The organism is Kitasatospora sp. CB01950, assembly GCF_001905465.1.
Lineage (GTDB): Bacteria > Actinomycetota > Actinomycetes > Streptomycetales > Streptomycetaceae > Kitasatospora.
This window is the reverse complement of record NZ_LISX01000015.1, coordinates 1-57,671: the sequence shown is the minus strand read 5'-3', so window position 1 is coordinate 57,671 and position 57,671 is coordinate 1. Positions and strand designations below refer to the sequence as shown.

The window sequence follows — 57,671 nt, the reverse complement described above, 5'->3', positions numbered from 1 at the left end:
GGCACCTCTTGGAGGTGGAGACGGGATTTGAACCCGTGTACACGGCTTTGCAGGCCGTTGCCTCGCCTCTCGGCCACTCCACCAGGCAACATCTGAAGAACGATCCTACCTGTTCTCCATCGAGCGGACGACGAGATTCGAACTCGCGACCCTCACCTTGGCAAGGTGATGCTCTACCAACTGAGCCACGTCCGCCTGTCTTCCTGGAAGCTCTTCCGGTTTTTCCGGCCGCGCTCCCTGGCGACGTGTTGAACTCTAGCGGATTCCGGGCCCAGCTGAAAAATCCGTTCCCGCAGCGTGGCGCGGGGATGGCCGCCGGATGCCCAACCGCCCGGTCCGCCCGGACCGTTCCCACAGGCCTCCGACCTAGACTTTTCGGTACCGGGGCGAACCCCCGGCGCCCACGCCCGCGCTCGCGCGGGCGCAACGGGCAGCACCGCAATCCGCGCAGGAGAACCCGTGTCCGGCCGCACCGCACCGCTCAGCCCCCACCAGCCGATGGCCCGCTTCGCCGGCCGGCTCGCCACCGGACTGCGCGAAGTCGCCCACGACCCCGCCGCGCTCGACCGCGGCGGATTCTGGGCCGTCGCCCTCGACTTCGAAGGCCGCCTCACCTGCGCCCGGTTCGACGAGGTCCGCCCCGACCCCGCGCCGCCCGCCACCCACAACTGGCGCGGCCCGGACCCGGACAGCTGGCACAGCTCCCTCGACGCCGACGCCTACCGCGCCGGAGTGCGCCGCATCCGCGAATACATCGCCGCCGGCGAGGTCTACCAGGCCAACCTCTGCCGGGTGTTGAGCGCACCGCTGCCCGACCCCGAACGCACCGACGTCGACGCCCTCACCGGACTGCTCGCCGCCCACAACCCCGCGCCGTACGCAGGAACGATTCGGCTCCCCGAGCACGGCGTCGAAATCGCCACCGCCTCGCCCGAGCTGTACCTGAGCCGCCACGGCCGCACCGTCCGCTCCGGCCCGATCAAGGGCACCGGCCGCACCGAGCACGACCTGCTCGACAAGGACTACGCCGAGAACGTGATGATCGTCGACCTGGTCCGCAACGACCTCGGCCAGGTCTGCGACACCGGCACCGTCACCGTCCCCGACCTGTGCGCCGTCGAGAAGCACCCCGGCCTGGTCCACCTCGTCTCCACCGTCGAAGGACGCCTGCACGCCGACGCCGGCTGGCCGCAGCTGTTCGACGCCACCTTCCCGCCCGGCTCCGTCACCGGCGCCCCCAAGAGCAGCGCACTGCGCATCATCCGCGAACTGGAGACCGCCCCCCGCGGCCCCTACTGCGGCGCCATCGGCTGGGTCGACGCCGACCGCGGCGAGGCCGAACTCGCCGTCGGCATCCGCTCGTTCTGGATCGAACGGGACACCGGCCGGCCCGTCCTCAAATTCGGCGCCGGCGCCGGAATCACCTGGGGCTCCGACCCGGACGGCGAATGGCGGGAAACCGAGCTCAAGGCCGCCAGGCTGGTGGCGATAGCCTCCACGGGCACCCCCGCCTGACCGCAAGGAGCACAGCGCCGATGATCTGGGTCAACGGAACCCTCACCGCCGAGGACGACGCCGCACTCTCCGTCCTCGACCACGGACTCACCGTCGGCGACGGCGTGTTCGAAACCGTCAAGGCCGAGCACGGCGAACTCTTCGCCCTCACCCGCCACCTCGACCGCCTCACCCGCTCCGCCCGCGGCCTCGGCCTCCCCGACCCCGACCACGACCTGGTCCGCGAAGCCTGCGCCGCTGTCCTCGCCGCCAAGCCCATGCCGCTCGGCCGCCTGCGCATCACCTTCACCGGCGGCCGCGCCCCGCTCGGCTCCGAACGCGGCGACAGCGCCCCCACCCTGGTCGTCGCCCTCGGCACCGCCGCGCGCCGCCCCGACACCACCGCCGTCGTCACCGTCCCCTGGCGCCGCAACGAACACTCCGCCGTCACCGGCCTGAAGACCACCTCCTACGCCGAGAACGTCGTCGCCCTCGCCGCCGCCCACCGCGCAGACGCCGGCGAAGCCCTCTTCGCCAACACCGCCGGCTGGCTCTGCGAAGGCACCGGCTCCAACGTCTTCCTGGTCCTCGACGGCCGCCTGATCACCCCCACCCTCGCCTCCGGCTGCCTGGCCGGCATCACCCGGCAACTCGTCGTCGACTGGACGGGCGCCGAGGAGACCGACGTCCCCCTCGAAGCCCTCGCCGACGCCGAGGAGATCTTCCTGACCTCCACCCTCCGCGACGTCCAGGCCGTCACCCGCGTCGACGCCCGCACCCTCCCCGGCATCGGCCCGGTCACCCGCAAGGCGATGGAGATCTTCGCCGAGCACGCCGCCCAGGACAACGACCCCGTCGAAGAGCGGTAGAACCGGACAGCGAGCGGGAAGGGGGCCGATATGACAACCACGTTGCGGCCGGACGGGGCCGAGGAGGCCGCGGCCAACGACGGGCGGACGCGGCGCTGGCACATCATGGTGAACGGACACCCGGTGGGCGGCCTGCGAACGACCGCATGGCCCAGGGACGGCTTCTGCCCGGGCGAGATCAGCGAACTCGAAGTCACCGAAGGACGGCACCGCGGCCGGGGAACCGTCGCCGCGCTCGCCGCCGAAGAGGTGCTGCGCTCCTGGGGATGCACCCGGGTCGACGTCACGGTCCCGGCCGAGGCGGAAGCCGGCCTGCGCCTCGCCCACGCCCTCGGCTACACCGAGCGGATGCGCAACATGGCCAAGCCGCTCACCGAACTCCCGCAACTGCCGCCGGGATTGACGGACCGCCGGATCGGCCCCGACGAGTACCCGCACTGGGAGCGGGAAGCGGTCGCCAACTACCGGCAGGAGCTGATCGACTCCGGCCTCGGCCCCGACGAGGCCACCGCGAAGTCCGAGAACGACCACCGACGCGCCCTGCCCGCCGGCCCGGACACCCCCGACACCGCGCTGCGCCGACTCGTCGACGCCGACGGAAACGTCCTCGGCTGCGTCTGGGTCGCCCTCCGCCAGGACCGCCTGCCGGACGGCCGCCCGCTGGCCTGGGTGATGCTGGTCGAGGTCGCCCCCGACCAGCGCGGCCGAGGCCACGGCCGCACCCTGATGCGGGTCGCCGAACGGGAGTGCCTCACCGCCGGCGTCCACGACCTCGGCCTCAACGTGTTCTCCGACAACGACGTGGCGATCGCCCTCTACGAGTCGCTCGGCTACCGGGTCACCCTGCGCAGGCTCAGCAAGCCACTGCTCTGACCCGAACGACCCGACCGCCCCGAACGACCCGACGAACGACCCGACCGCCCCGAACGACCCGACCGCCCCGCCGTCACCGCCGCCGGGGCGGTCAGCCGCCCAGCAGCTCGACGATGCGCTCCAGCAGCCCGTCCTGGGACTGCCCGCCGTCCAGCCGCTTTCCGGCCACCACGTACGTCGGCGTGCCCGTGACGCCGATCGCCCGGCCCTCGGCCACGTCCGAGTCCACCAGCAGCATGTGCCGGCCGTCGATCAGCGCCGTGTCGACCTCGTCCGCGTCCAGCCCGGCCGCCCCGGCGATCTCCACCAGTGCCTTCGCCCCGTCGCGCTCCACGTCCTCCAGCCGGGCCAGCAGCGCCTCGACGAACTCCCAGCCGCGCCCCTGCTCGAACGCCTCGGAAGCCGCCTCCGCCGCCGGGTACGCGAACTTGTGCTTCTCCAGCGGGAAGTGCCGCAGCTCGACGGTCAGCGCGTCACCGTAGCGGGCGCGCAGCGTGCGCACGTCCGCCAGCGCGGTACGGTAGTCGGGGCACAGCAGGTCGCACCAGAACTCGACGCGGGGCAGGGGGGAATCGCTCATGCCCCAAGTCTCCCAGGTCCGCCGCCCGGGCCCGACCGGGCCGGGTGCCGCGCTCAGCGCCCGGCCGCCGCCACCGCCCCGGCCTCCGCCGAGCGCTGCCGGGCCCGGTACGCGGCCACGTGCAGCCGGTTGCCGCAGGTGCGGCTGTCGCAGTAGCGGCGGGAACGGTTGCGGGACAGGTCGACGAAGACCCGGGCGCAGTCCGGCGCCTCGCAGCGGCGCAGCCGCTCCAGCTCGCCGGCCATCACGATGAACGCCAGCGCCATCCCGAGCTCGGCGGCCAGGTGTCGGCCGATCGCGGCGTGCGGCGCGAAGTAGTGGATGTGCCAGCCGTGGTGGTCGTGATTGGTCAGCCGCGGCGTGGTGCCGGCCTCGGCGACCAGCGCGTTGACCAGCTCCGCGGCCTGCTCGACGGTCTCGGCCGAGAACACCTCGCGCAGCCGGTCGCGCAACTCGTGCACAGCGGCCAGGTCGGTCGGACCGAGCGAGTCGATCTCACTGATCTCCTGCCCGACCACGAAGGCGCCCAGCGCCGTCACATCGGGCAACTGCTCGCTGCCGCAGGCCTCCGGCGCGGTGTTCAGCAGCTCCACCAGAATGCTCAGCGCGCACTCGGTGTCATGGGTGATCAGCACGTGGGAACTCCTCACGCGGCGGCGGTCCGAGGACCGCCGCGTCGGTCAACGCGGGGCCCGACTCTACCGGCCCGGACCGTCGTCCGGGCCCGGACGCGACGCGAGGCCGCCCGGGCAGGCCTTGACCCCGGGCGTTCCCTCCACTGGAAGGGGACGCCCGGGGCCGGGCCCCGAGGCCGCCGCGGGCGGCACTGAACTGCGACCGTGCCCCCGAGTAGGACGGTGCGCATCGAGGCGATCCCGCCGCCGCGCGACGGCGGGCTGTGACTCGTTCGGGTTCAGCTCTCGGCGAGGATGTGGGACAGCTCCCGGTCGAGGTCGAAGTGACGGTGTTCGGTGCCGGGCGGTACCGCGGCGTCCGTCCGCTTGAGAAAGGACTCAAGCGCTCGGGCCGGGGCCTCCAGCAGTGCCTCTCCTTCCGGAGAGCTCAGGGCGATGCAAACCACGCCTTGTCCGTGGCTGCGGGACGGCCACACCCGGACGTCGCCGGTACCGGTCGGTCGGTGCAGCCCCTCCGCGAGGAGGTCGCGGGCGAACACCCACTCCACGGTCTCGTCTGCTCCGGTGTGGAACGTCGCATGCACGGCATAGGGGTCGGCAGTGTCGTAGCGCAGGCCCGCGGGGACGGGCAGTGAGGACTCGCTGGACACGATGAGGCGCAGGTGCAGCTCGCAGCTGACCGTGGTGTTCATAAGCGCCAGGGCCTTTCGCTCAGTGTGCGCTCGGGGAATCGCACGTCGGCGAACGGACCATCCCACCTGAAAGCCCGGTGTAAACCCGTCTGTCCCGATTCCGGTGCGAGTCGTACCCCTTCCGGCGCATTGCGGAATCCCCCGAACGGCCCGTCCGTCCGCCGTCGGCCCGGCGGTCGCAAGGATTACCGGCGGTCGCACCGGACCGGCGGCCGGGCGGCTGGAGGAACGCACGAAGCTGCCGCCCGCAGGCCCGTCCCGTCCGCGACCTCTCCGGCCGTCCCGTCCGACCGCCGCAGGTCGGGGCCGTCGGTCCGGCCGGCGTGCGGGCCGGGTCGGCGAGGGGCGGGGGTGGTCGGAGGACCCGGGCAGATGGGGTAATGTTCTTTCTGCACCCGGGCGATTAGCTCAGCGGGAGAGCACTTCGTTCACACCGAAGGGGTCACTGGTTCGATCCCAGTATCGCCCACCGGAATGCAAAGGCGTAGGGCTCCGACTTGTTTATCAGGTCGGAGCCCTACGCCTTTTCCGTGTTCCCGGTGCGAGTTCTGACGGGCATTCAACGGGCCTGCCCCGCACGGGAGCTATTCAACGGGCGTGCCCGGCGCGGGATCTGGGGGGCCGTCGGGGAACGGATTGGATGCCCGGGCCCAAGTGGTGCTACTGTTCATCTCGTTGCCCGGGCGATTAGCTCAGCGGGAGAGCACTTCGTTCACACCGAAGGGGTCACTGGTTCGATCCCAGTATCGCCCACCGAGCACAACGAGGAAGGCCCCGACCATCAGGTCGGGGCCTTCCTCGTTGTCTGCTCCCGGCGGATCGTCAGGCCGCCAACTCGCAGGCGTGGCCCGGCTCCAGGCGTTCGCCGCACCGGCAGCGGGCCGGCCGCAGCGGCCATGCCGTGTCCACCCGCTCCGGGGTGCCCGCCCGTTCGAACCAGCGCTCCAGGCCGCGGGCCTGCGCCGCGTGCCAGATCGCCTGCCGCAGGTGCAGCTCCGCCGGGGACAGCCCGCCGAGGCGCTCGGGGTGCTGCGACGCCACCGCCCGCACCAACTCCAGTGCCGCCAGCGCGTCCGCCGCCGCGTCGTGCGCGCCCACCAGCGAGACCCCGTAGTGCCCGCACAGGTCGGTCAGGGTGCGCCGGCCCTTGCGGTAGCGGTCCATCTGCTTGTCCAGCACCCGCGGGTCCAGCACCAGCAGCTCCGCGCCGCCCAGCACCTCCGTCAGCGAACCCGCCCCGTGCCGGCGCAACTCCCGGTCCAGCAGCGTCAGGTCGTACGGGGCGTTCATCACCACCAGCGGCGCCCCCGCGCGGGACTGCTCGGCCAGCGCGAGCGCCACCTCCACCGCCACCGTGCGCGGCGGACGGCCGTGCGCGCGCACCCGGTCGTCGGAGATGCCGTGCACCGCCCGGGCCTGCTCCGGAATGGGCACGCCGGGGTTTGCCAGCCAGTTGCGGACGGCCGCCGCCCCGCCCGGGGCGGACTGCACCACCAGGGCGGCCGAGACGATCCTGTCCTGCTCGACGTCCACACCCGTGGTCTCGGTGTCGAAGGACGCCAGCGGACCGTGGAACCAGGAACGGAGCTGCTGCATGACGCCTCCTCCGACGCCGCGCGAACCCTTGCCGGACGGCGCTCCCACCGAGGACCGGTGGAGCGCCGCACCGTGCCCAAGTGATACCGCAGTTGACGCACGGTCAATCCCGACCGGCGACCTTTTGTGGCAGAAAGTGACCGGACGATCACCGCGGCCGCCACGGGCCTTGGCGACAGGGACCTGGCCCGGCTCGGTACCATGCACAACGCAGCGGTCGTGCTGCACCTCATAGCCAGAACGTCAGGAGAGACCGGTGACGGACGTCCGGATCATCATCAACCGCGAACCCGATCGGGAAGAGCGCGTGGTGACCACGGGCACTACGGCCGCCGAGCTCTTCGCCGACGACCGCGCCGTGATCGCCGCCCGCGTCGGCGGCCAGCTCAAGGACCTCGCCTACGCCGTCCAGGACGGCGACGAGGTCGAGCCCGTCGAGATCTCCAGCCCCGACGGCCTCGACATCCTGCGCCACTCCACCGCGCACGTGATGGCCCAGGCCGTCCAGCAGGTCTTCCCGGAGGCCAAGCTCGGCATCGGCCCGCCCGTCCGCGACGGCTTCTACTACGACTTCGACGTCGAGAAGCCGTTCCACCCGGACGACCTCAAGACCATCGAGAAGCGCATGCAGGAGATCATCAAGCGGGGGCAGAAGTTCTCCCGCCGCGTGGTCACCGACGAGGCCGCCCGCGAGGAGCTCGCCAAGGAGCCCTACAAGCTGGAGCTGATCGGCCTCAAGGGCTCCGCCGCCACCGCCGGCGAGGGTGCCGACGTCGAGGTCGGCGCCGGCGAACTCACCATCTACGACAACGTCGACCCGAAGACCGGCGACGTCTGCTGGGGCGACCTCTGCCGCGGCCCGCACCTGCCCAGCACCCGGCACATCCCGGCGTTCAAGCTGATGCGCTCCGCCGCCGCGTACTGGCGCGGCAGCGAGCGCAACCCCATGCTGCAGCGCCTCTACGGCACCGCGTGGCCCACCAAGGAAGAGCTGAAGGCCCACCTCGACTTCCTGGTGGAGGCCGCCAAGCGGGACCACCGCAAGCTCGGCACCGAGCTCGACCTGTTCTCCATCCCCGAGCAGATCGGCTCCGGCCTCGCCGTCTTCCACCCCAAGGGCGGCATCATCCGCCGCACCATGGAGGACTACTCGCGCAAGCGGCACGAGGAAGAGGGCTACGAGTTCGTCTACACCCCGCACGCCACCAAGGGGAAGCTGTTCGAGACCAGCGGCCACCTCGACTGGTACGCCGACGGCATGTACCCCCCCATGCAGCTCGACGAGGGCACGGACTACTACCTCAAGCCCATGAACTGCCCGATGCACAACCTGATCTTCGACGCGCGCGGCCGCTCGTACCGTGAACTGCCGCTGCGCCTGTTCGAGTTCGGCACCGTGTACCGGTACGAGAAGTCCGGCGTGGTGCACGGCCTGACCCGCGCCCGCGGCTTCACGCAGGACGACGCGCACATCTACTGCACCCGCGAGCAGATGGCGGACGAGCTGGACCGCACGCTGACCTTCGTGCTGGACCTGCTGCGCGACTACGGTCTGAACGACTTCTACCTGGAGCTGTCCACCAAGGACCCGGAGAAGTTCGTCGGCAGCGACGACGCGTGGGAGGAAGCCACCGCGGTTCTGGCGAGCGTGGCCGAGAAGCAGGGCCTGCCGCTGGTGCCGGACCCGGGTGGCGCGGCGTTCTACGGCCCGAAGATCTCGGTGCAGGCGCGGGACGCGATCGGCCGAACTTGGCAGATGAGCACCATTCAGTTGGACTTCAACCTGCCGGACCGCTTCGACCTCGAGTACACCTCGGCGGACGGCTCGCGGCAGCGGCCGGTGATGATCCACCGTGCGCTGTTCGGTTCGATCGAGCGCTTCTTCGCGGTGCTGCTGGAGCACTACGCGGGCGCCATGCCGCCGTGGCTGGCCCCGGTCACCGTCACCGGCATCCCGATCACCGACGAGCACGTGCCGTACCTGCTCGACGTGGCGGCCGAGTTGAAGAAGCACGGGATCCGGGTCGAGGTCGACACCTCCGACGACCGGATGCAGAAGAAGATCCGCAACGCGCAGCGCAGCAAGACGCCGTACATGCTGATCGCGGGCAACGACGACGTCGAGGCCGGCGCGGTGTCGTTCCGCTACCGCAACGGCGAGCAGAAGAACGGCGTGCCGCGTGACCAGGCGATCGCCGAGATCGTCGAGGCGGTGCGCAGCCGGGTGCAGGTCTGACGCCCGGTCGTCGGATGTGACGTGCGGGGCAGTCTCCTTCGGGAGTCTGCCCCGCACTGCTTGGTTCACGAGCTGTGACGCTTATGCTGGCGAGCATGACGAGTGAGCCGGAACTGCAGCGGGGCGTGGGGGAGCCGGACGGCTTCCGTCGCCTGTGGACACCTCATCGGATGGCGTACATCCAGGGCGAGAACAAGCCCACCGGCCCGGCTCCGGACGACGGTTGTCCGTTCTGTTCGATCCCGAAGCTGAGCGACGAGGACGGGCTGATCGTGCAGCGCGGCGAGTCGGTGTTCGCGGTGCTGAACCTGTACCCGTACAACGGCGGGCACTTGATGGTGGTGCCGTACCGGCACGTCGCGGACTACACCGAGCTGGACGGGCCGGAGACGGCGGAGCTGGGGGAGTTCACCAAGAAGGCGATGACGGCGCTGCGGGCGGCGTCGGGGGCGCACGGGTTCAACATCGGGATGAACCAGGGTGCGGCGGCGGGCGCCGGTATCGCGGCGCACCTGCACCAGCACGTGGTGCCGCGCTGGGGCGGGGACACCAACTTCATGCCGGTGGTGGGGCACACCAAGGTGCTGCCGCAGCTGCTGGCGGACACCCGGAAGGTGCTGGCCGAGGTGTGGCCGGTTTGATGCGGTGACGGACGAACGGCAGGGGCCGTGCGGGAGCAACTCCCGCACGGCCCCTGCCGTCTGTGGAACGGGGGATCAGCCGGCGTCGTACTTGTCGGCGCGGAACGGGCGGGAGCCCTGCATCTCGGCGCGGATCGAGTTGGAGCGGCCGGCGATCCGGTCGGTGGCGACGTCGTGCTCGTCGAGGAACTCGACCACGGCGGCGTGGATCAGGCCGACCACGGGGGTGGGGATGTACAGCACGTCGTCGGACTTGAAGCGGCTGTTCCAGGCGGGGTCGGCCCAGGCCTGGCGCAGGCAGAGCGGTTCGGGGAGGCCGACGGAGCCGCCGAGCCACTTCTGCAGGCTGGGGATCTTGTGGAGCGGGGCGCGGACGGCCTGCCGGACGATCTCGTCGTCGGTGACGATCGGGAGCGGGACGGAGCGGGTCTCCCAGAACCGGAGGGTCTTGGCGACGTCCTTCTCGGGGTTCTTGGGCTTGGAGCCGAAGTAGCCGGCGATCGGGCCGAGCGCGTGCGCCGTCGCGGTGACCTGCAGGCTGTGCGAGAGGACCATGATGCTGACCACCACGGTGGTGACCAACTGGCCCTTGTGCAGGACGAATTGGACGGCGATGCGGTGCCGGGTGTCGGTGCCGACGCTCTGCTTGTTGGCGAGTTCGGCGACGGCGAAGTCGCGCATCCGGTCGCCGTCCATCTCGGAGCCGGAGGGGCGGCCGATCTCGTCGGCGCCCTCGCCGGTGTCGAGCACCACCCAGTGGTTGATCTGCGGCTTGGGCAGACCCCCGTTGGGGACCTCGGAGCCGCTGAGGGCGCCGAGGCGGTCGGCGATCCGGCGGGCGAGGTCCCAGACGTGGAAGCTGCGGAAGTCGGGGTGGCCCTCGGCGGGGCGGAGGTCCTCGCGCAGCGACCACTCGGCCCAGCGGGCGCCGATGCCGAGGATGCCCTTGGGGCCGGCGTAGTGCTGGACGTTGGTGTTCTGCTCGCGGGTGAGGCGGTCGAGGCCGGCCTTGAGGTCGTTGGCCTTCTTGTCGAGGTCGTCCTTGGGGACGGCCTTGGGGACGACGGCGGCGACGGCGCTGCCGCCGACCAGGTCTCCCCAGCGGGCGCGCTGCTGCATGACGGAGGTGATGACGGTGCGCCGGGCGAGGTACCAGCCGACGACGGGGCCGATCATCACCACCCGGCAGTACAGGCCGAGCAGGCCGTGGACCGGCGGGCGGACGGCCAGGAACAGGGTGAGCGCGGCGGCGGCGAGCAGCGCCAGGGTGCCGATCAGGCCGTCCTTGGCGGCGGACTTCTTGGTGCCGAGCCAGGCGCGGGCCTGGTACGCGGCGAGCCAGACCAGCGTGCCGGGCAGGAAGAGCAGGCCGCAGACCACGCTGAGGGTGGAGAGCCGGCGGTCCCGGGCCTCGCGCAGGTCCTGGGCGGCGAGGCAGTGTTCGACGATCATGCGGACGTCGGTGCCGTGCGAGGGCACGATGGGCTTGCGGCCGCCGCCGAGGGTGCGGTCGATCAGGGCACGGCTGAACGCCTCGCCGGCGCTGGGCCGGAACAGCGCGAACTTGCCCTTCTTGACGCTCACTCCGGCGAGCGCTTCCAGTTCGTTGTAGTCGCCGGTGCGGTAAGCAGCAGAGGAGAACGCCTGGGTGACCGCGGTCTGATGACTGACGTCAGTCCGTGGTACCTGTGCGCCCGGCGTCATGTCGAGCTGAGTCACCTGAGCAGCTCCTCCTCCCCTGATGGTCTGCCGCAGGGTACCGTGCGGCGGCCCGCCCGTGCGGATCAACAGCTGATCCTTGGTCACATCTCGGCCGTGCGCGGCGGTTTCGGGGACATGCTGCCCCGTCGTGGGGACTTCGACGCACCCGGGTTTGCCCGCCGGTGCGAAGGGGGTGGAGGATCGCGGCATGACGAGTGGCTTCGCACCGGGTCCGGTGCTGGTTTTCGACGGTGACTGCGCGTTCTGTTCGAGCTGTGTGCGGTGGGCGGAGCGCTACCCGCGACAGAGTCTGTCCTCGGCGGGGTGGGAGTCGGTGGCCTTCCAGTTCGCGGACATGGCGGCGCTGGAGGAGTTCACGGGCGGTCGGGCCACGGAGGAGCGGGCGACCCGCGAGGTGCTGTGGATCACGCCGGACCGCACGGTGTACGGCGGCGCGCAGGCCGTGGCGCGGCTGTTGATGCGCTCGGGCGGGCTGTGGGCGTGGGCGGGCGGCCTGTTGGCGCTGGCGCCGGTGCGGCCGCTCGCGGGCGTCGCGTACCGGTGGGTGGCGCGGCACCGGCACCAGATGCCCGGGGGCACCAAGGCGTGTGCGCTGCCGCGCCGTTCGTGAGGTCCGTCACCCCGCCGTGGCGTACTGCGCGGCGAGGTGCGCGGGCATCGGGGAGTGGCGCAGGTAGCTGCGGGTGAACTGGCCGGTTCCGTGCGACAGCGAGCGCAGGTCGAGCGGGTAGCGGGTCAGTTCGAGTTCGGGGACTTCGGCGCGGACCACGCTCAGGCCGGGCCCGCCGATCTCGGTGCCGAGGACGTGGCCCCGGCGGGCGGACAGGTCGGTGAGGACGGCGCCCTGGTACTCGTCGGGCAGCAGCACCCGGACTTCGTCCACGGGTTCCAGGACCCGGACGTCGGTGTGGTCGGCGGCTTCCTTGAGGGCGAGGGCGGCGGCGGTCTGGAAGGCCGCGTCGGAGGAGTCGACGGAGTGCGCCTTGCCGTCGGTGAGGGTGACCCGGACGTCGGTCATCGGGTGGCCGTGCAGGCCGCGGTCGAGCTGGGCGCGGACGCCCTTCTCGACGGACGGGACGAAGTTGCGCGGGACGGCGCCGCCGACGACCCGGTCGACGAACTCGAAGCCGCCGCCGGGCAGCGGCTCGACGGTCAGGTCGCAGATCGCGTACTGGCCGTGCCCGCCGGACTGTTTGACGTGCCGGCCGTGGCCGCTGGCGGGGGCGGCGAAGGTCTCCCGGAGCGCGACCTCGTAGGGGACGGTCTCGACGTGGACGCCGTGCCGGGTGGCGAGCCGGTCGAGGGTGACGGCGAGGTGGGCCTCGCCGGTGCACCACAGGACGAGCTGGTGGGTGTCGGGGTTCTGTTCGACGCGCAGCGCCGGGTCCTGGGCGGCGATCCGGCCGAGGGCCTGGGAGAGCTTGTCCTCGTCGGCCTTGGAACGGGCCTGGACGGCCGTCGGCAGCAGGGCCTCGGGCAGCGGCCAGAGCGGCAGCACGGTGTGGTCGGTGGACAGGGTGTCGCCGGTTCGGGCGGTGTTGAGCTTCGCGACGGTGACGAGGTCGCCGGCGACGGCCTGCGGGACGGGCCGCAGTTGGTGGCCGAAGGGGCTGTGCAGCGCGGTGAGGCGCTCGTCCTCGCCGTCGGGCAAGTGGGCGGTGGTGTCGGGGCGCAGCGTGCCGGTGAAGATCCGCAGCAGGCTGAGGCGGCCCTGGTAGGGGTCCTCGCCGGTCTGGACGACCTGGGCGGTGAACGGCCCGTCGGGGTCGGCGGCGGGGAGGCCGTCGGCGCGGTCGGCGGGGGAGGGGAAGGCGGCGGCGACCAGGTCGAGCAGGGCGTCGCAGCCGGTGCCGTCGGGGGCGGTGGCGAGGACGGGGTGCAGGGTGCCGGCGAGGAACTCGCGGCGCAGGCCCGCGGTGAGTGCGGCGGTGTCGAGGTCGGCGCCGTCGAGGTAGCGCTCCAGCAGGGTGTCGTCCTCGCCGGCCAGGGCCTCGACCAGGCGGGCGCGTTCGGCGCCCAGGTCGCCGGGGGCCTCAGGAGCGTCGGGTTTGCCGTAGACACGGCCGGTGAGCAGGTCGGTGGAGCCGTGCAGGTGGCCGTCGCGCAGGTCGGGGTGGTGCAGCAGGCGCACGGTGTCGGGGGTGCCGAAGGTGTCCTGGAGCATCCGCAGGACGTCGTCGAGGCGGACCCGGGCGGTGTTGAGGTGGGTGAGCGCGAGGGCGCGTGGGAGGTGGGCGTCCTCGCACTGCTGCCACAGCGCCCGGACGGGGCGGGAGACGCTCTCGTCGGCGGCGGAGTGGACGAAGACGGCGGCCTCGGCGGCACGCAGCGCGGCCTGGAGTTCGCCGGCGAAGTCGGCGTAGCCGGGGGCGTCGAGCAGATTGACGGTGAGGTCCTGCCAGGAGAGCGGAAGGAGCGCGAACTGTACGGAGCGCTGCTGTTGGTGCTCGATGTCCTCCCAGTCGGCGGCGGTGGTGCCGTCGGGGACGGTTCCGGGCCTGGTCAGGGCACCGGCGGTGACGGCGAGGGCTTCCGCGAGGGTGGTTTTGCCGGCTCCGCCCGCCCCGACCAGGGCGAGGTTGCGGAGCCGGCCGGGTCGGTCGGCGGGCGTGGCGGGGGTGTGGGCTGTCCGGTCCGGCATGGCTGGCCTCCTGCCGCTCGATCAGCGTGGATACCATTGTCCAGCCGGGCGGGGCCATCCGCGCGGCCGCCCGCCGGGCCAGCGGCTCGCGGGCGCCATCCGAGGAGCGGAGCGGACCGGAAAGCCATGCTCAACAAGTACGCGCGTGGCTTCTTCACACGTGTCCTCACCCCGTTCGCGGCGATGCTGCTGCGATGGGGTGTCAGTCCGGATGCGGTCACGCTGATCGGAACGGCCGGCTCGGTGGCGGGCGCCCTGGTGTTCTTCCCGCGCGGGGAGTTCTTCTGGGGCACGATCACCATCACCCTGTTCATCTTCTCCGACCTGGTGGACGGCAACATGGCCCGCCAGGCGGGCAGGTCCAGCAAGTGGGGCGCGTTCCTGGACTCCACGCTCGACCGGGTCGCCGATGCGGCGATCTTCGGCGGCCTGGCGATGTGGTACGCCGGCAAGGGTGACAACGACATCCTGTGCGCGGTGTCGATCTTCTGTCTGGCGAGCGGCCAGGTGGTGTCGTACACCAAGGCGCGCGGTGAGTCGCTGGGCTTCCCGGTGAACGTGTCGGGGCTGGTGGAACGCGCCGAGCGGCTGGTGATCAGCCTGGTGGCGGCCGGTTTCGCGGGCCTGCACAAGTTCGGAGTGCCGTACATCGAGTGGCTGCTGCCGATCGCCCTGTGGGTGGTTGCGGCGGGCAGCCTGGTGACGGTGGCGCAGCGGATGCTGACGGTGCGCCGCGAGTCCGCGGAGCTGGAGGCGGCGGACGCCGCCGAGGGGGTCAAGTGAAGGAGCGGTTGGCCGACGCGGCCTATGCGGCCGGTTGGGCGGGGCTGAGGCACCTGCCGGAGCCGGTGGCCCGCGGCCTGTTCAACACCATCGCCGACGTGGCGTGGCGACGGCAGGGCAAGGGGGTGCGGCAGCTGGAGGCCAACCTGGCGCGGGTGCATCCGGATGCGGACGCGATACGGCTGCGGGAGCTGTCCCGGGCCGGGATGCGCTCGTACCTGCGGTACTGGATGGAGTCGTTCCGGCTGCCGACCTGGAGCCGGGAGCGGGTCTCGCAGGCGATAACGGTGAAGAACCTGGATCAGCTGAACGAGGCGATGGCGGCGGGGCGCGGCGTGGTGCTGGCGCTGCCGCACATGGCGAACTGGGACCTGGCGGGCGCGTGGATCGCGTCGGCGGGCGGCTTCCCGTTCACCACGGTCGCCGAGCGGTTGAAGCCGGAGTCGCTGTTCGACCGGTTCGTGGCGTACCGGGAGAGCCTCGGCATGGAGGTGCTGGCGCTGACCGGCTCCAGTGTGTCGGTGGTGGGGACGCTGGCGCGGCGGCTGCGCGAGGGCAGGCTGGTCTGCCTGGTCGGTGACCGGGACCTGTCGGAGGCCGGGATCCAGGTGGACTTCTTCGGCGAGCCGACCCGGATGCCGGCCGGCCCCGCGGCGCTCGCGCAGCGTACGGGTGCGGCGCTGTTCCCGGTGACGCTCTGGTACGACGGGCCGATGCTGCGTGCGGAGGTGCACCCGGAGGTGGTGCCGTCCGGCGTGGGGGAGCGGCAGGCGCAGGTCGCAGCGATGACGCAGGCGATGGCCGATGTGTGGGCGGAGTCGATCCGGGAGCACTCGGTGGACTGGCACATGCTGCAGAAGCTGTGGCTGGCGGACCTGACGCCGCGGAGGGCCGAGCGTTGAGGATCGGCGTGGTGTGCCCGTACGACTGGGACGTGCCGGGCGGTGTGCAGTTCCACATCCGGGACTTGGCGGAGCACCTGATCCGGCTGGGTCACGAGGTGTCGGTGCTGGCGCCGGCCGAGGACGAGGAGGCGCTGCCGCCGTACGTGGTCTCCGCGGGGCGGGCCGTCGCGGTGCCGTACAACGGGTCGGTGGCGCGGCTGAGCTTCGGCATCCTGTCGGCGGCCCGGGTGCGGCGGTGGCTGCGCGAGGGCCGGTTCGACGTACTGCACGTGCACGAGCCGAACTCGCCGTCGCTGTCGATGCTGGCGGCCTGGGCGGCGTCCGGGCCGATGGTGGGGACGTTCCACACCTCGAACCCGCGCTCGCGGGCGATGATCGCGGCGTCGCCGATCCTGCAGCCGGGCCTGGAGAAGATGTCCGGCCGGATCGCGGTGTCCGAGTACGCGCGGCGCACCCTGGTGGAGCACCTGGGCGGCGACGCGGTGGTGATCCCGAACGGCGTGGACGTGCGGTTCTTCGCGGACGCCGAGCCGGATCCGAAGTGGCAGGGCGGCGCCGCCGACGGCGGGCCGGGCACCATCGGCTTCATCGGCCGGATCAACGAGCCCCGCAAGGGCCTGCCGACGCTGCTGGCGGCGCTGCCGCGGATCCTCGCCGAGCGCCCGGGCGTGCGGCTGCTGGTGGCCGGCAAGGGCGACGAGGAGGAGGCGGTGGCGGGCCTGCCCGCCGAGGTGCGGGCCCAGGTCGAGTTCCTCGGCATGGTCTCCGACCGCGACAAGGCGCGGCTGCTGCGCAGCGTCGACCTGTACGTCGCGCCGAACACCGGCGGCGAGTCGTTCGGCATCATCCTGGTCGAGGCGATGTCGGCGGGTGCGCCGGTGCTGGCCAGCGACCTGGACGCGTTCCGCCAGGTGCTGGACGGCGGCGCGGCCGGCGAGCTGTTCCCGGTCGAGGACGCGGGCGCGCTGGCCGCCGCCGCGGTGAAACTGCTCGGCAGCCCCGAACGGCTGCTGGCGCTGCGCGAGGCCGCCTCCCGGCACGTGCGGCGCTTCGACTGGGAGACCGTCGGCGCGGAGGTGCTGTCGGTGTACGAGACGGTCACCGACGGCCGTCCACCGGTTGCCGAGGCCGAACCGTCCGGCTGGCGTACGCGTCTTGGTCGCTGAACCACCCTGCTCGCGAGAGGTACCACCATGCCGCTGATCACCGTCGACTACACCGACCGGCTCGCCGACTGCTTCGACCGGCGAGGGTTCGGGCTGGCCCTGAACCGGCTTGCGGTCAAGCTGATCGACGCCAAGCCGGAGGCCTGCAAGACGCGTTTCCGGCGCACCGAGGAGGCGGTGGTCGGCGCGGACGCCGAGACGTTCGCGCTGGTGGCGATCGATTTCGAGATCTTCCCCGGCCGCTCGCCGCACGCCAAGGCGGCGCTCGCCGAGGCCGCGGTGGCCGCGCTGCCGGAGTACCTGGGGGCCGAGCCGGGGGCGGTGCAGGCCGCGGTGTCGGTCACCGAGACCGACCGCGACTCCTACCGCTCGGCGGTCTTCGGCGGCTGAGCCGGTACCGTAACGCCCCGTGACTACCTGGATCTGGGCCCTCGCGGCCGTCGTGCTGTTCGCCGTCTACCTCAGCTGGACGGCGGGCAGGCTCGACCGGCTGCACGCCCGGATCGACGCCGCCCGGGCCTCGCTGGACGCCCAGCTGCTGCGCCGGGCGTCGGTGGCGGTGGAGCTGGCCACTTCCTCGCTGCTGGACCCGGCCGCGTCGATCCTGCTGCTGGAGGCCGCGCACGCGGCCCGGCAGGCGCAGGACGAGCAGCGCGAGGTGGCGGAGAGCGAGCTGAGCCTCGCGCTGCGCGCCGTGCTGGACGAGCCGGCGCAGGTCGCGGCGCTGCGGGCGGCCCCCGGCGGCGAGGACGCGGTGCGCGACCTGGTGGAGGCGGTGCGCCGGGTGCCGATGGCGCGGCGCTTCCACAACGACGCGGTGCGGGCGGCCCGCGCGGTGCGCGAGCACCGGCTGGTGCGGTACTTCCGACTGGCGGGACGGGCGCCGTTCCCCATGGCGTTCGAGATGGACGACGAGCCCCCTACCGCCCTCACCCCGGAAGGCGCGCCCGCGTAGGCTGGGCGCGGCTTTCCGCCGACTGTTGCCCGCCCGCTGTGCGCTGGCCTGATTGTCGTATGCCGTGAAGGGCGCTGGACCATGTGGCGTATGGGTCCGGACCCTTCCAGGCCTACGATAGGTCGATAGCACCGGTTCATCTCTGAGTGAGGTCTTACGTGTCCACCACCCCCACCACCGCAGACCAGCCGCAGATCGGTACCGCCCGGGTCAAGCGCGGCATGGCCGAGCAGCTCAAGGGCGGTGTGATCATGGACGTGGTCAACGCCGAGCAGGCGAAGATCGCCGAGGACGCCGGCGCGGTGGCCGTCATGGCGCTGGAGCGGGTGCCCGCCGACATCCGCAAGGACGGCGGCGTGGCCCGGATGTCCGACCCGAACATGATCGAGGAGATCATCGACGCGGTCTCCATCCCGGTGATGGCCAAGTCCCGTATCGGCCACTTCGTCGAGGCCCAGGTCCTGCAGTCGCTCGGCGTCGACTACATCGACGAGTCCGAGGTCCTGACCCCGGCCGACGAGATCAACCACTCCGACAAGTGGGCCTTCACCACCCCCTTCGTCTGCGGCGCCACCAACCTGGGCGAGGCCCTGCGCCGCATCGCCGAGGGCGCGGCCATGATCCGCTCCAAGGGCGAGGCCGGCACCGGCAACGTCGTCGAGGCCGTCCGTCACCTGCGCCAGATCAAGAACGAGATCGCCAAGCTGCGCGGCTTCGACAACAACGAGCTGTACGCGGCCGCCAAGGAGCTGCGCGCCCCGTACGAGCTGGTCCGCGAGGTCGCCGAGCTCGGCAAGCTGCCGGTCGTGCTGTTCTCCGCCGGTGGCGTGGCCACCCCGGCCGACGCCGCGCTGATGCGCCAGCTGGGCGCCGAGGGCGTCTTCGTCGGCTCCGGCATCTTCAAGTCCGGCGACCCGGCCAAGCGTGCCGCCGCCATCGTGAAGGCCACCACCTTCTTCGACGACCCGAAGATCATCGCCGACGCCTCCCGCAACCTGGGCGAGGCCATGGTCGGCATCAACTGCGACACCCTCCCGGAGTCCGAGCGCTACGCCAACCGCGGCTGGTAATCACCCCGCGCGTCCGGCCCGCCGTGCTTCCGGGTACGGCGGGCCGCTGCGTGGAGTCCCGGATCACAGGTTCGAGAACGAAGAGGTAGTGACAGACCGTGAGCACCCCCACCATCGGTGTCCTCGCCCTGCAGGGCGACGTCCGTGAGCACCTGGTGGCGCTGGCCGCCGCCGACGCGCTGGCCCGGCCGGTCCGCCGCCCCGAGGAACTCGCCGAGGTCGACGCCCTGGTGATGCCCGGCGGCGAGTCCACCACCATCTCCAAGCTGGCGGTCCTGTTCGGCCTGATGGACCCGCTGCGCGAGCGCGTCCGGGCCGGCATGCCGGTCTACGGCACCTGCGCGGGCATGATCATGCTGGCCGACAAGATCCTCGACGGCCGGGACGACCAGGAGACCGTCGGCGGCATCGACATGACGGTCCGCCGGAACGCCTTCGGCCGCCAGAACGAGTCCTTCGAGACCGCCATCCCGTTCGCCGGCATGACCGGCGAGCCGGTCACCGGCGTGTTCATCCGCGCCCCCTGGGTCGAGTCGGTCGGCGCGGGCGTCGAGGTGCTGGCCGAGGTGCCCGCCGCCGACGGCCCGGACGCCCGGATCGTGGCCGTCCGCCAGGGCAACCTGCTGGCCACCTCCTTCCACCCGGAACTGACCGGCGACCACCGCGTCCACGAGTACTTCGTGCGGATGGTCGAGGCGGCCGCCCGCTAGGCGCGGCGCTGTGACCGTGTGCCACCTCGCAGTGCGGCACCGGTAAGATCTCCCCTGTTCATTTCCCATTGGCGACGAAAAGGAGCTGGCGATGTCCGGCCACTCTAAGTGGGCTACCACCAAGCACAAGAAGGCCGCGATCGACGCCAAGCGCGGCAAGCTCTTCGCCAAGATGATCAAGAACATCGAGGTGGCGGCGCGCACCGGCGGCGGCGACCCCGCGGGCAACCCGACGCTCTACGACGCCATCCAGAAGGCGAAGAAGAGCTCCGTCCCGATCGACAACATCAACCGGGCCGTCAAGCGCGGCTCCGGTGCGGAGGCCGGTGGCGCCGACTACTCGACGATCATGTACGAGGGCTACGGCCCGAACGGCGTGGCCGTCCTGATCGAGTGCCTCACCGACAACCGCAACCGCGCGGCCTCCGACGTCCGCGTCGCGATGACCCGCAACGGCGGCAACATGGCCGACCCGGGCTCGGTGTCCTACCTGTTCAACCGCAAGGGCGTCGTGATCGTCCCCAAGGCCGACGGCGTGGACGAGGACAAGGTCCTCGACATCGTGCTGGACGCCGGCGCCGAAGAGGTCAACGACCTGGGCGAGGCCTTCGAGGTCATCTCCGAGGCCACCGACATGGTCGCGGTCCGCACCGCGCTGGTCGACGCGGGCGTCGACTACGACTCCGCCGACGCCAACTTCGTCCCCAGCATGCAGGTCGAGCTGGACGCCGACGGCGCCCGCAAGATCTTCAAGCTGATCGACGCGCTGGAGGACAGCGACGACGTGCAGAACGTCTTCGCCAACTTCGACGTCTCGGACGAGATCATGGCCGAACTGGACGCCTGAGTCCGCTCGTTCTCCTGGCTCTTCCGCCCGGTGGCTGCTCGCGGCCGCCGGGCGGAGGCGTGTCCGGGGACGGTTGTCGGTGGCCGGGGGTAGCCTTCCCGGGTCGGAGAGAGGTGGGGCAGGGCTCGTGCGAGTGCTGGGTGTGGACCCTGGGCTGACCAGGTGCGGCGTCGGAGTCGTCGACGGGCTGCCCGGGCGGCAGTTGACGATGCTCGGCGTGGGCGTGGTGCGGACGCCGCCGGGGGACGAGCTCGGGCCGCGACTGCTCGCCGTCGAACAGGGGCTGGAGGAGTGGCTCGACCGCTACTCGCCCGAACTCGTCGCCGTGGAGCGGGTGTTCGCGCAGCACAACGTCCGCACGGTGATGGGCACCGCGCAGGCCTCGGCCGTCGCCGTGCTCTGCGCGACCCGCCGGGGGATCCCGGTCACCCTGCACACCCCCAGCGAGGTCAAGGCGGCGGTCACCGGCTCGGGGCGCGCCGACAAGGCGCAGGTCACGGCCATGGTCACCCGCCTCCTCCGGCTCGACGCCCCGCCCAAGCCCGCCGACGCGGCGGACGCGCTGGCGCTCGCCATCTGCCACATCTGGCGCGGCGGCACGACCAACCGCCTGACGGCGGCGATCAAGGCTCACGCGAGTGGCGGCAGTTGGCACGGCACCCAGTCCGGGGAGCCGCCCGAGCAGCAGGCAGCCGCACCCCGGGCGGCGTACGGCAGAGTGCCCGGTCGCTCGCGCAGTACCCCGCGCCCCTGACGGGGTGAACCGTCGCAGGTCCCGAAAAGTTCAACCCCCGAGAGGAAACGACTTCACCGTGATCGCCTTTGTGCAGGGGCCCGTTGCCGTGCTGGGGGCCGGGGTGGCCGTGGTGGAGGTCGGGGGGGTGGGGATGGCGGTGCAGTGCACGTCGTCCACCCTGGCGGGGTTGCGGGTGGGGGAGGTCGCGCGGTTGGCGACGTCGCTGGTGGTGCGGGAGGACTCGTTGACGCTGTTCGGGTTCGCGGACGACGACGAGCGGGCGACGTTCGAGGTGCTGCAGGCGGCGCCGGGGGTCGGGCCGAAGCTGGCGCAGGCGATCCTCGGGGTGCACTCGCCGGAGGCGTTGCGGGTCGCGGTGGCCGGCGGCGACGAGAAGGCGCTGATCGCGGTGCCGGGCATCGGCAAGGCGAAGGCGGCGAAGCTGCTGCTGGAGTACAAGGACAAGCTGGGCGCCCCGCACGGCACGGTGCCGGCGCAGAAGCCGGTGGCGACCGGGCCCGCGCCCTGGCACGAGCAGCTGCATTCGGCGCTGGTGGGCCTGGGCTACGCTCCGCGGGAGGCGGACGAGGCGGTGTCCAGGGTGACGCCGGACGCCGAGGCGCAGGCCACGCCGGACGTGGGCGCGCTGCTGCGCCTCGCGCTGCGCGGGCTGAACCGGGCCCGCTGAGCATCGCCGAAGCAATCCGACGATCTGTCACCAAGTCGACAATGGGAGCCGTTTTCCGATGAATCCGTACGAGTCCGAGCCCGCCGACCGCCTGGTGACGGCGTCCGCCGACGGCGAGGACCAGGCGGTGGAGGCGGCGCTGCGGCCGCGGCTGCTGGAGGAGTTCATCGGCCAGGAGCGCGTCCGCGAGCAGCTCTCGCTGGTGCTGCAGGCGGCCCGTCAGCGCGGCGCGGCGCCGGACCACGTGCTGCTGAGCGGCCCGCCCGGGCTGGGCAAGACCACGCTGTCGATGATCATCGCGGCGGAGCTGAACGCGCCGATCCGGATCACCTCCGGCCCGGCGATCCAGCACGCGGGCGACCTGGCGGCGATCCTGTCCTCGCTGACCGAGGGCGAGGTGCTGTTCCTCGACGAGATCCACCGGATGTCCCGGCCCGCCGAGGAGATGCTCTACATGGCGATGGAGGACTTCCGGGTCGACGTGATCGTCGGCAAGGGCCCGGGGGCGACCGCGATCCCGCTGGAGCTGCCGCCGTTCACGCTGGTCGGGGCGACCACCCGGGCCGGCCTGCTGCCGCCGCCGCTGCGTGACCGGTTCGGCTTCACCGGGCACATGGAGTTCTACGCGCCCGCCGAGCTGGAGCGGGTGGTGCACCGCTCGGCGGGCCTGCTGGACGTGGAGATCGACCCGGCCGGCGCGGCGGAGATCGCGGGGCGCTCGCGCGGCACTCCGCGCATCGCCAACCGGCTGTTGCGCCGGGTGAGGGATTTTGCGCAGGTCCGCCACGACGGCATGGTCACCCGGGAGATCGCCACCCGGGCGCTCGAGGTGTACGAGGTGGACGCGCGTGGTCTGGACCGACTGGACCGCGCGGTGCTGGAGGCGCTGCTGAAGCTTTTCGGCGGCGGACCGGTCGGCCTGTCCACGCTCGCGGTCGCGGTCGGGGAGGAGGCCGAGACGGTCGAGGAGGTCGCCGAGCCGTTCCTGGTAAGGGAAGGCCTGCTCGCGCGTACCCCGCGCGGGCGGATCGCGACGGCGGCGGCGTGGCAGCACCTCGGGCTGGTTCCGCCGCAGTCGGCGCGGGCGCCGCGCGGGGCGCAGCCCGAGCTGTGGGCGGGCGGCCAGGCATAACCGCGCTGCCTTATCGGCGGTTTATGTCCATGCCAAGGCTCGCCACTTTCGGCGGCACACTGGCATGCTTGGCGTTGTCCGTTCAGTGCGGGTCGCCTAGACTCCGCCGGACCGCCCCTCTCGCCCGACGGGCCGACGTACACGCACTGGCCGCCCCGACCGGTGGCCGACAAAGGACCCTGGCTGTGAAACTCATTCTCTTCGTTCTTCCGCTGCTGCTGATGCTGCTGCTGTTCCGTTCGCAGAAGAAGCGGCAGGACCAGATGCAGAACGTGCAGAGCTCGATGCAGCCGGGCTCGGGTGTTCGCACCATCGGCGGCATGTACGCGACGATCAAGGCGGTCAACGACGAGACCGTCGAGCTGGAGCTCGCTCCCGGCGTGGTGGCCCACTTCACCAAGGGCGCCATCGCGGCGGTCCTGGAGCCGCTCGAGTACGACGCGATCATCAACGGCCGTCCGGCCGAGGACGAGTCGGAGGGGGACGCTGTCGAGGCCGCCGAGGGCACGGACGGCGACGAGAAGCCGCTGAGCCTGTCCAAGGACGGTGCGAAGGCCGACGCCGAGGCTCCCGAGAGCAAGTAGTACGGCCGGGGGGGCCTTTCTTCCCCGACCAGCGGCATCCGCCGCAAGCCCACAGGACCTCTTGGGCCGCCGTGCGTCCGTCTTGTCCGGGCCCCCGCCGTGCGTGGGGGCCCGGGGCCGGCCGCCGGGCGGCATGGACAGGGAGAAACGAACAAGGTGGCAACACCCAAGTCGCGGTCGCGCGACGGAAACCCGGGGCGGGCGCTGGCGCTCATCCTGGTGGTCACCGTCGGCCTGGTGGCCCTCATGTTCGGGACGGGCAACACCAAGCCGCGTCTCGGTATCGACCTCGCCGGTGGCACCAGCGTCACGCTGACCGCCAAGTCGGACGATCCTTCCGCGATCAACAAGGCAAATCTCGACACCGCGGTCGGCATCATCCAGAAGCGTGTCAACGGCATGGGTGTCTCCGAGGCTGAGGTCCAGACCCAGGGCAACAGCAACATCATCGTCAACATCCCCGATGGTGGTAACACGCAGGAGTCCATCGACAAGGTCGGTGACACCGCGAAGCTGTACTTCCGCCCGGTCCTGGCCACCGCGCCGAGCGGCGTGAGCGCCCAGCCGCAGCAGAGCGGCGAGCCGTCGACGGCTCCCAGCGGCTCGGCCAGCCCGTCCGCCTCGGGCAGCGCCTCCGCGCCGGCCTCGCCGAGCTCCTCGGCCAGCAAGGCCGGCCGTGCCGTGTCCGGTGCCCTGCAGGTCGACCCGACCACCCCCGCGAGCGGCTCCGCCTCGGCCCCCGCCGCCTCCGGCTCGGCCGCCCCGAGCGCCGGTGCCAGCACCCCGGCGGCCAACCCGGCCGACGTGAGCGCCGCCCTGACCCAGGGCGCCGTCCCGGCCGGGCTGCAGCAGCAGTTCACCGCGCTGGACTGCTCGGTCAAGGAGCAGCGGAAGAACTACCAGCCCACCGACCCGAACGCGCCGACCGTGGCCTGCTCGTACGACGCGGAGCAGGGCCTCTGGTACAAGTTCGCGCTCGGCGGTGTCGCCGTGAACGGCCAGGACGTCTCCAAGGCGCAGGCCGTGTACGACACCCAGAGCGCCAAGGGCTGGATGGTCGACCTGTCGTTCAACGACGCCGGCTCCAAGGCCTTCGCGGACACCACCGGCAAGCTGGCCACCCAGCCGACCCCGGCCAACCAGTTCGCCATCGTGCTGGACGGCCAGGTCGTCTCGCACCCGTACGTGTCCGAGTCGATCACCGGCGGCAGCGCGGTCATCTCCGGCACCTTCACCCAGGACGACGCCAAGTCGCTGGGCAACGTGCTCAGCTACGGCGCCCTCCCGCTGGACTTCGTGAAGAGCGACGTCACCACCGTCTCCCCGCAGCTCGGCTCCGACCAGCTGAAGGCCGGCCTGATCGCCGGTCTGATCGGCATGGTGCTGGTGGTCGTCTACTCGCTGATCTACTACCGCGGTCTGGGCCTGATCTCGATCGCCGGTCTGGTGGTCTCCGCGGTCCTGACCTGGTCGATCATGAGCCTGCTGGGCGCCGGCGTCGGCTTCGCGCTGAACCTGCCCGCGGTCTGCGGCGCGATCGTCGCGATCGGTATCACCGCCGACTCGTTCATCGTGTACTTCGAGCGCATCCGGGACGAGGTCCGCGAGGGCGCCCAGCTGCGGCCCGCCGTGCAGCGAGCCTGGCCGCGGGCCCGGCGCACCATCCTGGTGTCGGACTTCGTGTCCTTCCTGTGTGCCGCGGTGCTGTACCTGGTGTCGGTCGGCAAGGTGCAGGGCTTCGCCTTCACCCTGGGTCTGACCACCCTGCTCGACGTCGTGGTGATCTTCCTGTTCACCAAGCCGCTGATCACGCTGCTGGCCCGCACCAAGTTCTTCTCCAGCGGTCACCCCTGGTCCGGCCTGGACCCGAAGCGGCTCGGCGCCCGTCCGCCGATTCGCGGCTCCCGCCGCCGTCCCGCTCCCTCCCAGCAGACCCAGGAGGTCTGACCCATGTCGCTCCGCAACATCGGTCACCGCCTCTACCAGGGCGAGGTCTCGTTCGACTTCGTCGGCAGGCGGAAGCTCTGGTACTCGATCTCCGCGGTGATCGTCCTGGTGGCCGCGATCGGCCTGGCCATGGGCCTGCACCTGGGCATCGAGTTCAAGGGCGGCTCGGTCTACACCGTGCACAAGCCCGGGCTGACGGTCTCGCAGGCCAAGGACGTCGCCAACAAGATCACCGGCTCCAACACCGCGCTGGTGCAGACCACGGACAAGGGCGACGTCCGGGTCCAGATCAGCGCCGAGGAGTCGGTGTCGGCGACGACCTTCACCAAGGAGTTCTCGCAGGCCGTCGGCGTCGAGGAGAAGGACATCAACGCCCAGGTGATCGGCCCCTCCTGGGGTGCCGACATCTCCAAGAAGGCGTTGACCGGCCTGGTCATCTTCATGGTGCTGGTGACCGTCTACCTGGCGATCGCCTTCGAGTGGCGGATGGCGCTGGCCGCGCTGGTCGCGCTGATCCACGACCTGCTGATCACCATCGGCGTGTACGCCCTGGTCGGCTTCGAGGTCACCCCGGGCACCGTGATCGGCTTCCTGACCATCCTCGGCTACTCGCTCTACGACACGGTCGTCGTCTTCGACACCGTGAAGGAGAACACCCGGGGCCTCACCAAGCAGTCCCGCCGCACCTACAGCGAGGCCGCCAACCACGGCCTCAACCAGACCCTGGTGCGTTCCATCAACACCACGGTCGTGGCGCTGCTGCCGGTCTCGGCGCTGCTGTTCATCGGCGGCGGCCTGCTGGGCGCGGGCACCCTCAACGACATCTCGCTGGCCCTGTTCATCGGCCTCGCCGCCGGCGCCTACTCCTCGATCTGCGTCGCCACCCCGCTGCTCGCGCAGCTCAAGGAGCAGACCCCGGAGATGAAGGCCCTGGTCAAGCGGGTCATGCAGCGCCGGGCGTCCGAGGCCAGGGCGGCCGAGGAGGCCGAGGCCCGCGGCGAGGACGTGATGATCGACGAGGAGCTCGCGGCAGGTATGGTCGGACAGCGCAACCAGCCGACCGGCCGTGCCCGGGGCAAGGGCCGGCCGTCCGGCAAGCGCTGAACCCCGCCTAATCAAGGAACCCCCGTGACCTCCACCACCGACCCCGCCCTGACCGAGCTGCTCAACAGCCGGATCCGGGACGTGCAGGACTACCCGAAGCCGGGCGTCCTGTTCAAGGACATCGCCCCCCTGCTGGCCGACGCCGAGGCGTTCGGCGCGCTGACCCGGGCGCTGGCCGAGCGGGCGAAGGAACTCGGCGCCACCAAGGTGGTCGGCCTGGAGGCACGGGGGTTCGTCCTGGCCGCGCCCGCGGCGTTCGCCGCCGGACTCGGGTTCGTCCCGATCCGCAAGAAGGGCAAGCTGCCCGGCGACGTGTTCTCCCGCTCGTACGACCTGGAGTACGGGTCGGCGACGCTGGAGGTGCAGTGCGACGCGTTCGAGCCCGGCGAGAAGGTGCTGGTGGTGGACGACGTACTGGCCACCGGCGGCACCATCGCCGCCTCGCTGGACCTGGTCCAGGAGGCCGGCGCCGAGCTGGTGGGCGTCGTGGTGCTGATGGAGCTCGGCTTCCTGACGGGGCGTGAGAAGCTCGCCTCGCACCTGCACGGTGCGCCGCTGGACACCCTGGTCGTGGTCTGAACGACCGACCGCTTCGCAGCCGCCCGGGAACAGATTCCGTTCCCGGGCGGCTTTTGCTGGGGCCGGTCCGGCCCAGGGGCGTCGGCCGAACGCGGAAGCCCGTGGTACCGCCGGTACGATGAAGGTTGATCCGTCCGCACGTAGGAGTGTCCTTGCCCGACGAGGTTGTGCCCACGGCTGCGACTGCCAGTTCCCGCCCTTCGCCCGGCGGGATGCGCGCTCGCCTCGCTCGGCTGGGCGGACAGCGCAGTTCGATGGTCAACCCGGTGCTGGAGCCGCTGTTCCGGACCATCCGGGCCAATGACCCCAAGGCCGACCCGGCCCTGCTCAAGGACATCGAGCGCGCGTACGCGGTGGCCGAGAAGTGGCACCGCGGGCAGAAGCGCAAGAGCGGCGACCCGTACATCACCCACCCGCTGGCGGTGGCGACCATCCTGGCCGAGCTGGGCATGGACGCGCCGACGCTGATGGCGGGCCTGCTGCACGACACCGTCGAGGACACCGACTACGGCCTGGAGACGCTGCGGCACGACTTCGGCGACTCGGTGGCGCTGCTGGTCGACGGCGTCACCAAGCTGGACCGGGTCAAGTTCGGCGAGGCGGCGCAGGCGGAGACCGTCCGCAAGATGGTCGTCGCGATGGCCAAGGACCCGCGGGTCCTGGTGATCAAGCTCGCCGACCGCCTGCACAACATGCGCACCATGCGCTACCTGAAGCGGGAGAAGCAGGAGAAGAAGGCCCGCGAGACGCTGGAGATCTACGCCCCGCTGGCGCACCGGCTGGGCATGAACACCATCAAGTGGGAGCTGGAGGACCTGGCGTTCGCCATCCTCTACCCCAAGATGTACGACGAGATCGTCCGGCTGGTGGCCGAGCGCGCCCCGAAGCGCGACGAGTACCTGGCGACCGTCATCGACCAGGTGCAGGGCGACCTGCGCGGGGCGCGGATCACCGCGCAGGTGACGGGCCGGCCGAAGCACTACTACTCGGTCTACCAGAAGATGATCGTCCGGGGCCGGGACTTCGCCGAGATCTACGACCTGGTGGGCATCCGGGTCCTGGTCGACACCGTCCGCGACTGCTACGCGGCGCTGGGCACCATCCACGCGCGGTGGAACCCGGTGCCGGGGCGGTTCAAGGACTACATCGCGATGCCCAAGTTCAACATGTACCAGTCGCTGCACACCACGGTGATCGGTCCGGGCGGCAAGCCCGTCGAACTGCAGATCCGCACCTTCGACATGCACCGCCGCGCCGAGTACGGCATCGCCGCGCACTGGAAGTACAAGCAGCGGGCGGTGGCCGGCGCGTCCAAGGTGCGCACCGACACCCCGACGCACAAGCGGCAGCACGACAAGGCCGACGCGGTCAACGAGATGGCCTGGCTGCGGCAGCTGCTGGACTGGCAGAAGGAGACCGAGGACCCGAGCGAGTTCCTGGAGTCGCTGCGCTTCGACCTGTCCAGCAACGAGGTCTTCGTCTTCACCCCGAAGGGCGACGTGATAGCGCTGCCCGCGAAGGCCACCCCGGTGGACTTCGCGTTCGCGGTGCACACCGAGGTCGGCTACCGGTGCATCGGCGCCCGGGTGAACGGCCGCCTGGTGCCGCTGGAGTCGACGCTGGAGAACGGCGACACCGTCGAGGTGTTCACCTCCAAGGCGGAGAACGCCGGCCCGTCCCGGGACTGGCTGAGCTTCGTCAAGTCGCCGCGGGCCCGCAACAAGATCCGCGCCTGGTTCTCCAAGGAGCGCCGCGAGGAGGCGATCGAGCAGGGCAAGGAGGCGATCGCCCGGGCGATGCGCAAGCAGGGCCTGCCGATCCAGCGGATCCTCACCGGGGACTCGCTGGTCACGCTCGCCCACGAGATGCGCTACCCGGACATCTCCTCGCTGTACGCGGCGATCGGCGAGGGCCACGTCGCCGCGGCGGCGATCGTGCAGAAGCTGGTCCAGGCGATGGGCGGCGAGGACGGCGCGGTCGAGGACCTCGCCGAGACCGCCACGCCGTCGCACCAGCCGCGCTCGATGCGCCGCCGGGCCAAGGGCGACCCGGGCATCATCGTCAAGGGCGTCGACGACCTGTGGGTGAAGCTGGCACGCTGCTGCACGCCGGTGCCCGGCGACCCGATCGTCGGCTTCGTCACCCGCGGCAACGGCGTCTCGGTGCACCGCGCGGACTGCGTCAACGTGGAGTCCCTGCAGCAGCAGCCCGAGCGGATCATCGACGTGGAGTGGGCGGCCACCCAGTCCTCGGTCTTCCTGGTGGCCATCCAGGTCGAGGCGCTGGACCGCTCCCGGCTGCTGTCCGACGTCACCCGGGTGCTCTCCGACCAGCACGTCAACATCCTGTCCGCGGCGGTGCAGACCTCCCGCGACCGGGTCGCGATGAGCCGGTTCACCTTCGAGATGGGCGACCCCAAGCACCTCGGCCACGTGCTGAAGGCGGTGCGCGGCGTCGAAGGCGTCTACGACGTGTACCGGGTCACCTCCGCGCGCAACAAGTAGCACTTCCGGGTGCAGGCCGCCCCCACCCCGCCGACACTGGCCGGGTGGGGGCGGCCCGCTGATATCCGGAGGCACCGTGCACACGACTCGGACGATGACGGCAGTGGCGGGCGCGGCGGCGGCCGTGGTGGCGCTGACGGCCGGCTGCGGCGGCTCCGGCCACCCCACCGGCCCGGGCGCCGCAGGCACCCGGGCGGCCGGTACCACGACCGCCGCAAGCTCCGCGCCCGGCCCCGACAACGGCGCGGCGGCCCAGCAGCCCGCCGAGATCCTGCAACGCTCCGCCCAGGCGCTCCGGGACGCCCGCTCGGTCCGGGCGGTCGGCACGGTCGCCGGCGGCGGAGCGCCGATCACCATGGACCTGCGCCTGGACCTCGACGGCAACTGCACCGGCACGCTCAGCGAGAGCGACGTCGGCGGCCTCCAGGTGGTCAAGGCCGGCCAGCAGCTGTGGATCAAGCCCGACCAGGCGTTCTGGCAGAACCACGGCGGCTCCGCGATGGCCGACGCGGTCGGCGACCGGTACCTGAAGACCACCAGCGACGACCCCGACTTCGGCGAGGTCACCGGCCTGTGCGACCTCGGCTCGCTCGCCGACCAGCTCGGCGCCGCCGACGACCTGACCAAGGGCGCCACCAGCACCGTCCAGGGCCGCCCGGCCGTCGCCCTCAGCCGCACCACCGACGGCGGCACCACCGTCACCCTGTACGTGGCCACCGACGGGCAGCCGGTGCCGCTGCGACTGGAACAGGAGGCGGGAACCGTCGACTTCAGCGAATTCGGCACCCCCGTGCCGTCCGCCACCCCCGGCCCGGACCAGAGCGTGGACATCGACCAGATCCAGCCCGAGGCCAGCCCGACCACCGTCTGAGCGCCCGGACGACGAAGGGCCCGGCCGCCTCCACGGCGACCGGGCCCTTCGCTGACGTCACCTCAGGAGGTGAACTCCTGCAGCGACTTCTGCGCCTGGTCGAGCAGCGCCTGACGGCCGGCCAGCTCGGCCTCCAGCTTGGCGGCCCTCGACGCGTTGCCGGTCGCGCGGGCCTTGTCCAGGTCCGACTGCAGCTTGTCGACGGCGGACTGCAGCAGCGTGGTCATGCCGGTGGCGCGGGCGCGGGCCTCCGGGTTGGAACGCTGCCACTCGGCCTCCTCGGCCTCGCGGACGGCGCGCTCCACCGTGCCCAGCCGACCGTCCAGCTTCGGACGGGCGTCGCGCGGGACGTGACCGATCGCCTCCCAGCGCTCCGAGACCTCGCGCAGCGCGGCCTTGGCGGCCCTCAGGTCGGTGATCGGCAGGATCGCCTCGGCCTCGACCAGCAGCTCCTCCTTGGCCTTCTGGTTCTCGGCCTGCTCGGCGTCACGCTCGGAGAACGTGGCGGACCGGGCCTGGAAGAAGACGTCCTGGGCGCCGCGGAAGCGGGCCCACAGCTCCTCCTCCGCCTCGCGCTGGGCGCGGCCGGCGGCCTTCCATCGGGTCATCAGATCCCGGTAGGCGGCCGCGGTCGGGCCCCAGTCGGTGGAGTCGGCGAGCTGCTCGGCCTCGGCGACCAGCTTCTCCTTGACCGCGCGGGCCTGGTCGCGCTCCGAGTCCAGCGCCGCGAAGTGCGCCTTGCGGTGCTTCGAGAACACCGAGCGGGCGTGCGAGAAGCGGTGCCACAGCTCGTCGTCGCTCTTGCGGTCCAGGCGCGGCAGCGCCTTCCAGTTGTCGACCAGGGCGCGCAGCCGGTCGCCGGCCTCCCGCCACTGGTTGGACTCGGCGAGCTGCTCGGCCTCGGCGACCAGCGCTTCCTTGGCGGCGCGGGTCTCCTCCTGGGCCTTGGCCCGGGCGGCCTTGCGCTCGGTCTGGCGGGTCTCGATCTCCCCGGCCAGCGTGTCCAGGCGCTTGGCCAGCGCGGCCAGGTCGCCGACCGCGTGCGCCTCGGTGACCTGCGCGCGCAGGTGCTCCAGCGCGGTCTGCGCCTCCTTGGCGGCCAGGTCGGTCTTGCGGACCCGGTGCTCCAGGAGCGCGGTCTCCGCCTCCAGGCCCTGGAACTTGCGCTCGAAGTAGGCGAGGGCCTCCTCGGGGGAGCCGGCCTGCCAGGAGCCGACCTGGCGTTCGCCGTCGGCCGTCCTCACGTAGACGTTCCCCTGCTCGTCGACACGGCCCCACGGATCGCTGCTCACAGCGCCTCCTCCACATGACACCGCGCCCACGGGCGTTGGCGTCGTCCACAGTTGATGTGCGGCGGACCGATGAAGCCCGCCGTCCCGAGCCGTCGTTGTCGTGCCGAGGGTGACGGCCGACGGTCTGGGCACCCTATACAACAGCAACATAGGCGACCAGCGCCGGTGCTGTCCGCATCCGGCACTGGTCGATTTTCGCGGCGGGTCAGCCCTTGGCGGCGGTGATGGCCGCGACGTTGACCGGGGTGGCCGGGGCGCCGTCCGTCGTGCTGCCGGTCGCGCCGGGCGTCACGCCGGCGGCGGCGACCTTCTGCAGCACGTCCAGGCCGCCGGTGATCTTGCCGAACGGCGTGTAGTTGGGCGGCAGCTGGGTGTCCTTGTAGACCAGGAAGAACTGGCTGCCGTTGGTGTTCGGGCCGGCGTTGGCCATCGCCACGGTGCCCGCCGGGTAGGTCGCGCCGGTCAGGTTCTCGTCGGGGATCTCGTAGCCCGGGCCGCCGGAGCCGGTGCCCGTCGGGTCGCCGCACTGCAGCACGAAAATGCCCTCGGTGGTGAGGCGGTGGCACTTGGTGTTGTCCCAGAAGTGGTCACCGGCCAGGAACACGAAGGAGTTGACGGTGTGCGGGGCCTTCGCCGCGTCCAGCGTGAAGGTCACCTTGCCCGCCGAGGTGTCCATCGACGCCGTGTACGACGCCTTGGCGTCGATCGACATGGGCGGCTCGGCCGCGTACTTGCCGCTCTTCGACGGGGACGGGGTCGGCGCGGCGGCGGCCTTCTTGTCGTCCTTCTTGTCGTCCGAGAACGAGCAGCCGGTCGCCAGCGCGCCGATGCCCGCCAGCGCCACCACGGCCGCGATCCCGCCGACCAGCGTGTTGCGCTTCCTGCGCTTCGCCGCCGCCTCGACGCGCGCGTCCATCTGGCGCTTGTACTTCTCGCGGGCGAGTTCCCGCCGACGCTGTTCGCTGCTGACCACCGGGTGTGTCTCCTACTGCGCTGTGGGACCTGGGGAGTTGTCGTTGTCGTGTGCGCATCCTCGCACCCGTCGGCGGCCAAGTGTAGGGACCCTGCGCGTCAGCTCGGGATCAACGCCACATGAGAAAGGCCTGAACGCGCGCGGGAACCGGTTCGCCCGCTGCCCCGTGCCGCCGGTAGGCTGCGGGGGAAAGAAGACCGCCACCGCATGAAACGAAGGACTCGCGTGTTCGTCGCCGGATTCCCTGCCGGAGCCTGGGGCACCAACTGCTACCTGGTCGCTCCCGCCGCCGGTGAGGAGTGCGTGATCGTCGACCCCGGGCACGAAGCGGCAAGCGGCGTCGAGGAGTTGATCCGCGAGCACCGCCTCAAGCCGGTCGCGGTCCTGCTCACCCACGGGCACATCGACCACGTCGCCTCGGTGGTCCCGGTCTGCGGAGCCACCGGCGTCCCGGCCTGGATCCACCCCGAGGACCGGTACATGATGGCCGACCCCGAGAAGGCCCTCGGCCGCTCCCTCGGCCGGCAGCTGATGGGCTCCCTCACCGTCGGAGAACCGGACGACGTCCGCGAGTTGACCGACGGCGCCGTGCTCGAACTGGCCGGCCTGCAGCTCACCGTCGACCATGCGCCCGGCCATACCAAGGGGTCGGTGACGTTCAGGACGCCCGCCGCAGCGGACATCCCTCCGGTGCTGTTCTCGGGCGACCTGCTGTTCGCCGGCTCCATCGGGCGTACCGACCTCCCGGGCGGAGACAGCGGAGCGATCATGCGCTCGCTGGCCCGGGTGTGCCTGCCCCTCGACGACGCGACCGTGGTGCTCTCCGGCCACGGCTCCCAGACCACCATCGGCCGAGAGCGCGCCACCAACCCCTACCTCCAGCAGGCAGCGGGGGCGGTCGGCGCCCCGGCCTTCCCGCGACGAGGAATGTGACGGAAGAGAAGTTGAGCACCTTCACCGCCCCCAAGGGCACCTACGACCTGCTGCCGCCCAGTTCGGCGACCTTCCTGGCGATCCGCGAGGCGATCGCCGCCCCCGCGCGCCGGGCCGGCTACGGCTACATCGAGACCCCGGTCTTCGAGGACGTGAAGCTCTTCTCCCGCGGCGTCGGCGAGTCCACCGACATCGTCACCAAGGAGATGTACAACCTGACCACCCGCGGCGGCGACGAGCTCGCGCTGCGCCCCGAGGGCACCGCCTCCGTGCTGCGCGCCGCCCTCCAGGCGAACCTGCACAAGCAGGGGAACCTGCCGGTCAAGCTCTGGTACTCGGGCAACTACTACCGCTACGAGCGGGCGCAGAAGGGCCGGTACCGCCAGTTCTCGCAGGTCGGCGCGGAGGCCATCGGCGCGGAGGACCCGGCGCTGGACGCCGAGCTGATCATCCTCGCCGACGACGCGTTCCGCTCGCTCGGGCTGTCGAACTACTCGCTGCTGCTCAACAGCCTCGGCGACAAGCAGTGCCGCCCGGTCTACCGCGCCGCGCTGATCGAGTTCCTGTCCGGTCTCGACCTGGACGAGGACACCCGCCGGCGCGCCGAGATCAACCCGCTGCGCGTGCTGGACGACAAGCGCGAGTCGGTGCAGGCCCAGCTCACCGACGCCCCCATGCTGCGGGACTTCCTCTGCGAGGACTGCAAGGCGTACGACGAGAAGGTCCGGGAACTGCTCACGTCGGCCGGGGTCGCGTTCGTCGACGACCCGAAGCTGGTCCGCGGTCTGGACTACTACACCCGCACCACGTTCGAGTTCGTGCACAACGGCCTCGGCGCCCAGTCCGCGATCGGCGGCGGCGGCCGGTACGACGGCCTGTCCGAGATGATCGGCGGACCGGCACTGCCCTCGGTCGGCTGGGCACTCGGCGTGGACCGCACCTTCCTGGCGCTGGAGGCGGAGGGCATCGCCCTCGACCTGCCCGCGACCACCGAGGTGTACGCCGTCGCACTGAGCGAAGAGGCGAAGAACATCCTGTTCTCCACCACGGTGGAGCTGCGCCGGGCCGGTGTGGCCACCGACCTCGCGTTCGGCGTCAAGGGCATCAAGAACGCCATGAAGTCGGCGGACCGATCCGGCGCCCGGTTCGCCGTGATCGCCGGCGACCGGGACCTCGCCGACGGCGTGGTCCAGCTCAAGGACATGACCACCGGCGAGCAGACCCCCGTCGCTCTCGACGCGCTCGTCACCACCCTGAAGGAGAAGCAGCTGTGATCCGCACGCACGACGCGGGCACGCTCCGACCGGAGCACGCCGGCACCACCGTCACCCTGGCCGGCTGGGTGGCCCGCCGCCGTGACCACGGCGGCGTGGCCTTCATCGACCTGCGCGACGCCTCCGGCACCGTGCAGGTCGTGGTCCGCGACCTGGAGTCGGTGCACGGGCTGCGCTCCGAGTACTGCGTGAAGGTGATCGGCGACGTCCGGGTCCGCCCCGAGGGCAACGAGAACCCGGACATCCCGACCGGCGCCGTCGAGGTCGTCGTCGAGTCCATCGAGGTGCTGTCCGAGGCCGCGCCGCTGCCGTTCCAGGTCGCGGAGTACGAGCCCGGGTCGGTCAACGAGGAGGTGCGGCTCCGCTACCGCTACCTCGACCTGCGCCGCGAGGGCCCGGCCCGCGCGCTGCGGCTGCGCTCGAAGGTCAACCACATCATCCGCACGGTGATGGAGGAGAACGACTACCTCGACATCGAGACGCCGTACCTGACCCGCTCCACCCCCGAGGGCGCCCGCGACTTCCTGGTCCCGGTCCGCCTCCAGCCCGGCCACTGGTACGCGCTGCCGCAGTCCCCGCAGCTGTTCAAGCAGCTGCTGATGGTCGCCGGCATGGAGCGCTACTACCAGATCGCCCGCTGCTTCCGCGACGAGGACTTCCGCGCCGACCGGCAGCCGGAGTTCACCCAGCTGGACATCGAGGCCTCGTTCGTCGACCAGGAGGACATCCTGGCGCTCGGCGAGAAGATCATCGCCGCGATCTGGCGCGAGGTGCACGGGTACGAGATCCCCAACCCGCTGCCGCGGATGACGTACGCGGACGCGATGTCCCGCTACGGCTCCGACAAGCCGGACGTCCGCTTCGGCCAGGAACTCACCGACCTCACCGAGTACTTCAAGGGCACCGAGTTCCGGGTCTTCCAGGCCCCGTACGTCGGCGCGGTCGTCATGCCCGGCGGCGCCTCGCAGCCCCGCAAGCAGCTCGACGCCTGGCAGGACTGGGCGAAGGCCCGCGGCGCCCGCGGCCTCGCGTACGTCCTGGTGGACGCCGAGACCGGCGAGCTGCGCGGCCCGGTCGCCAAGAACCTGTCCGAGGAGCACCTGGCCGGCCTGGCCGCCGCCGCCGGCGCCAAGCCCGGCGACGCGGTGTTCTTCGCGGCCGGCAAGAAGACCGCCTCGCAGGAGCTGCTCGGCGCGGCCCGCCTGGAGATCGGCCGCCGCTGCAAGCTGATCGACGAGTCCCAGTGGGCCTTCCTCTGGGTCGTGGACTTCCCGATGTTCGAGCCCATCGAGGACGACAAGGGCGAGTTCCAGGGCTGGCACGCGGTGCACCACCCGTTCACCGCGCCGACCGCCGAGTCGCTCGCCACCTTCGACACCGACCCGGGCAGCGCGCTCTCCAACGCGTACGACCTGGTGCTCAACGGCTCGGAGCTGGGCGGCGGTTCGATCCGTATCCACCAGCGCGACGTGCAGAAGCGGGCGTTCGACGCGATCGGCCTCTCCGAGGAGGAGGCGGCCTCGCAGTTCGGCTTCCTGCTGGACGCCTTCAACTACGGCCCGCCGCCGCACGGCGGCATCGCGCTCGGCCTGGACCGCGTGGTCACCCTGCTCGGCGGCTACGACACCATCCGGGACGTCATCGCCTTCCCGAAGACGTCCACCGGTGGCGACCCGCTGACCGGCGCCCCCACCCCGATCACCCCGGCCCAGCGCCGGGAGGCCGGCGTGGACGCCAAGCCGAAGTCCAAGGACGCGGCCAAGGCGGAGGCCGAGACCACCGCCTGACAACCCGTCAGTAACTGACGGTAGATCACGATTCGTTCCGGCCCCGGTCGGTGCGCGCCTACCAGGAGTAGGCTCGCACCGCCCGGGGCCGGATCGCTGCACAACGGGGTGCAGGGCGCAAGAAGGGTCAAGGATGACCGTACGAACCAGAGTCGAACTCCCCACCGACACCGCCGAGACCCGGCGCGTCCACATGGCGGCCTTCCCAGGCCCCGAAGAGGCGGACCTGGTGGACGCGCTGCGCCGCGACTCCGCCTTCCTGCCGGAACTCTCCGTGGTCGCCGTCGACGACCGCGAGGTCGTCATCGGCCACGCCCTGCTCACCCGGCTGCGGATCGGCAACGGCAAGGGGCTCGCCCTCGCGCCCGTCGCCGTCGCCCCCGAATGGCAGCGCAAGGGCGTCGGCACCGCCGTGGTGCGCGCGGCGCTCACCGCCGCCGCGGAGGCCGGCGAGCGCGTCGTGGTGGTCCTCGGCGACCCCGGCTACTACGGCCGGTTCGGCTTCGCGCCCGCCTCCGGGCACCGCATCACCGGCCCGTTCGACGTCCCCGACACGTACTTCCAGGCGCTTCCGCTGCCCGGCGCGGACGGCGTCCCGCACGGCGCGTGCCGCTACCCCGCGCCGTTCACCGAACTCTGACGCGAGTGGCCGCCGGCCGACCTGCGGGGACCACCGGCGGCCACTAGCCTGAGCGATCATCATCTGTACGGTGATCGGAAGGTGTGCGAAGTGGCGGACCCCAAGCGCGGCAAGAAGAGCGGCGGCGCCAAGCGCGCCCAGCGCATGCCCAAGCGGATCTACGAACCCGAACTGCTCCGGCTCCAGCAGGAGCTGGTCAAGATGCAGGAATGGGTGCGCGTCGAGGGCGTCCGGATGGTCGTGATCTTCGAAGGCCGGGACGCCGCCGGCAAGGGCGGGGTGATCAAGCGCGTCACCGAGTACCTGAACCCGCGCACCGCGAGGATCGCGGCGCTCCCCGCCCCGACCGAACGCCAGCGCGGGCAGTGGTACTTCCAGCGCTACGTCGAGCAGCTTCCGGCGGCGGGGGAGATGGTCCTCTTCGACCGGTCCTGGTACAACCGGGCGGGCGTGGAGAAGGTGATGGGCTTCTGCACGGACGAGGAGTACTGGCAGTTCCTGCACCAGTGCCCCACCTTCGAGCGGATGCTCATCGAGGCGGGGATCCTGCTGCGGAAGTACTGGTTCTCGGTCAGCGACGTCGAGCAGGAGCGGCGCTTCCGGGACCGGCTCGACGATCCGATGCGGCAGTGGAAGCTCTCGCCGATGGACGTCGAGTCGATCACCCGGTGGGAGGACTACTCGCGGGCGAAGGACGAGATGTTCGTCTACACCGACATCCCGGAATCGCCGTGGAACGTGGTCGACAGCGACGACAAGCGGCGGGCCCGGCTCAACATGATCGCGCACCTGCTCTCGACCGTCGCGTACCACGAGGTGGTCCGACCGGCGATCACGCTGCCGCCGCGGCCGGAGCCGCGGGGGTACCAGCGGCCGCCGCGGGACCTCCAGAAGTACGTGTTCGACCACGCGGCGACGCTGCTCGCGAAGTAGCGAACCGGCGGCCGCTGTCTTCGCGCCCGTTTCGCATAGGGTTGCGTTCCGTGGACGAGCCCGACCTTTTCACGCATGCAGCCGAGGAACGCCAGAGCACCGAGCCGGGGCGCGCCCCGCTCGCGGTGCGGATGCGGCCGCGGACCCTGGACGAAGTGGCCGGGCAGCAGCAGCTGTTGAAGGAGGGGTCGCCGCTGCGCAGGCTGGTCGCGGGGGCGAAGGGGCCGGCCGCGACGAGCTCGGTGATCCTGTGGGGGCCGCCGGGGACGGGGAAGACCACGCTGGCGCATGTGATCAGCCGGGCGGTGGAGGGGCGGTTCGTCGAACTCTCGGCGATCAGCCACGGCGTGAAGGAAGTCCGCGCGGTGATCGACGGCGCCCGGCGGGCGGTCGGGATGACCGGGCGGGAGACGGTGCTGTTCCTGGACGAGATCCACCGGTTCTCGAAGGCGCAGCAGGACTCGCTGCTGCCCGCCGTGGAGAACCGCTGGGTGACGCTGATCGCGGCGACCACCGAGAACCCGTACTTCTCGATCATCTCGCCGCTGCTGTCGCGTTCGCTGCTGCTGACGCTGGAGTCGCTGACCGACGAGGACATCCGGACGCTGCTGCGCCGGGCGACCGTCGACGAGCGGGGGCTCGGCGGGAGCGTGGAGCTGGGCGAGGAGGCCGAGGACCACCTGGTGCGGATGGCCGGGGGCGACGCCCGGCGGGCGCTGACCATGCTGGAGGCGGCGGCGGGGGCGGCGCTGGAGCAGGGCGAGCGCGTGCTGACGCTCGCGGCGACCGAGACGGCGGTGAACCAGGCGGCGGTGCGGTACGACCGGGACGGCGACCAGCACTACGACGTGGCGAGCGCGCTGATCAAGTCGATCCGGGGCAGTGACGTGGACGCCACGCTGCACTACCTGGCGCGGATGATCGAGGCGGGGGAGGACCCGCGGTTCATCGCCCGGCGGCTGATGATCTCGGCCAGCGAGGACATCGGCCTGGCCGACCCGACGGCGCTGTCGACGGCGGTGGCGGCGGCGCAGGCGGTCGCGCTGATCGGGTTCCCGGAGGCGCGGATCATCCTGTCGCAGGCGGCGATCGCGCTGGCGCTGGCGCCGAAGTCGAACGCCGCGTACCTGGCGATCGACGCCGCGCTGGCGGACGTCCGGCAGGGGCTGGCGGGCGCGGTGCCGGCGCACCTGCGGGACGCGCACTACGGCGGGGCGAAGAAGCTCGGCCACGGGAAGGGCTACCAGTACCCGCACGACCTGCCGGAGGGCATCGCCGCGCAGCAGTACGCGCCGGACGCGGTGCACGGCAAGGAGTACTACCGGCCGACCAGGCGCGGGGGCGAGGCCCGGTACGCGGAGATCGCGGAGTGGACCAGGGCCCGGCTCAAGGGCGAATGAACTGCCTGTAGACTGTCCGCAGTGTGTCCCGGGTCCGGGGTTCCGCGAGGAACGACCGGCCGCACCAGCGGGGCAACCAACGGAGGCCTCCCGCAAGGGAGTTCTCCAGGAGCGGCGCGCACCGGCCTTCGGTGTCGCGGGCAGCCCACCACCTTTTCCGGGTCGGTGGGCCTCTCGTGTACAAGCACATAGTGCCCGGTCGCGGAGAGCGGCTGACCATCCGGCGACGGACGGTTTTTCTCCGGGCCGCGAGAAGCGTCCTCCGTCAACACCTGGTGACAGCCGTATCTGAACAGGAAAAGGAAACATGGCGAACCAGAAGCGCCCCAAGGTCAAGATCGCCCGTGCTCTCGGCGTTCCGCTGACCCCGAAGTCCGTCAAGTACTTCGAGGCCCGCCCGTACCCGCCCGGCCAGCACGGCCGTGGCCGCAAGCAGAACTCTGACTACAAGGTCCGTCTGACCGAGAAGCAGCGTCTGCGCGCGCAGTACGACCTCAGCGAGAAGCAGATGGCGCGTGCCTTCGAGGCCGCCAAGAAGGTCGAGGGCAAGACCGGTGAGGCGCTCGTCGCCCTGCTGGAGGTCCGCCTCGACGCCCTGGTTCTGCGTTCGGGCATCGCCCGCACTATCTACCAGGCCCGCCAGATGGTCGTGCACGGTCACATCGAGGTCAACGGCTCGAAGGTCAACAAGCCGTCGTTCCAGATGAAGCCGGGCTACGTCGTCACGGTGAAGGAAAAGTCCAAGGAGAAGGTCCCCTTCCAGGTGGCTCGCGAGGGTGGCAACGCCGGCGAGGGCCAGACCCCGAAGTACCTCGAGGTCAACCTGAAGGCCCTGGCCTTCCGTCTGGACCGCGCGCCGCAGCGCCGCGAGGTTCCGGTCGTCTGCGACGAGCAGCTGGTCGTCGAGTACTACTCGCGCTGACCCGCGAGCGGAACGCCCCCTCGGTCCTCGGACCGCGGGGGCGTTTCCCGTTTTCCGGGCCGGTTCGGGCGCCTGCGGCCGGTTCAGGCACCGAGGGCGCGGTGGACGGCGGTGTCCAGGTCGAGGCGGGCGCCGAGGCGGAAGGCTTCGTCGTACTGGTGGTCGGTGAGTGCGGCGCGGGTGCGGCGGGTGCAGGTGTGGTGGGGCCCGTGGAGGGTGCGGGAGCCGGTGAAGGGGGTGCCGGCGGCCGTCCGGAGGCGGTGGGCGGCGCCCTGGAGGACGCGGGCCTCGTACGGGTCGGGGTCGGGGTCCTCGGTGGCGAGCAGGGCGAGCAGGTCCATGGCGAGGGCGATGCCGAGCGGGTCGCGCAGCGGGTGGGTGAGGCGGAGCGACTCGCGGGCGAGGCCGCGGGCGGCGAGGGGTTCGCCGGACCGGTGGCCGGCCCGGGCCATCGCGTACAGGCAGTAGCCGTGGGCCCACCGCTCGCCGTGCTGTTCGCAGTGTGCGCGGGCGCGTTGGGCCCAGGCGGCGCTGTTCGGCCGGTCGTCGAGGACGAGGTGGGCGAGGGCGAGGTCGGCCATGGCGAGCAGGACGTGGGAGTCGAGGTCGCCGAGGGCGGTGTAGTGCCGCAGGGCCTGTTCGAGGAGGGCGGCGGCGCCGACCGGGTCGTCGCCGATCAGGGCGGCGCAGCCCTGGCGGTGGACGGCGTGGGCGAGGGCCCGCCGGTCGCCGGTGGCGAGGGCCTGGCGGTGGGACTCGGCGAGAGCGGTGCGGGCCCGGGCCGGGTCTCCCTGGAGGGTGGCGAGGTGACCGGTGACCCAGAGGGCCTTGGCGCGGGCGTCGGTGGGTTCGGGGGCGAGGGCGAGGGCGCGGTCCAGCCAGCGGCGGCCCTCGCGGAGGCGGCCGGCGCCGGCCCAGAAGTACCAGAGGGTGCCGGCCAGGGTGAGGGCGAGCTGCTGTTCGCCGGGTTCGGTGAGCGAGAACTCCAGGGCGGCGCGCAGGTCGGGGTGGGCGAGCCGGGTGCGTTCGGCGGTCTCGGCCTGCCCGGGGCCGAACCATTCGACCTCGCCCCAGGCGGCGACGGACAGGTACCAGTCGCGGTGGCGGCGCAGCAGCCGGCGGTGGTCGTGGCCGGCCCGCAGCCAGTGGGCGCCGTAGTCGCGCACGGTGTCGAGCATCCGGAACCGGGCGGGTTCGCCGTCGAGGCGTTCCAGGACGGACTTGTCGACCAGCGACTCGAGGAGTTCGAGGACGTCGTCGAGGTCCAGGCCCTCGCCGCCGCACACGTACTCGGCGGCGTCCAGGTCGAAGCCGCCGGCGAAGACCGACAGGCGCGACCAGAGTAAACGTTCCTGCATGGTGCAGAGTTCGTGGCTCCAGCCGATCGCGGTGCGCATCGTCCGGTGCCGGGCGGGGGAGGTCCGGCCGCCGCCGGTGAGCAGCCGGAAGCGGTCGTCGAGGCGGGCCAGCAGCTGTTCGACGGAGAGCGCGCGCAGGCGGCCGGCGGCCAGTTCCAGGGCCAGCGGGAGACCGTCCAGGCGGCGGCAGAGCAGGGACACCTCGGCGCGGTCGGCGCCGTCCAGGCGGAAGCCCGGACGGACGGCGGCGGCGCGGTCGGCGAACAGCAGCATCGCCTCCGAGTCGGCCCGGCCCTCCGGCGGGTCGACCGGCAGCGGGGCCAGCGGCAGCAGGTGCTCGCCGGCCGCGCGCAGCGACTGCCGGGAGGTGGCCAGCACCCGCAGGCCGGGCGCGGCGCGCAGCAGGGCGTCGACCAGTTCGGCGCAGGCGTCGACCAGGTGCTCGCAGCCGTCCAGCACCAGCAGCAGGCGGCGGCCGGCGAGCCGTCCGGCCAGCGTCGTCCGGGCGGCGTCGTCGGCGGGCCCCAGCGCGGCCAGGACGGCGGGGCCGAGGGCCGCGGCGTCCCGGACCGGGCCGAGTTCGGCGAGGTGGACGCCGTCGGGGAAGCCGGCGGCCAGCCGGGAGGCGGCCCGCAGCGCCAGCCGGGACTTGCCGACCCCGCCCGGGCCGGTCACGGTGACCAGCCGGGAGCGGCCCAACAGCTCGGCCAGGGCGTCGAGTTCGGCGGACCGGCCGACGAAGCCGGTGACCTCGGCGGGCAGTCGGCCCGGCCCGCGAGACGCTGCCGCCATGCTGTCCAAGAGACGCCCCCGTCGCTGTGAACCCGTTCCTCCGGTGGGCCCGCGCCCAGCGAGCCAACTCCCCAACGAGGTGACCGGACGGTAGGTTACGCGCCGTGTTCGCACATCCGACCGGTTCCCGGGGCGGAGTGGTGGGCGACATATCCGGTCGGGGAGCGACCGGCAGTCACGGTAGGGTTCACTACCGAGGTTTTCGATACTGGAAACTCACAGGCGAGGGAGCGCGCGAAGGTGTCCGTGGGAGAGCTGGCCGGGCTGCTGGTCGCCGTCTTCTGGGCGGTCCTGGTCACCCTGCTCGCCGTGGTCCTGGTCCGGCTGTCGAAGGTGCTGCGGGAGGCCACCGTCCTGGTCGCCGCCGTCACCGAACAGGCCGTGCCGCTGCTGCAGGACGCGAACGCCGCCGTCCGCAGCGCGCACGAGCAGCTGGAGCGGGTCGACGAGATCACCGCCAACGTGCAGGACGCCGCGGCCGACGCCAAGGCGCTGTCCTCCACGGTGGCCGCCACCGTCGGCGGGCCGCTGGTGAAGCTGGCCGCGTTCAGCTACGGCGTGCGCCGGGCCGTGAACCGGCAGCAGACGGGCCTCGCGGTGCCGCCGCAGGGCGGCGAGCGCGAGGAGCTGGCCCGGCTGATCCGGGCCGAGGTGCGTGCGGCGACCGCGCCGCGCGGTGGTCTGCTGTCCCGGGTCCGCCGGGCCGTGAGGGGCTGACCGCGATGGTGCGCAGGATCTTCTGGATGGCGGTCGGCGCAGGCGCGACCGTGTGGGCCATGAACAAGGCCAACGAGGCGGTGCACCGCCTCACGCCCGACTCGCTGTCCGGCACCGCCGCCCGCGGCGCCCTCCAACTCGGCGACGCCGCCCGGCAGTTCGCCCGCGACGTGAAGTCCGGCATGGCCGAGCGCGAGCAGCAGCTGCGCGCCGACCTCGGCCTGGACGGCACCGCGGTCGTCGAACCGCCCCGCCGCCGCACGCTCAGTGGCGCGGCCGGCTCCGACGGGGACCGAGCTATCTCGGCGGCCCCGGGCTCCCCGGCCGCCGCCCTGCCCACGTCTCGCGGCACGCGCCGCACCACCCCCCAGACCATCGTTGCCAAGACCCGTCAGCGCGAGCTGCCGGGCAGCACGACCGATCGGAAGGACCCCCACTGATGGAGTCGGCAGAGATCCGCCGCCGCTGGCTGCGCTTCTTCGAGGAGCGCGGCCACACCGTCGTACCGTCGGCCTCGCTGGTCGCCGACGACCCCACCCTGCTGCTCGTCAACGCCGGCATGGTGCCCTTCAAGCCGTACTTCCTCGGCGAGGTCAAGCCGCAGTTCTCGCGCGCCACCAGCGTGCAGAAGTGCGTCCGCACCCTGGACATCGAAGAGGTCGGGAAGACCACCCGGCACGGCTCGTTCTTCCAGATGTGCGGCAACTTCTCGTTCGGCGACTACTTCAAGGAAGGCGCCATCACGTTCGCCTGGGAGCTGCTCACCGGCTCCGTCGCGGACGGCGGCTACGGCCTGGAGCCCGAGAAGCTCTGGATCACCGTCTACCAGGACGACGACGAGGCCGAGAAGATCTGGCGGGACGTCATCGGCGTGCCGTCCGAGCGGATCCAGCGCCTGGGCATGAAGGACAATTTCTGGTCCATGGGCGTTCCCGGCCCGTGCGGCCCGTGCTCGGAGATCAACTACGACCGCGGCCCCGCGTACGGCGAGGAGGGCGGCCCGGCGGTCAACGGCGAGCGCTACCTGGAGATCTGGAACCTGGTCTTCATGCAGTACGAGCGCGGCCACGGCGACGGCAAGGACGGGTTCGAGATCCTCGGCGACCTGCCGAGCAAGAACATCGACACCGGCCTCGGCCTGGAGCGCCTCGCCGCCGTCCTGCAGGACGTCGACAACCTCTTCGAGATCGACACCAGCCGGATGATCCTCGACCGCGCCGCCGAGCTCACCGGCCACACCTACGGCGCCGACCACAAGGCGGACGTCTCGCTGCGCGTGGTCACCGACCACTTCCGCACCGCGCTGATGCTGGTCGGTGACGGCGTCACCCCCGGCAACGAGGGCCGCGGCTACGTGCTGCGCCGCATCCTGCGCCGCGCGATCCGCAACATGCGCCTGCTGGGCGCGATCGGGCCGGTCGCCAAGGACCTGATCGACATCTCGATCAAGGCGATGGCCCCGCAGTACCCGGAGCTGGAGGCCGACCGCAAGCGCATCGAGACGGTCGTGGTCGCCGAGGAGAACGCCTTCCTGCAGACCCTGCGCTCCGGCACCAACCTGCTGGACGCCGCAGTCACCGAGACCAAGGCCGGCGGCAGCGTGGTGCTCTCCGGCGAGCAGGCGTTCAAGCTGCACGACACCTACGGCTTCCCGATCGACCTCACCCTGGAAATGGCCGAGGAGCAGGGCCTCCAGGTCGACGAGGCCGGCTTCCGCCGCCTGATGCAGGAGCAGCGCGACCGGGCCAAGGCCGACGCCAAGGCGAAGAAGATGGGCCACGCCGACGTCGCCGCGTACCGCGAGGTCGCCGACAGCGCCGGCGCCTCCGTCTTCACCGGCTACACCCTCACCGAGGGCGAGGCCACCGTGGTCGGCCTGCTGGTGGACGGCGTCCCGTCGCCGGCCGCCAGTGAGGGCGACGAGGTCGAGCTGATCCTCGACCGCACCCCGTTCTACGCCGAGGGCGGCGGCCAGCTCGCCGACCACGGCCGGATCCGCCTGGACTCCGGCGCGGTCGTCGAGATCCGCGACGTGCAGCAGCCGGTGCCGGGCGTCATCGTGCACTCCGGCGGGGTGCTGTTCGGCGAGGTCGTGCTCGGCGCGGCCGCGTACGCCACCATCGACATCGAGCGCCGCCGGGCCATCGGCCGCGCCCACTCGGCGACCCACCTGACCCACCAGGCGCTGCGCGACGCGCTCGGCCCGACGGCCGCCCAGGCCGGCTCGGAGAACGCGCCGGGCCGCTTCCGCTTCGACTTCGGCTCGCCCGCCGCCGTGCCCGGCAGCGTGCTGGTCGACGTCGAGCAGAAGATCAACGACGTGCTGACCCGTGAACTCGACGTCACCGCCGAGGTCATGACGATGGACCAGGCCCGCAAGCAGGGCGCCATCGCGATGTTCGGCGAGAAGTACGGCGACTCCGTCCGCGTGGTCACCATCGGCGACTTCTCCAAGGAGCTGTGCGGCGGCACGCACGTCGCCAACACCGCCCAGCTGGGCCTGGTGAAGCTGCTCGGCGAGTCCTCGATCGGCTCCGGCGTGCGCCGCGTGGAGGCGCTGGTCGGCGCCGACGCGTACAAGTTCCTGGCGCGCGAGCACACCGTGGTCGCCCAGCTCACCGAGCTGGTCAAGGGCCGTCCGGAGGAGCTGCCGGAGAAGATCTCCGGCATGCTCGCCAAGCTCAAGGACGCCGAGAAGGAGATCGAGAAGTTCCGCGCCGAGAAGGTGCTGCAGGCCGCCGCGGGCCTCGCCGAGGGCGCGGAGGACGTCCGGGGCGTGGCCCTGGTCGCCGCCCGGGTCGGCGACGGCACCGGTGCGGACGAGCTGCGCAAGCTGGTGCTGGACATCCGCGCCCGGCTCGGCAACCGCCCGTCCGTGGTCGCCGCGTTCACCGTCGCGAACGACCGCCCGCTGACCGTCATCGCCACCAGCGAGGACGCCCGCGCCCGCGGTATCAAGGCCGGCGAGCTGGTCCGCGCCGCGGCGAAGACGCTCGGCGGCGGCGGTGGCGGCAAGGACGACGTGGCACAGGGCGGCGGCAGCAACCCGGCCGCGGTCGGCGAGGCGATCGAGGCCGTCCGGGCACTGGTGGCCGAGCGCGCGTGAGTGAGGGCTTCGTCGAAGAGAAGGTCTTCCGGCGGGGCCGGCGGATCGCCGTCGATGTGGGCGACGCCCGGATCGGGGTCGCGGTCTGCGACCCCGACGGGCTGATCGCCACGCCCGTGGAGACCGTCCCCGCCGGGGGCCGCTCGCAGGCCCGGCTCAAGGCGATCGTCGAGGAGTACGACGCGATCGAGGTCGTGGTCGGACTGCCACGCTCGCTGAACGGCAAGGAAGGCCCGGCCGCCGCCAAGGTCCGCGCCTACGCGGGCCGGCTGGCCGCGCTGGTCGCCCCGGTCGGCGTGCGGCTGGTCGACGAGCGGATGACCACCGTCACCGCCGCCGCCGGGCTGCGCGCCTCCGGCCGGTCCTCCAAGAAGGGCCGCTCGGTGATCGACCAGGCCGCGGCCGTGGTCATCCTCCAGGCCGCGCTTGAGACCGAACGGGTGAGCGGCCGCGCACCCGGTGAGAGTGTCGAGCCGGTGGCCTGACCGGGCCGGTCTAGGTTCCCGATCGGGGCCCGTGCGGACGCGCGTCCGCACGGGCCCCGATCGCATGCCCGCCGCCGGAGGCCCGCCGTGACCGACCCGTACACCGCGCCCGGACTGACCCCCGGCCACCTCGGCGCCCCCGTGCTCGAACCCGACGCCGCACCGCCCGGCCTGCCGTACGGCGTCGAACCGCCCGACCCGGGACGGCTGCGCACCGGCGCCGCCTGCTGCCTCAGCGTGGCCGGCCTGTTCGGGGTGCTGGCGGCCGCCGCGGTCGCGCTGTTCCTGGTCTGGCCCGAGGGCAAGAAGCCCGCCCCCGACTTCGTCGGCGTCGGCACCGGCCGGGTGCAGGTGTCGGTCGCCCAGGGCGCCAGCATCACCCAGATCGGCCGGACGCTGACCGCCAAACATGTCGTCGCCTCCGTCCGGGCGTTCACCGAGGCTGCGGCCAAGAGCCCGGCCGGCGACCGGATCCACCCCGGCACCTACACCCTCAAGGAGAAGATGCCGGCGGTCGCCGCCCTCAACATGCTGCTCGACCCGTCCAACGCCAACGCCCTGACCATCCCCGAGGGCTGGCGCACCACCCAGGTCTACACCGCCATCGACACCCGGCTCGGCCTGGCCGCCGGCACCACCAAGGGCATCGCCGAACAGCACCTCGCCGACCTCGGCCTCCCCGCCTCCGCGGACGGCCACCCGGAGGGCTACCTGTTCCCCGCGACCTACCCCGTCACCGGCGACAGCACCCCGCTCACCCTGCTCCAGGAGATGGTGAAAGAGGCCGACACCCAGCTCGACGGCGACGCCGTCAAGGACGCCGCCGCCAACAACAACATCTCCCCGTACGGGCTGCTCGCCGTCGCCAGCCTCGCCCAGGCCGAGGCCGACAACCCCGAGGACATGGCCAAGGTCGCGCGCGTCGTCTACAACCGGCTCGCGAAGAACATGCCGCTGCAACTCGACTCCACCATCAACTACGCGCTCGGCCGCTCCACCCTCACCACCACCGTGGACGACACCAGGCTCGACTCCCCGTTCAACACCTACGCCCACCCCGGCCTGCCGCCCACCCCCATCGGCAACCCCGGCCGGGACGCGCTGCGTGCCGCGATCCGCCCCGCCGACGGTGACTGGCTGTACTTCGTGACCGTCCAACCCGGCGACACCCGGTTCACCGACAGCTCCGACCAACAGCGAAAGAACGTCGACGAGTTCAACGCACATCGCGCACAGAACCCGTCGCCGACCCCCTCCGACCCGTCACCTGTCGTTCCCTGAACAACAGGGAGTGACGCCCGTTGGCTACGCTGCGGTACGGTAACGTCTCCCAGCACGGGCGTCGCTAGCACGCCGGTTCGACGGACACCCTGGACGCGGTAAGGGGATCGATGACTGATCAGAGCGGGCGCTACGGTGCCCAGGGCGACCAGGCGTGGTTCCCCGGCGAGCAGCAGCAGCCCCCGCAGTACGGGCAGCAGCAGGACCTCGGGCAGCAGCAGGAATTCGGTCAGCAGCAGTACCCGCAGGGGTATGTGCAGCAGCAGGGCGTGCCGCAGCAGGGGATGCCTTTGCCGGGGGTTCCGCAGCAGCAGATGCCCCAGCAGCAGGTGCAGCAGCAGGTTCCTCAGCAGCAGATGCCGATGGGCGGCCAGGGCTACCCGCAGCAGCAGGGGTTCGTCCAGCAGCAGCCGCAGGGGTATCCGCAGCAGCAGGGCATGGTCCAGCCCGGGATGACGCAGGGCGGCCAACAGCAGTTCGGGCAGGACCAGTTCGGGCAGCAGCAGGGCTTCGCGCCCGGGCAGCCGATGCCGCAGCAGGGAATGCAGCAGCAGGCCATGCCGCAGGCGATGCCGCCGCAGCAGGCGCAGATGCCGATGGGCGGCCAGGGGTATCCGCAGCAGCGCGGGGCGAGCCAGGGCGGTCAGCAGCAGTTCGTGCAGCAGGGTGTGCCGCAGTCGCAGCCGATGCCGCAGGGCATGCAGGGGATGCAGCAGCCGGTGCAGGGCATGCCGCAGCAGGCCGCACCGCGGCCGGTGCAGCAGCAGCCCGCACCGCAGGCGCGTCCCGCCGGGCCCGGTCCGGACGGCATCGACTGGGAGGCCGAGGCCGCCGCGCTCGACAACCCGGGGGCGGCGACGGCCGCCACGGAGGCCGACCAGCGCGCGGACGAGCCCGAGACGTGGGCCGAGGACGAGTACGCCGAGGAGGAGCGCAGCTCGTTCCTCTCCGAGCAGGACAACTCCCGCGAGGCCGAGCGCAAGCGCAAGGAGAAGGGCAAGAAGTCGGGCCGCCGCAACAGCGGCGCCTGCCTGGTGGTCGCCCTGGTCCTGCTCGGCGCGACCGGCGGCGCGGGCTGGTGGGGCTACGGCCAGTACCAGCAGCGCTTCGGCCCGCCGCCGGACTTCAACGGCGACGGCAACGGCTCCGTCAACATCACCGTCGCCTCCGGCGCGGTCGGCGGCGACATCGCGAGGGTGCTGAGGGACGCCGGCGTGGTGAAGAGCATCAAGGCGTTCACCGTCGCGTACGACAAGAACCCGAAGGCGCGTGGCATCCAGCCCGGCATCTACACCATGAAGCACGAGATGTCCGGCGACGCGGCCGTCAAGGAACTGGTGGAGTCGAACGGCGGCAACGTGCTGATCATGCCGGAAGGCATGATCGCTGCGGACATCTACACCAAGATCGACGAGAAGCTGAAGCTGGAGAAGGGCACCACCGCCAAGGTGGCCAAGGACCAGGCCGGCAACCTCGGCCTGCCCGCCTACGCCAACAACAACCCCGAGGGCTTCCTGTACCCGACCCGGTACTCCGTCACCGACGGCATGAAGCCCGAGGACCTGCTCAAGCAGATGGTGGGGAACGCCGTCCAGCGCTACAACGAGCTCAAGCTGGACGAGGCCGCGCAGAAGATCGGCCTGAAGAACGCCTACGAGGTGATCACCGAGGCGTCGATCCTGCAGGCCGAGGGCAACAACGACCACGACTTCGGCAAGATGGCCAGGGCCATCTCCAACCGCCTGACCACCAACGTCACCGGGCACAAGCTCGGCCTGGACACCACGCTGCAGTACCAGTTGGGCCGCAAGGAGCTGAGCTATGCGGAGATCAACGACCGCTCGCTGAAGTACAACACCAACATGAACCCCGGCCTGCCGCCCACGCCGATCTCCAACCCGAGCGAGAACGCGATCAGGGCGGTCCTCAACCCGACCCCGGGCGACTGGGCGTACTGGCTGGCGATCTCGCCGTCGGAGACCAAGTTCGCCGCGACCGGCGAGGAGCACGCGAAGAACACCGAGAACTGGTGCATCTCGCGGGGCAAGCAGTACGACTCGAAGCAGGTCGTCTGCAAGTGAGTCGCGGGCGCGGCCGGTCGGTGCGACCGGCCGCGCCGCCGTGTCGGCACTACCGGCACCCGCCGCCGTCGACCGCCTCGCTCCGGTTGCCCACTCCCGGCTCACCGGCCGACCGGGGCGCAGGGCGTCCGGTGGGCGGGACGGCTTTGCGGGGTGGCCGGGGGTGGCGAGTAGCGTGATGCGGATGGAGACCTTGCAGCCCTCTGAGCCGGCCCTGTTGGAAGCCGCCCGCGTCGATGTGGTCCGTGGTGGGCGGTACTTGCTGAAGGACGTGTCGTTGACCGTTCGGGCCGGGGAGCACTGGGCGGTGCTCGGGGCGAACGGGGCCGGGAAGAGTACGTTGTTGTCGCTGTTGGGGGCGGTGGAGCATCCGACGGCGGGCAGTGTGAAGGTGCTGGGGCGGCAGCTCGGGCGGGTGGATGTGCGGGAGTTGCGGGCGCATCTCGGGCATGTGAATCCGCGGCATCCGTTGCGTTCGCCGTTGACGGTGCGTCAGGTGGTGCTGACCGGCGTCACGCAGTCGATCGAGCCGGACCCGTTCCGCAAGCCGACCGCCGAACAGCTCGACCACGCCGAGGAGTTGATCCACGCGATGGGTGTCGCGCACCGTGCCGAGAGCGCCTGGACGACGCTGTCGCAGGGCGAGCGCGGGCGGGTGCTGATCGCCCGGGCGCTGATGCCGGAACCCCGGCTGCTGCTGCTCGACGAGCCCGCCACCGGGCTGGACCTGACCGCGCGCGAGCAGTTGTTGGAGAGCCTGGACGGGCTGCGCCGGCGCTTCCCCGAGGTGGCGTCGGTGCTGGTCACCCACCACCTGGAGGAGCTGCCGGAGACCACCAGCCACGCGCTGCTGCTGCGCGACGGACTGGCCACCGCGGCCGGCCCGGCGGGTGAGGTGCTCACCACCGAGCTGGTTTCCGACTGCTTCCGCCACCCGATCCGGATCGGTCACAGCGAGGGCCGCTGGACGGCCCGGACCCGCCGGGGCGCCGCGTGAGCGTCCGGGACTGGGCGCTGCGTCCGGCCACCGACGCCGACCTGGAACCGCTGGTCGAGCTGCGGGCGGCGGCGATGCGTCCCGACCTGGAACGGCTCGGCCGCTGGGACGAGCACCGGGTGCGGCAGCGGATGCGCGACGCGTACCGGGCTGCGCACACCGCGGTGGTGGAGGTGCCGGGCTTTCCGTCGCCGGCCGGCTGCCTGGCGGTGCGCCCGGACGAGGACCGGCCCGACACGGTGGTGCTGGAACACTTCTACCTCGACCCGGTGTTGCACGGCCGGGGCCTCGGCACCGCCGTGCTGCGCTCCGCGCTCGACGACGTCGACGCCGCCGGGCAGGCCGTGCGGCTGGTCGTGCTGCAGGGCAGCCCCGCCCGCCGGCTGTACGAGCGGCACGGCTTCGGGTTCGCGTCCGAGGATCCGATCGACGTCCGGCTGTACCGTCCCCCCTTCTCCCGAAAGGCCGTCCCGTGACCACCCCGCACCGCGCCGCCGTGCTCGGCTCGCCGATCGCCCACTCGCTCTCGCCCGCGCTGCACCGGGCCGGCTATGCCGCGCTCGGGATGGACGGGTGGAGCTACGACCGGTACGAGATCGACGAGGCCGGGTTGGCGGCGTTCGTCACCGGCCTGGACGCCGCGTGGGCGGGCCTGTCACTGACCATGCCGTTGAAGCGGGCGATCCTGCCGCTGCTGGACACCGTCAGCGACACCGCGCGGTCCGTGGACGCCGTCAACACCGTGGTGTTCGGGCCGGACGGGCGGCGGCACGGTGACAACACCGACGTGCCCGGTCTGGTCAACGCGCTGCGCGAGCGGGGTGTCGGGCGGGTGGAGTCGGCGGCGGTGCTGGGCGCCGGGGCCACCGCCTCGTCCGCGCTGGCCGCGCTCGGGCAGCTCTGCGACGGGCCGCTGACGGTGTACGTGCGCAGTGCCGAACGGGCTGCCGAGATGCGGGAGTTGGGGGAGAAGCTCGGGGTGGCGGTGCGCACCGCCGACTGGGCGGACGGTGCGCAGGCGCTGGCCGGGCCGCTGACCGTCTCCACCACGCCGGTCGGCGCCACCGACGCCTTCGCCGCGCAGCTGACCGGCACGCCCGGGGTGCTGTTCGACGTGCTGTACCACCCGTGGCCGACCGCGCTGGCGGCCGCCTGCCTGGAGCGTGGCGGCACCGTGCTCGGCGGGCTGGACCTGCTGGTGCACCAGGCGGTGCTCCAGTTCGAGCGGTTCACCGGCGTCGAACGCGGCCCGCTGGCGGCGATGCGGACCGCGGGCGAGGCGGCGCTGGCGTCCTGAGCTGCCCGGCGTCCTGAGCTGCGGCTTCGGCGCGGCGATCGCGGACGTTCGGTGTCCGTCACGCGGACCGTGCCCACGACGGCCGTCCGGACGTGAAAGGATCGGTGCTTGCCCCGCCGCGCTCCGCAGCGGGGGCAGGACGAGACGCCGGACCGGCCGCCGTGCACGGCGTGCGGGCCGCTGACGAAGGAGCTTTTCGGTGGGTAGCTTGCGCTGGCTGACGGCGGGGGAGTCGCACGGCCCCGCTCTGGTCGCGACGCTGGAGGGCCTGCCGGCCGGAGTGCCGGTCACCACTGCCATGGTGGCCGACGCGCTGGCCCGCCGGCGGCTCGGCTATGGTCGCGGCGCGCGGATGAAGTTCGAGCAGGACGAGGTGACCTTCCTCGGCGGTGTCCGGCACGGCGAGACCATGGGCTCGCCGGTGGCGATCATGGTCGGCAACACCGAGTGGCCGAAGTGGGAGCAGGTCATGTCGGCCGACCCGGTCGACCCCGAGGTGCTCGCGGGCCTGGCCCGCAACGAGCCGCTGACCCGCCCCCGTCCGGGCCACGCCGACCTGGCCGGCATGCAGAAGTACTCGATCGACGAGGCCCGGCCGATCCTGGAGCGCGCCAGCGCCCGGGAGACCGCGGCCCGGGTCGCGCTCGGCGTCGTCGCCCGCTCCTACCTGAAGGAGACCTGCGGCATCGAGATCGTCAGCCACGTGGTCGAGCTGGCCGCCGCCAAGGCCCCCGCCGGGGTGCTGCCGCTGCCCTCCGACGAGGCCCGCCTCGACGAGGACCCGGTGCGCTGCCTGGACGCCGACGCGTCGAAGGCGATGGTCGCCGAGATCGACCAGGCCCACAAGGACGGCGACACCCTCGGCGGCGTCGTCGAGGTGCTGGCGTACGGCGTGCCGGTCGGCCTCGGCTCGCACGTCCACTGGGACCGCCGGCTGGACGCCCGACTGGCCGCCGCGCTGATGGGCATCCAGGCGATCAAGGGCGTCGAGGTCGGCGACGGCTTCGGCCTGGCCCGCGTCCCCGGCTCGCAGGCGCACGACGAGATCCTGCCGACCCCCGACGGCGTGAAGCGCGCCTCCGGCCGCTCCGGCGGCACCGAGGGCGGCCTGTCCACCGGCGAGGTGCTGCGCGTCCGCGCCGCGATGAAGCCGATCGCGACCGTCCCGCGCGCCCTGCAGACGCTGGACGTGCGCACCGGCGAGCCCGCGAAGGCGCACCACCAGCGGTCCGACGTGTGCGCCGTCCCGGCGGCCGGCATCGTCGCCGAGGCGATGGTGGCGCTGGTGCTGGCCGACGCGGTGGCGGAGAAGTTCGGCGGCGACAACGTCTCCGAGACCCGCCGCAACGTGCAGTCCTACCTCGACAACCTGATCGTCCGATGACCAGCCCCGCAGTGGTGCTGGTCGGCCCGCCCGGCAGTGGCAAGTCCACCGTCGGGCGGGTCCTCGCGGAGCGCCTCGGCCTGCCGTTCCGCGACACCGACGAGGACGTCGAGCGGACGGCCGGCAAGCCCATCCCGGAGATCTTCGTCGACGACGGCGAGCCGCACTTCCGGCAGCTGGAGCGGGCGGCCGTCGCGGCCGCCGCCGCGGAGTTCTCCGGCGTGCTGGCGCTCGGCGGCGGCGCCGTGATGGCCTCCGCCACCCGCGAGGTGCTCGCGCCGCTGCCGGTGGTGTTCCTGGAGGTCGCCCTCGCCGACGCGGTCAAGCGGGTCGGCCTGGACGCCCCCCGCCCGCTGCTCGCGGTCAACCCCCGGGCCCGCTGGCGCGAGCTGATGGAGGCCCGCCGCCCGCTGTACCTGGAGGTCGCCACCGCCGTGGTCGACACCCAGGGCCGCACCCCCGAGCAGGTCGCCGACGCCGTACTCGAAGCACTGGAGCTGAAGAACCCCCATGACTGACGAGATCGTCCGGATTCAGGTCGCGGGCAGCGACGGCCACGACCCGTACGAGGTGCTGATCGGGCACCGGCTGCTCGGCGAACTCGCCCCGCTGATCGGCCCGAAGGCCAAGCGGGTGGCGGTCATCCACCCGGAGGCGCTGGAGGCCACCGGCGAGGCGATCCGCGAGGACCTGGCCGAGCAGGGCTACGAGGCGATCGTCCTCCAGGTGCCGAACGCCGAGGACGCCAAGAGCGTCGAGGTCGCCGCGTACTGCTGGTCGGTGCTCGGCCAGACCGGCTTCACCCGCAGCGATGTGATCATCGGCCTGGGTGGCGGCTCGACCACCGACCTGGCGGGCTTCGTCGCCGCCACCTGGCTGCGCGGAGTGCGCTGGATCTCGGTGCCCACCACGCTGCTCGGCATGGTCGACGCCGCGGTCGGCGGCAAGACCGGCATCAACATCGCCGAGGGCAAGAACATGGTCGGCGCCTTTCACCCGCCCGCGGGCGTGCTGGCCGACCTCGGCACCCTGGAGACCCTCGGCAAGCACGACTACGTCTCCGGCCTCGCCGAGGTGATCAAGGCCGGCTTCATCGCCGACCCGGTCATCCTCGACCTGATCGAGCAGGACCCCGCCGCCGCGACCAGCCCCGTCGGGCCGCACACCCTGGAGCTGATCCGGCGCGCCATCCAGGTCAAGGCCGACGTGGTCTCCGGCGACCTCAAGGAGTCCGGCCGCCGCGAGATCCTCAACTACGGCCACACCCTCGGCCACGCCATCGAACGCAACGAGCGCTACAAGTGGCGGCACGGCGCGGCGATCTCCATCGGCATGGTCTTCGCCGCCGAACTCGGCCGTCTGGCCGGGCGGTTGGACGACGCCACCGCCGACCGGCACCGCACCGTGCTGGCCTCGGTCGGCCTGCCGCTCAGCTACCGGGCGGACGCCTGGCCGAAGCTGCTGGACGCCATGAAGATCGACAAGAAGTCGCGCGGCGACCTGCTGCGCTTCATCGTCCTGGACGGCCTCGCCAAGACCTCCGTGCTGGAGGGCCCCGACCCGTCGCTGCTGGTCGCCGCGTACGCGGAGGTCTCCGGATGACCGCCCCCGTGCCGGTGCTGGTGCTCAACGGCCCCAACCTGGGCCGGCTGGGCTCCCGCGAGCCCGACGTGTACGGGTCCACCTCGTACGCGGGCCTGGTCGCGCGGTGTGCTTCCTTGGGGCTCGAACTGGGCTTGGACGTCGAGGTGCGGGAGACCAACTCCGAGGCGGAGATGGTCGGTTGGCTGCACGAGGCGGCGGACGCCAAGACCCCGGTGGTGATCAACCCCGGTGCGTTCACCCACTACTCGTACGCGATGCGGGACGCCGCCGCGCAGCGCACCGCCCCCCTCATCGAGGTGCACATCTCCAACCCCTACACCCGCGAGACCTTCCGGCACACCTCGGTGATCGCCGCGGTCGCCTCCGGCACCATCGCGGGCTTCGGCCTCGGCTCGTACGAACTCGCCCTGCGGGCCCTCGCCGAGCAGCTCACCACCCGCTGACACCCCTCGCCGGCCCGGTCGCGGACTTGTGCCCGCCACCGGGCCGACGTGTACATTCGGCGCAGGGAGGTGACGGTGAGCCAGTACGCGCAGAGCCACCAGCCGGGGGGTCAGGTGCCGCCCCGTCCGGGGACGCCGCCGTATCCGACGGTCCCTCAACCGCCGTACCCCGCACCGGCACTGCCCGCCACCACCCAGGCCATCCCCACCCTCGGCCCGATCCCGGGCCGACCCGACCGGCCGACCGTCCCGCTCAAGGCCGTCGGGCCCGTCGCCCCCGGCGGCACCGGACACTTCCTGCTCCCCAGCGGCGGCACCGTCCAACTCCCCGCCGTGCCACCGCCGATGCCCGTACTGCCCGCGCCCCTGCCCACCGGACCGATCGCCGTCCTGCTGATCGGCGCGGCCGGCGCCGGCAAGACCACCGTCGCCCGCTACTGGGCCGAACGCCGGCCCACCCCCACCGCGCACATCAGCCTCGACGACGTCCGCGAATGGGTCCAGGCCGGTTTCGCCAACCCGCAGTCCGGCTGGAACACCGCCTCCGAGGCCCAGTACCGGCTCGCCCGCCGCACCTGCGGCTTCGCCTGCCGCAACTACCTCGCCAACGGCATCTCCTGCATCATCGACGACGCCGTCTTCCCCGACCGCCCCGCGATCGGCCTCGGCGGCTGGAAACGCCACATCGGCCCCGGCATGATCCCCGTCGTCCTCCTTCCCGGCCTCGACCGCGTCCTCGCCCGCAACGCCGAACGCTCCGGCAACCGCCGCCTCTCCGACGACGAAGTCGCCCGCATCCACGGCCGCATGGCCGGCTGGCGCACCTCCGGCCTCCCCATCATCGACAACTCCAACCTCACCGTCCCCGAGACGGCCGCCGCGCTCGACCAGGCGATCTTCTCCCGCCTCCACCAGGCCTGACCCCACTGCCGTAACGTTCCGCCAGCCGACACGCTTCGCTGCGCGGGCTTCTGCCGTGCTGTGCGGCCTGCTTCACGGTGCCCTCGCCGGGCGGGTCGCTTCGCGCTGCCGCCCGCTGTGCTGGCGCGGATCGCTGTGCTGCCCATCTGCTCCGCGGGTCTGCGCTGCGCGGAATCATTCCTCGCCACCCCCGGTACCGCCCGCGAGCAGCCCACCTCACTGGCCACCGCCAGAGCCGACACCCCTGCGGGGCACCGACCACCGAGCAGGAACCCGCCCCCGCCCCCGCGCCGAAAGCCGTGCAGCCGGAGGCCCGCGGCAATGCGAGTTGCCGCTGTGCGGGGTTTCGCTTGCGCTTGCCTGCCGCTGTGCGGGGTTTCGCTTGCGCTTGCCTGCCGCTGTGCGGGGTTTCGCTTGCGCTTGCCTGCCGCTGTGCGGGGTTTCGCTTGCGCTTGCCTGCCGCTGTGCGGGGTTTCGCTTGCGCTTGCCT

Annotated in this window: 53 protein-coding genes and 4 tRNA genes; 46 read left to right on the top strand and 11 right to left on the bottom strand. The window is 71.9% G+C overall.

From position 1 onward, the window contains the following. Positions 1-9: 9 nt before the first annotated feature. A tRNA-Cys gene (locus tag AMK19_RS29025) sits at positions 10-83 on the bottom strand. Positions 84-122: 39 nt separating this feature from the next. Continuing rightward, a tRNA-Gly gene (locus AMK19_RS29020) sits at positions 123-195 on the bottom strand. Between the two features lie 303 nt (positions 196-498). Between AMK19_RS29020 and AMK19_RS29015 the strand changes: the two genes are divergently transcribed. Genes AMK19_RS29015 through AMK19_RS29005 form a run of 3 tightly spaced genes read left to right on the top strand, consistent with a single transcriptional unit; the run spans position 499 to position 3,236 of the window. Continuing rightward, on the top strand, positions 499-1,515 hold the full coding sequence (locus AMK19_RS29015) for a chorismate-binding protein (RefSeq protein WP_073817324.1): 1,017 nt from the start codon (positions 499-501) through the stop codon (positions 1,513-1,515). Between the two features lie 20 nt (positions 1,516-1,535). Next, positions 1,536-2,363 carry an aminotransferase class IV gene (locus tag AMK19_RS29010; RefSeq protein WP_073817057.1) on the top strand — a complete coding sequence of 276 codons (828 nt, stop codon included), beginning with the start codon at positions 1,536-1,538 and terminating at the stop codon, positions 2,361-2,363. A 30-nt stretch (positions 2,364-2,393) separates the two neighbouring features. After that, entirely contained in the window at positions 2,394-3,236 is an 843-nt protein-coding gene (locus tag AMK19_RS29005; protein ID WP_073817054.1) for a GNAT family N-acetyltransferase, read from the top strand. A 91-nt stretch (positions 3,237-3,327) separates the two neighbouring features. Here the strand turns inward: AMK19_RS29005 and AMK19_RS29000 are convergent, their stop codons facing one another. The 3 genes from AMK19_RS29000 to AMK19_RS28990 form a co-directional block, all read right to left on the bottom strand. Continuing rightward, complete coding sequence (locus AMK19_RS29000) at positions 3,328-3,816, bottom strand: DsbA family protein (protein ID WP_073817052.1); 489 nt, start codon at positions 3,814-3,816, stop codon at positions 3,328-3,330. A gap of 53 nt (positions 3,817-3,869) precedes the next feature. Further along, positions 3,870-4,451, bottom strand: coding sequence for a CGNR zinc finger domain-containing protein (locus AMK19_RS28995; protein ID WP_073817049.1), 582 nt, complete (start codon positions 4,449-4,451; stop codon positions 3,870-3,872). A gap of 278 nt (positions 4,452-4,729) precedes the next feature. Next, the gene (locus AMK19_RS28990) at positions 4,730-5,143 is read right to left on the bottom strand and encodes an SsgA family sporulation/cell division regulator (RefSeq protein WP_030056266.1); all 414 of its coding nucleotides are present in this window, start codon (positions 5,141-5,143) and stop codon (positions 4,730-4,732) included. Positions 5,144-5,540: 397 nt separating this feature from the next. On the opposite strand from AMK19_RS28990, the gene AMK19_RS28985 reads away from it, so the two are divergent. Together AMK19_RS28985 and AMK19_RS28980 are read left to right on the top strand one after the other, a co-directional pair. Next, positions 5,541-5,612: transfer RNA gene (locus AMK19_RS28985), tRNA-Val, on the top strand. A 212-nt stretch (positions 5,613-5,824) separates the two neighbouring features. Next, positions 5,825-5,896 (top strand) — tRNA-Val (locus AMK19_RS28980). Between the two features lie 69 nt (positions 5,897-5,965). Here the strand turns inward: AMK19_RS28980 and AMK19_RS28975 are convergent. Next, positions 5,966-6,739 carry a 3'-5' exonuclease gene (locus AMK19_RS28975; protein ID WP_073817044.1) on the bottom strand — a complete coding sequence of 258 codons (774 nt, stop codon included), beginning with the start codon at positions 6,737-6,739 and terminating at the stop codon, positions 5,966-5,968. Between the two features lie 256 nt (positions 6,740-6,995). On the opposite strand from AMK19_RS28975, the gene thrS reads away from it, so the two are divergent. Beyond that, entirely contained in the window at positions 6,996-8,975 is a 1,980-nt protein-coding gene (gene thrS / locus AMK19_RS28970) for a threonine--tRNA ligase (protein ID WP_073817040.1), read from the top strand. Positions 8,976-9,058: 83 nt separating this feature from the next. Beyond that, the gene (locus tag AMK19_RS28965) at positions 9,059-9,616 is read left to right on the top strand and encodes an HIT family protein (protein WP_073817038.1); all 558 of its coding nucleotides are present in this window, start codon (positions 9,059-9,061) and stop codon (positions 9,614-9,616) included. A gap of 75 nt (positions 9,617-9,691) precedes the next feature. Here AMK19_RS28965 and AMK19_RS28960 read toward each other — a convergent pair whose 3' ends face one another. Next, the gene (locus AMK19_RS28960) at positions 9,692-11,335 is read right to left on the bottom strand and encodes a hypothetical protein (protein ID WP_083647464.1); all 1,644 of its coding nucleotides are present in this window, start codon (positions 11,333-11,335) and stop codon (positions 9,692-9,694) included. A 190-nt stretch (positions 11,336-11,525) separates the two neighbouring features. Between AMK19_RS28960 and AMK19_RS28955 the strand changes: the two genes are divergently transcribed. Beyond that, a complete protein-coding gene (locus AMK19_RS28955; protein WP_073817035.1) occupies positions 11,526-11,948 on the top strand; it encodes a thiol-disulfide oxidoreductase DCC family protein in 423 nt (140 codons plus the stop codon). Positions 11,949-11,954: 6 nt separating this feature from the next. Here AMK19_RS28955 and AMK19_RS28950 read toward each other — a convergent pair whose 3' ends face one another. Beyond that, a complete protein-coding gene (locus tag AMK19_RS28950; protein ID WP_073817033.1) occupies positions 11,955-13,979 on the bottom strand; it encodes an elongation factor G in 2,025 nt (674 codons plus the stop codon). Positions 13,980-14,105: 126 nt separating this feature from the next. Here AMK19_RS28950 and pgsA point away from each other — a divergent pair, with 126 nt between their 5' ends. From pgsA to AMK19_RS28865, 17 genes are all read left to right on the top strand, one after another. Further along, complete coding sequence (gene pgsA / locus AMK19_RS28945; protein ID WP_073817030.1) at positions 14,106-14,762, top strand: phosphatidylinositol phosphate synthase; 657 nt, start codon at positions 14,106-14,108, stop codon at positions 14,760-14,762. Then, entirely contained in the window at positions 14,759-15,664 is a 906-nt protein-coding gene (locus AMK19_RS28940; RefSeq protein ID WP_073817027.1) for a phosphatidylinositol mannoside acyltransferase, read from the top strand. The genes pgsA and AMK19_RS28940 overlap by 4 nt, the downstream gene beginning before the upstream one ends. Next, positions 15,661-16,833, top strand: coding sequence for a glycosyltransferase family 4 protein (locus AMK19_RS28935; protein WP_073817024.1), 1,173 nt, complete (start codon positions 15,661-15,663; stop codon positions 16,831-16,833). The genes AMK19_RS28940 and AMK19_RS28935 overlap by 4 nt, the downstream gene beginning before the upstream one ends. Positions 16,834-16,860: 27 nt before the next feature. Then, positions 16,861-17,223 (top strand): hypothetical protein, encoded by a 363-nt coding sequence (locus AMK19_RS28930; protein ID WP_073817022.1) that lies wholly within the window; start codon positions 16,861-16,863, stop codon positions 17,221-17,223. Positions 17,224-17,242: 19 nt separating this feature from the next. Next, positions 17,243-17,788, top strand: a complete 546-nt coding sequence (locus tag AMK19_RS28925; protein ID WP_073817019.1) for a hypothetical protein — start codon at positions 17,243-17,245, stop codon at positions 17,786-17,788. A gap of 158 nt (positions 17,789-17,946) precedes the next feature. Beyond that, a complete protein-coding gene (gene pdxS, locus AMK19_RS28920) occupies positions 17,947-18,858 on the top strand; it encodes a pyridoxal 5'-phosphate synthase lyase subunit PdxS (protein ID WP_073817016.1) in 912 nt (303 codons plus the stop codon). Between the two features lie 98 nt (positions 18,859-18,956). After that, positions 18,957-19,568, top strand: a complete 612-nt coding sequence (gene pdxT, locus AMK19_RS28915) for a pyridoxal 5'-phosphate synthase glutaminase subunit PdxT (protein WP_073817013.1) — start codon at positions 18,957-18,959, stop codon at positions 19,566-19,568. A gap of 91 nt (positions 19,569-19,659) precedes the next feature. Beyond that, positions 19,660-20,415 carry a YebC/PmpR family DNA-binding transcriptional regulator gene (locus tag AMK19_RS28910; RefSeq protein WP_073817010.1) on the top strand — a complete coding sequence of 252 codons (756 nt, stop codon included), beginning with the start codon at positions 19,660-19,662 and terminating at the stop codon, positions 20,413-20,415. Between the two features lie 127 nt (positions 20,416-20,542). Next, entirely contained in the window at positions 20,543-21,169 is a 627-nt protein-coding gene (gene ruvC, locus AMK19_RS28905; protein WP_073817007.1) for a crossover junction endodeoxyribonuclease RuvC, read from the top strand. A 58-nt stretch (positions 21,170-21,227) separates the two neighbouring features. Continuing rightward, the gene (ruvA, locus tag AMK19_RS28900; protein ID WP_073817005.1) at positions 21,228-21,839 is read left to right on the top strand and encodes a Holliday junction branch migration protein RuvA; all 612 of its coding nucleotides are present in this window, start codon (positions 21,228-21,230) and stop codon (positions 21,837-21,839) included. A gap of 58 nt (positions 21,840-21,897) precedes the next feature. Continuing rightward, on the top strand, positions 21,898-22,971 hold the full coding sequence (gene ruvB / locus AMK19_RS28895) for a Holliday junction branch migration DNA helicase RuvB (RefSeq protein WP_073817002.1): 1,074 nt from the start codon (positions 21,898-21,900) through the stop codon (positions 22,969-22,971). A gap of 185 nt (positions 22,972-23,156) precedes the next feature. Beyond that, positions 23,157-23,555, top strand: a complete 399-nt coding sequence (gene yajC, locus AMK19_RS28890; RefSeq protein ID WP_158071962.1) for a preprotein translocase subunit YajC — start codon at positions 23,157-23,159, stop codon at positions 23,553-23,555. Between the two features lie 156 nt (positions 23,556-23,711). Further along, positions 23,712-25,502, top strand: a complete 1,791-nt coding sequence (gene secD / locus AMK19_RS28885; RefSeq protein WP_073817001.1) for a protein translocase subunit SecD — start codon at positions 23,712-23,714, stop codon at positions 25,500-25,502. A gap of 3 nt (positions 25,503-25,505) precedes the next feature. Further along, positions 25,506-26,606 carry a protein translocase subunit SecF gene (gene secF / locus AMK19_RS28880; RefSeq protein WP_073816998.1) on the top strand — a complete coding sequence of 367 codons (1,101 nt, stop codon included), beginning with the start codon at positions 25,506-25,508 and terminating at the stop codon, positions 26,604-26,606. A 24-nt stretch (positions 26,607-26,630) separates the two neighbouring features. After that, positions 26,631-27,185 carry an adenine phosphoribosyltransferase gene (locus tag AMK19_RS28875; protein ID WP_073816995.1) on the top strand — a complete coding sequence of 185 codons (555 nt, stop codon included), beginning with the start codon at positions 26,631-26,633 and terminating at the stop codon, positions 27,183-27,185. Between the two features lie 212 nt (positions 27,186-27,397). Continuing rightward, positions 27,398-29,689, top strand: coding sequence for a RelA/SpoT family protein (locus AMK19_RS28870; protein ID WP_073816994.1), 2,292 nt, complete (start codon positions 27,398-27,400; stop codon positions 29,687-29,689). A gap of 94 nt (positions 29,690-29,783) precedes the next feature. Then, positions 29,784-30,560 carry a hypothetical protein gene (locus tag AMK19_RS28865; RefSeq protein ID WP_143200458.1) on the top strand — a complete coding sequence of 259 codons (777 nt, stop codon included), beginning with the start codon at positions 29,784-29,786 and terminating at the stop codon, positions 30,558-30,560. A gap of 62 nt (positions 30,561-30,622) precedes the next feature. Here AMK19_RS28865 and AMK19_RS28860 read toward each other — a convergent pair whose 3' ends face one another. Next, entirely contained in the window at positions 30,623-31,852 is a 1,230-nt protein-coding gene (locus AMK19_RS28860; RefSeq protein WP_073816991.1) for a DUF349 domain-containing protein, read from the bottom strand. A 205-nt stretch (positions 31,853-32,057) separates the two neighbouring features. Next, positions 32,058-32,825 carry a peptidylprolyl isomerase gene (locus AMK19_RS28855; protein ID WP_073816989.1) on the bottom strand — a complete coding sequence of 256 codons (768 nt, stop codon included), beginning with the start codon at positions 32,823-32,825 and terminating at the stop codon, positions 32,058-32,060. A 225-nt stretch (positions 32,826-33,050) separates the two neighbouring features. On the opposite strand from AMK19_RS28855, the gene AMK19_RS28850 reads away from it, so the two are divergent. From AMK19_RS28850 to rpsD, 7 genes are all read left to right on the top strand, one after another. Then, entirely contained in the window at positions 33,051-33,758 is a 708-nt protein-coding gene (locus tag AMK19_RS28850) for an MBL fold metallo-hydrolase (RefSeq protein ID WP_073816986.1), read from the top strand. 11 nt (positions 33,759-33,769) lie between these two features. Next, entirely contained in the window at positions 33,770-35,032 is a 1,263-nt protein-coding gene (gene hisS / locus AMK19_RS28845; protein ID WP_073816984.1) for a histidine--tRNA ligase, read from the top strand. Next, entirely contained in the window at positions 35,029-36,819 is a 1,791-nt protein-coding gene (gene aspS, locus AMK19_RS28840) for an aspartate--tRNA ligase (RefSeq protein ID WP_073816981.1), read from the top strand. The genes hisS and aspS overlap by 4 nt, the downstream gene beginning before the upstream one ends. A gap of 133 nt (positions 36,820-36,952) precedes the next feature. Beyond that, a complete protein-coding gene (locus AMK19_RS28835; protein WP_073816979.1) occupies positions 36,953-37,459 on the top strand; it encodes a GNAT family N-acetyltransferase in 507 nt (168 codons plus the stop codon). Positions 37,460-37,603: 144 nt separating this feature from the next. After that, positions 37,604-38,392, top strand: coding sequence for a polyphosphate kinase 2 (ppk2, locus tag AMK19_RS28830; RefSeq protein WP_073817310.1), 789 nt, complete (start codon positions 37,604-37,606; stop codon positions 38,390-38,392). Between the two features lie 50 nt (positions 38,393-38,442). Continuing rightward, positions 38,443-39,792 (top strand): replication-associated recombination protein A, encoded by a 1,350-nt coding sequence (locus AMK19_RS28825; protein ID WP_073816976.1) that lies wholly within the window; start codon positions 38,443-38,445, stop codon positions 39,790-39,792. A 307-nt stretch (positions 39,793-40,099) separates the two neighbouring features. Beyond that, positions 40,100-40,714: a 30S ribosomal protein S4 gene (gene rpsD / locus AMK19_RS28820; RefSeq protein ID WP_035860039.1), complete on the top strand. Its 615-nt coding sequence runs from the start codon at positions 40,100-40,102 to the stop codon at positions 40,712-40,714. Between the two features lie 83 nt (positions 40,715-40,797). On the opposite strand, the gene AMK19_RS28815 is transcribed toward rpsD, so the two are convergent. Further along, positions 40,798-42,864: an ATP-binding protein gene (locus AMK19_RS28815; protein WP_143200457.1), complete on the bottom strand. Its 2,067-nt coding sequence runs from the start codon at positions 42,862-42,864 to the stop codon at positions 40,798-40,800. 240 nt (positions 42,865-43,104) lie between these two features. On the opposite strand from AMK19_RS28815, the gene AMK19_RS28810 reads away from it, so the two are divergent. From AMK19_RS28810 to AMK19_RS28745, 14 genes are all read left to right on the top strand, one after another. Next, positions 43,105-43,581, top strand: a complete 477-nt coding sequence (locus AMK19_RS28810; RefSeq protein WP_073816974.1) for a DUF948 domain-containing protein — start codon at positions 43,105-43,107, stop codon at positions 43,579-43,581. A 5-nt stretch (positions 43,582-43,586) separates the two neighbouring features. Beyond that, entirely contained in the window at positions 43,587-44,021 is a 435-nt protein-coding gene (locus AMK19_RS28805) for a DUF6167 family protein (RefSeq protein WP_143200456.1), read from the top strand. After that, complete coding sequence (alaS, locus tag AMK19_RS28800) at positions 44,021-46,687, top strand: alanine--tRNA ligase (protein WP_073816967.1); 2,667 nt, start codon at positions 44,021-44,023, stop codon at positions 46,685-46,687. The genes AMK19_RS28805 and alaS overlap by 1 nt, the downstream gene beginning before the upstream one ends. Next, positions 46,684-47,172, top strand: coding sequence for a Holliday junction resolvase RuvX (gene ruvX / locus AMK19_RS28795; RefSeq protein ID WP_073816963.1), 489 nt, complete (start codon positions 46,684-46,686; stop codon positions 47,170-47,172). The genes alaS and ruvX overlap by 4 nt, the downstream gene beginning before the upstream one ends. An 87-nt stretch (positions 47,173-47,259) precedes the next feature. Beyond that, positions 47,260-48,453 carry an endolytic transglycosylase MltG gene (mltG, locus tag AMK19_RS28790; RefSeq protein WP_241844639.1) on the top strand — a complete coding sequence of 398 codons (1,194 nt, stop codon included), beginning with the start codon at positions 47,260-47,262 and terminating at the stop codon, positions 48,451-48,453. A 110-nt stretch (positions 48,454-48,563) separates the two neighbouring features. After that, entirely contained in the window at positions 48,564-50,534 is a 1,971-nt protein-coding gene (gene mltG / locus AMK19_RS28785; protein WP_073816960.1) for an endolytic transglycosylase MltG, read from the top strand. A 184-nt stretch (positions 50,535-50,718) separates the two neighbouring features. Then, positions 50,719-51,531, top strand: a complete 813-nt coding sequence (locus tag AMK19_RS28780; RefSeq protein ID WP_143200455.1) for an ABC transporter ATP-binding protein — start codon at positions 50,719-50,721, stop codon at positions 51,529-51,531. After that, complete coding sequence (locus AMK19_RS28775; protein ID WP_073816953.1) at positions 51,528-52,007, top strand: GNAT family N-acetyltransferase; 480 nt, start codon at positions 51,528-51,530, stop codon at positions 52,005-52,007. Before AMK19_RS28780 ends, AMK19_RS28775 begins: the two co-directional genes overlap by 4 nt. Next, positions 52,004-52,828 (top strand): shikimate dehydrogenase, encoded by an 825-nt coding sequence (locus tag AMK19_RS28770; protein WP_073816950.1) that lies wholly within the window; start codon positions 52,004-52,006, stop codon positions 52,826-52,828. The genes AMK19_RS28775 and AMK19_RS28770 overlap by 4 nt, the downstream gene beginning before the upstream one ends. A gap of 199 nt (positions 52,829-53,027) precedes the next feature. Beyond that, the gene (gene aroC / locus AMK19_RS28765) at positions 53,028-54,212 is read left to right on the top strand and encodes a chorismate synthase (RefSeq protein ID WP_143200454.1); all 1,185 of its coding nucleotides are present in this window, start codon (positions 53,028-53,030) and stop codon (positions 54,210-54,212) included. Next, entirely contained in the window at positions 54,209-54,730 is a 522-nt protein-coding gene (locus tag AMK19_RS28760; protein WP_073816944.1) for a shikimate kinase, read from the top strand. The genes aroC and AMK19_RS28760 overlap by 4 nt, the downstream gene beginning before the upstream one ends. Then, positions 54,723-55,814 carry a 3-dehydroquinate synthase gene (aroB, locus tag AMK19_RS28755; protein ID WP_073816941.1) on the top strand — a complete coding sequence of 364 codons (1,092 nt, stop codon included), beginning with the start codon at positions 54,723-54,725 and terminating at the stop codon, positions 55,812-55,814. Before AMK19_RS28760 ends, aroB begins: the two co-directional genes overlap by 8 nt. Further along, on the top strand, positions 55,811-56,260 hold the full coding sequence (gene aroQ, locus AMK19_RS28750; RefSeq protein ID WP_073816938.1) for a type II 3-dehydroquinate dehydratase: 450 nt from the start codon (positions 55,811-55,813) through the stop codon (positions 56,258-56,260). Before aroB ends, aroQ begins: the two co-directional genes overlap by 4 nt. A gap of 75 nt (positions 56,261-56,335) precedes the next feature. Further along, complete coding sequence (locus tag AMK19_RS28745; protein WP_241844638.1) at positions 56,336-57,181, top strand: AAA family ATPase; 846 nt, start codon at positions 56,336-56,338, stop codon at positions 57,179-57,181. Positions 57,182-57,671: the final 490 nt, after the last annotated feature.

Bases quoted from the DNA above. Each gene is read 5' to 3' on its own strand.
- AMK19_RS29015 (WP_073817324.1), top strand. From the start codon at position 499: ATGGCCCGCTTCGCCGGCCGGCTCGCCACCGGACTGCGCGAAGTCGCC.
- AMK19_RS29010 (WP_073817057.1), top strand. From the start codon at position 1,536: ATGATCTGGGTCAACGGAACCCTCACCGCCGAGGACGACGCCGCACTC.
- AMK19_RS29005 (WP_073817054.1), top strand. From the start codon at position 2,394: ATGACAACCACGTTGCGGCCGGACGGGGCCGAGGAGGCCGCGGCCAAC.
- AMK19_RS29000 (WP_073817052.1), bottom strand. From the start codon at position 3,816: ATGAGCGATTCCCCCCTGCCCCGCGTCGAGTTCTGGTGCGACCTGCTG.
- AMK19_RS28990 (WP_030056266.1), bottom strand. From the start codon at position 5,143: ATGAACACCACGGTCAGCTGCGAGCTGCACCTGCGCCTCATCGTGTCC.
- AMK19_RS28975 (WP_073817044.1), bottom strand. From the start codon at position 6,739: ATGCAGCAGCTCCGTTCCTGGTTCCACGGTCCGCTGGCGTCCTTCGAC.
- AMK19_RS28965 (WP_073817038.1), top strand. From the start codon at position 9,059: ATGCTGGCGAGCATGACGAGTGAGCCGGAACTGCAGCGGGGCGTGGGG.
- AMK19_RS28955 (WP_073817035.1), top strand. From the start codon at position 11,526: ATGACGAGTGGCTTCGCACCGGGTCCGGTGCTGGTTTTCGACGGTGAC.
- AMK19_RS28950 (WP_073817033.1), bottom strand. From the start codon at position 13,979: ATGCCGGACCGGACAGCCCACACCCCCGCCACGCCCGCCGACCGACCC.
- pgsA (WP_073817030.1), top strand. From the start codon at position 14,106: ATGCTCAACAAGTACGCGCGTGGCTTCTTCACACGTGTCCTCACCCCG.
- AMK19_RS28930 (WP_073817022.1), top strand. From the start codon at position 16,861: ATGCCGCTGATCACCGTCGACTACACCGACCGGCTCGCCGACTGCTTC.
- AMK19_RS28910 (WP_073817010.1), top strand. From the start codon at position 19,660: ATGTCCGGCCACTCTAAGTGGGCTACCACCAAGCACAAGAAGGCCGCG.
- ruvB (WP_073817002.1), top strand. From the start codon at position 21,898: ATGAATCCGTACGAGTCCGAGCCCGCCGACCGCCTGGTGACGGCGTCC.
- secF (WP_073816998.1), top strand. From the start codon at position 25,506: ATGTCGCTCCGCAACATCGGTCACCGCCTCTACCAGGGCGAGGTCTCG.
- AMK19_RS28870 (WP_073816994.1), top strand. From the start codon at position 27,398: ATGCGCGCTCGCCTCGCTCGGCTGGGCGGACAGCGCAGTTCGATGGTC.
- AMK19_RS28865 (WP_143200458.1), top strand. From the start codon at position 29,784: ATGACGGCAGTGGCGGGCGCGGCGGCGGCCGTGGTGGCGCTGACGGCC.
- AMK19_RS28835 (WP_073816979.1), top strand. From the start codon at position 36,953: ATGACCGTACGAACCAGAGTCGAACTCCCCACCGACACCGCCGAGACC.
- ppk2 (WP_073817310.1), top strand. From the start codon at position 37,604: ATGCCCAAGCGGATCTACGAACCCGAACTGCTCCGGCTCCAGCAGGAG.
- rpsD (WP_035860039.1), top strand. From the start codon at position 40,100: ATGGCGAACCAGAAGCGCCCCAAGGTCAAGATCGCCCGTGCTCTCGGC.
- AMK19_RS28815 (WP_143200457.1), bottom strand. From the start codon at position 42,864: ATGGCGGCAGCGTCTCGCGGGCCGGGCCGACTGCCCGCCGAGGTCACC.
- AMK19_RS28805 (WP_143200456.1), top strand. From the start codon at position 43,587: ATGGTGCGCAGGATCTTCTGGATGGCGGTCGGCGCAGGCGCGACCGTG.
- alaS (WP_073816967.1), top strand. From the start codon at position 44,021: ATGGAGTCGGCAGAGATCCGCCGCCGCTGGCTGCGCTTCTTCGAGGAG.
- mltG (WP_073816960.1), top strand. From the start codon at position 48,564: ATGACTGATCAGAGCGGGCGCTACGGTGCCCAGGGCGACCAGGCGTGG.
- AMK19_RS28780 (WP_143200455.1), top strand. From the start codon at position 50,719: ATGGAGACCTTGCAGCCCTCTGAGCCGGCCCTGTTGGAAGCCGCCCGC.
- AMK19_RS28760 (WP_073816944.1), top strand. From the start codon at position 54,209: ATGACCAGCCCCGCAGTGGTGCTGGTCGGCCCGCCCGGCAGTGGCAAG.
- aroB (WP_073816941.1), top strand. From the start codon at position 54,723: ATGACTGACGAGATCGTCCGGATTCAGGTCGCGGGCAGCGACGGCCAC.
- aroQ (WP_073816938.1), top strand. From the start codon at position 55,811: ATGACCGCCCCCGTGCCGGTGCTGGTGCTCAACGGCCCCAACCTGGGC.